Origin of the sequence: Burkholderia pseudomultivorans (genome assembly GCF_902499075.1) — a bacterium.
GTDB classification, from domain to species: Bacteria; Pseudomonadota; Gammaproteobacteria; order Burkholderiales; family Burkholderiaceae; genus Burkholderia; species Burkholderia pseudomultivorans.
Map to the genome: position 1 here is coordinate 459899 of NZ_CABVPP010000001.1, position 55913 is coordinate 515811.

Here is a 55913-nt window from a genome sequence, read left to right on the forward strand (position 1 = left end):
GTTTAATGCGACAGTATTGATCTCTCAGTCCGAACAGGATGAAAGACAAGACACGGCTTAACAAAATTTCAAGCGCATTGAACTATCTCTCACTCTTCAAGGAAAAGCGAAAAGGAGCTTAACCAGTAAACTCCTCGGCGCCACCTTTGTTCGGCCTATCTCAACCGGGGGTGTCCGCGTTGCTCAATATGAATCTCTTGTGCAAGAGCGTTCATGGCGTCCTCGCCGGTCTCCCATTCAATATTGCCTTCCCTCAGTCGATCAACGAGTCTCTTCAGCGACCGTGCCCTCTGGAGCAGATCACGCAACTCGTGGCCGGCCCTAATATGGCTCTGATGGTAAGAGTCGTATTGGATATTCACTTGTCTAATTCTCGTGTAGTGCTCGTCCCAAAGCTTTACCTCATCGCACTGCGGCTTAGCCGCCTCAAGGCACCGTAGCTTGAAGCTGGCCGCGCTCTCATCCGAATCCAAGGCTAGGTATGCTTGGAGTTCGTCCGGCTGCTCAAACGCAATGTATTTCAGGTAAGAGTCGTCAAAGTTGCCCACTCTTACGAACTGGCGATACAGCCTCCCTGCAAGCTCCACAAGGAAGTCTGCATACCCACCAACCACCACGTCCGCCTTGAACGATGCGAGGTCCTGCACTGCTTTTCCGTACACCAAACAGAGCATGGAATCGATGTAGATGTCGCAACTTTTCTTGATCGCAAGCACGTCATCAAGAAGTGAATTGCTATAGGCATTGAAGGCTCGATCAGCCTTCTTTAGGGCAATGTGAAGCTCGTTGATGAGTGCATTGGACTGCTTAATCAACTCCTCACTTTTAAGAAGCATCACCATTTCTTTGGTGTGGGTCTTCATATCCAACCAGTAGTTGTACATGGTGTTGTACTTGGTCAGAATTCCTTCATCATGCGCCTTCTTGTGAATCTCATACAAGGCATTGATGACAGGTGAGAAATCCACCAAGAAGTGCCTACCATCATCCCTAGAGCGCACTAGGTTGTAAAACTGAGGAATACCCAGCCCCTCAGAAACATACTTAATCTGTCCGTCAGTTCCTCTCACGAGGAGCGAAATCTCTGCGCTGTCCATTTTTGCCCCGTAGCTTACTTGAAGTACCCAATATTTCCATCCCAAGCCTGCCATTCCATAGGGTCAACTACCCTAGCTCCATCTTCATCCAGATAAATATCGGTATAGCCCTCAAATGAGCGTTTAGGGGTATAGATATGAATGTTGATCGTGCCTCCCGCCTTGAAATCGTCTCCTTTATTATTTTCCACCAACAAGAGAAGTAGGTGATCGGCATTCAGTTTGGCCAAAGCTTCCGAAACCCTATCCTCCTCCACCTGACTCACGATTTCACCAGTGCGAATGGCAAAGTAGCTCTGTCCGCGAACATCAAGACCTTTCACGATCTTGTCAAGAGTATCGTTCTCAAGTTTTATGATCAGGTCTTTCAACTTCTCGTTCAAAGGAAGGTCAGCGGTCAGCATATGGATTTCCAATGGTTCAGATAGATCGATTCTACCCCCTCACCATGGCACTGGCAATTGCCACTCCTGGCAAGGATAATTTCAAAGACCGAGATGAAAAGAAAAAAACATCTTAACCAAAAGTGTGAAAGTGCTACCATTTCCATGATGGAATTTTGGTCGATTGGCACCCCGACGCGTCGCCTTCTGCTCGTCATAAGCACGACCCTTGATTGCGGGCATGCGAAGAACCTAAAGGCGTTTTATTTAATCGCTTGAGATAGAGCTATAGCTCACAGTAATGTTTCTTTAAACTACAACCAAATGAAACCACATCGTCCCCACGGCCCTCTTCCAAGTGCGCTGGAAGCAAACGAACTGAAGCTAAGAGCATTTGAAATGATTCTTATCATCTTCTATATAGAAGATCTGCGACGCTTCATTATTGGAGCCATCCGTGGCACTGACGAGATTTTTCAGCAAGATGACAGATTGAAGCTGCAAGATGAGGACAACAAAGAGAAGGAGCCGAGCGAATCCAAGATTATGCGCATGGCAACCAAGGTGCTGGTCGACGAAGGCGTTATTTCCAAATCCGAAAAGAAGGAATTGATCACTCTAATCAACTACAGAAACGCCATCGGTCATGAGCCGCATCAATTGACCGTAGACGTTGGCTCCTATTCTGAGCTGGCTAAGACCGGGAAAAATTCAAGGCGATATGATCACACGATCCTTGAACGCGTGCAAAAAATAAGGGACAAGATTCACAAGGAGGTCGGCAAGAAATTCATAATGCCCATTGATTTTGATGGCCTTATGTTTGAGGCCGCAGAGAAAAGTTACCTACTTGAAATAAAGCGACTTAAGAAGAAGATTTCAAAACAGATCAAGCAGCATAAGGAGCGGGTTGACACAACCAATCAGATCATACAGTCCATTCCGAAGGATGTGTTCGACGCCGCGCAGCCATACCATCCCAGGCACTATAAGAGGAACGGGACTCTAACCGAGAGCGGCATTAGTTGCGTAAACCAACTCTTCGCAGCGGGGGCCACTCCCTTAGCTGTAGCTCATCTCATGAAGATTTCCCTGAAGTCTTCCACGAAATGGCACGTCAAGTTCCGGCTAGGTCAGCCTTACTAGATATCAGACTCACTAATGAGAGACGGCAAATATGAATCTGCTAGGTTTTCATAAAAAATTCAGCCTTCTTGCCCAAGAATCGCATCTCACCAAGAACACTATCCTATCTGGTTTCGATCTATTGCTCCAGGCAAACTTCTTCCAAGACAAGGATGGCTACTTCTACTCCGCGTTCTTCCATCTTTCCATCGGTTTGGAGAGAATTCTTAAGCTGGCGGTGGTCACGCATTACATGCTCACCAACGACTATAGGACGCCGACCATCAAGCAGTTGAAGTACCAGTTCGGACACGACATACGCACGCTGTACGGCGAGTGCCAGAAGCTAATGCCCGCGTACTTTTCGCCCTCGGCTCCGCTCCCTACCCTGACCTCTCACGATCAGGAACTCATCGGCTTTTTCACTGAGTATGGGTTGCAGTCTCGCTACTTCAATCTGAATGAGGTATGCGAAGCCAAAATGGAAAGGAGTCCTCTGTATAAGTGGTTGGATGTCGCGCGCTCGATCTACGAGCACTACACGCCGTGGCACCTCCGAGAACGTTCAGCGACGAATCTTCTGTACAAGATGGACCGCGCTGGATACCGCAATGGGTTCACCATGAACCTCACTGAAGACGGTCATCCTATGAGCCAGTTTGACTGCTTCCATAGGCAGCTTGTAATCGAGAAGGCTGCTCCGCTGGTGATCTGGCGTCTCGTAGAAGTCCTCCGACCGATCCACCTCCTACTGGAAGCAATGTCTGACAAGGCACGAGAGTATGAGATTGAGAAGAACATCTCTGGCATGGTGATTCCTCACTATGAGGATTTCTTCGTCTTCCTACTCGCAGATAAGGACTCGATCAAGAGAAGAAAGAAGTGGCTGTCTATTTTCAATTCTTAACCTTCGTCAGACTCGCCGTCCCTTCTTGCTCAATTGTCAGACCTATGATATTCATCTGGGTTCTGTAATTTGACAGCGAACTATTATGGGCGCAGTGGTGAGGAAGGTTCCATATTACACACTGGAACCCTCGTTTTTTCGTGGAACGGTTTGGAAGGAACGCCTTGGAGCCAGAGGTGCTGTTCCTATCAACACGCCTCAGCGAATCTCTTTCGCTAGACTCGCACCTGGCGAAACTCCCCCGCCTCCTCCACCGAAGCCCACTGCCGAACAGCTCAAGGCTCAACAAGCGGAAGCTGCGCGTCAGAAACTACTTGCCGAACAGGCTAAAAAGCAGCAGCCAAAAGAACCGCCAAAACCAGAGCCCAAGGTCGTCGAGGCCGAGGATCAGGACAAGATCCCCGAGTTCGATCTTCAGGATGTGCCTGGCGCAATGGACAAGATTGGTTGGCCTGTCGCCGCCAAGATCGCAAGGAAGTGGTTCGCCAGCCCGAAGCACATCTACAACGACGATCCCAATTCGGTGCAGCCCATCGATGACACCACCGTCACACTCAAGTGGGCATTGGGGTTCGGCAGTGTCCAAAAACGGTATGATGAGCTGATCAGCAAGAAGATCTACTCACCTGCTGCTGCAAAAGAGGCCAAGAAGAAGATCACCAGGCACCTCAAGTCGATCTTTATCGACCAAGGTTCTATAAACCTGTCCTTTGATACATCTGCATTCGTAGGCGATGAACGCCAGTTCCATATTGACTGGCAGTTCCAGTTTCAGGATATCCCAACGAGTGCGACTCTTGATGGCTTAGCGCTAACGGATCTGACAGCAGCGCTTGGAAACTTCAATTTGTATGCCGCCGTAGGACAGGTTGATGTCAGTGCTGAAAGATACTTCCAGTATGACAAGGAAAAGCAAACGAAAGCATATTGCATCGATCCCGTTGCAACCATCACACACATCTACGTTTACCTGAAAGACAACTATTCCTTCAATGATAAAGGTGATGGGAACAGCCAATATCTTGGACACTGGAACAAGAAAGACATGATTCTTTCTTACCGTGCCGCCGTCAGTGACTTGATCGACGGCAAGAAGGTTCATACTCAGATGGGTAGTTCCGAGATCACGGAAACCACTATTAATTGGCCTTATCTACCGGGCGACCCGATAGACAAGCCGGTTGATAAGAGGCCCGGATTTGGAAAGCTTTTAGAGAAGAATGTGTACTACCCCGTCTACAACAAGACCTACAATGAATGGCGTGAGAAGCACAACAGGGGCGGTGATTTCATGATCTACAGCAAGCCCCTGCTTCTCAAACTGAGAAATCCCATTTCGATTAAATTGGATACGATATGTCGAGCACCAGAACCAATGTGAAGAAGAAGCGCCGCATCGCAGCGGCTGCTATCGCTCTACTCGTGTTGGTAGCTGGTGCAGCCACGCTTACCTTTCGGGGCAATCACGATTACACAGATTGCCAACGCCATAACTACAATAGCAAGCTAAATGGTGGATTGAAGGAGTTTGATGGAAAAAAATACACCATCAACATTTGCGGAAGTGGAACAAACAACAGCCACTTCTTTGGTGATAGCTTCGATGCTGTTGTCTTGACGATCACTAACGAGCAAGGCGATGTCGTAGCGAAACGTCGATACAAAGTATTTTGGGACGGCGTACCCGGCCATGAACCTCTAGCCATTGGTAAAAATAGCATCACATACCAAGATGATGAGGAACAGGCGGATCACACCATCACCATGCCACCGGGATTTATCGACAGGATAAGAGCCCGACTGCCTTTTTTCAATTAGAAGACAGAAAAAGCACCTTTCGGGGTGCTTTTTTGGTCCGCTGTTAAGTGAATCAGAGATATTTAAATAGGCTTGTTCTTATCGACTTTGTGCCTATCACGCTCCACTATGTATTTGACGGTATCGCTAATCATTCGCTCAACGGTCAATTCTCTTTCCTCGTCATTGGGTAGGCTCGCCAAGTACTCGGCCTGCTCCTGCTTAATCCGTTCAGCAGCCTCCTTGAGCCAAGCTTCCGTTTCACCCAAGTTGTATCTCAACTCAGAGAGTAATAGCATTTGCGCTTGGTAGTAGGTCAAATCCTCTTCTTCTTCCTCCACCCCACGCAAAGCGAACATAGACTTCTTGACCTCGGAGACCGTTGGCACTGAGCTAACGAAGGATTCCTTCTCCACCTTGGCTTTCCTCTTATTTCCATACCCGGTAGTTTTTCCACTCGCATCAAACATGTCATCAATCTTTTTGCTGACATATGAACGCACGGCATATTGCCTTTCCTTGGCACTATCAAACTGAGACTTGTCTGCATAAACAGATCTACCCTCTTTAGCAGCCGCTACAATCCATTCCTTGGAATCCTTCCAGTTCCAGCCGAAGTTCATGACTAGGCGTTCCTGCATCTGTTCGTAGGTCGGAGGAACAAATGCATGCAAAGCCTTATGGACATCGGCAAATGCCTGCTTGATGGTTTCTTCAGTTACTACCTTTTTATTGGCTTTTGCAGAAGCTCCTTTACTTGCGTCCAAGCGAGCTTTCTTCTTCTCAAGTCTCTTCTGCAAATCAGCCGCACGATTAGGATTGGCTTGCTCTTCGCTCTGGATAATATTTCGAACATCCAACAAGCTGATTTTGTCTGAAGCTCTACAATAAGATTGCTTGACTGCTTGATATTCAGATTTGACAGCAAAGAAGGTGTAGTATTGGGTATTTCGTGTTGCTGCCACGTTGAACAACTGGGCATTGTTCAATGCTGATTCTTCACCGACATGGAAGGTTTGCGTCTTGGTCACACCTTGGGATTTATGAACCGTCATGGCATATCCAAGGTTGATCTTGGACTTGGTAGGGTTCACTGTTTTTCGCTGTCCGTTATCGAAAGCGATAACTAGAGAACCATCTTTATTCACTTCTTTGATCGTGCCGAAGTCTCCATTTTTGACCTCCTTGTTGTTCTTCTGGATAACGATTCGATCACTCACATAGAATTCTTCACCAGCAACCGTAACCTTCTCTCCAAGCTCACCCGATTTGGCACGTTGTGCCTGAATGTGGCCGTTTAGCGTGTCGACCGTCTTGTTGGTGGAGGCAAGCAAGATCTTCTGCTCGTAGGTTTCGGGAGCCTTGGAGAACCTGTCCATGACATCCGTGAGCATCTGCTTGGTGGTGTTGTACTGCTGAACTCGGCCAGTGGCTTCCAGCAGATCGAAAGCTTCCACGATATGCGTAGCTGCCTCTCTATCGGTTTGCCAAGCTTCCAATCGCTCCTGAGCGGTTCCACCACGTGCGGCCATGCTCTTCTGGCCCGAGACGGTCTTCGCCACTTCCAGCGCATCCTTGTTCTTCTGGCGGCTTATTTCGGAAAGGATCGTGGTGTATGGCTTTCCAGCGTGCTCCTTGATGAACTCGTTGAAGGTGTTCCCGGCAGATACGGGATCGAGCTGGTTGTTGTCTCCAATGAGCACGAGCTTGGCGCCGGCGGCCTCCACAGCCACCAACAGGCGATGGTAATTGCGCGTGCCGATCATGCCCGCCTCGTCCACAAAAATAATGTCGGTAGCATGAAGCTCAACCTTGCCCTGCTCCACGTCGATCAGAAACTTGTCGATGGTGGCCGCGTAGTCGGTTCCAGCCTCATGAGCGATGGCACTAGACACCTTGCCGGTAGGTGCCAAGCCGTAGGTCTTCCTGCCTTTGGTTCTGGCGATATCTACAGCATGGCGCATAGCAAACGACTTCCCAGTGCCTGGAAGGCCCACGACGATGCTCACTCCGAACGGCAAGAACACATTTTGTATGTACTCCTTCTGTTCGTCCTTGAACGTGAAACTACCCGCTATCTCGGCCTGCTCGATTAGCTTCTTGACCCAGCTCGTAGTCACACGGTTGTCGACCAATCCCCTCATGAGCTCCATGTTCTGGTACTCCAGCTCGGCCAACGAACGCAAGGTGAAGGTAGGCTGGTCATAGGGGCTGTTGCTGTTCGTGTTGGTCCGTGGCAGCGCAAAAACGTCTGGGTGATCGCGCAGCATGGCGTCAGCCACCCATGCGGCTTCTACGCCAAGGCCGCGGTATTTGGCGATGTCTCGTATCAGATCGTTGCGGGTGAACTTGGGACTGCGATTGGTGAGGTTTTCCAGGATCTGTTCATCCGACCAGGCACGGCGGATCTCCTTCACCTGGTCTGCCTTCTTCATCTTGATATCGATCTCCGCAACCTTCTGGACCAACTGCTCCTGCTTCTCATGTAGGGAGACGATCTCCTTCTTGTTCACGAGCTCGCGTTGAACCTGCTTGTTGTACTTTCGAGAGGAAAGAAATTCGTAGTCCTTCTGATATTTCTGGTTGGTTTTGGCAACCTGCTTGAGGTAGGCGTCCTGGTTCAACTGACCGCTGGTGTACTGAGCTTCCAACTCCCCCAACTCGTTCTGGCACTTCTGGTAGAGCTCACGCTTGTCCAGATCGATGCGGTCCTTGAGCTTCTTATCGTGGGTGTATTTGGCACGAATGGCACGTGTGGTTTCGTCGTCAAAGGCAACTCTGAAATCCTTGATCTCTGAGATGCCCCCACCTGCCTTGCCCTCCACTACCTGGAAATCTTTGTCGTAGGCTTCGATAGGGATTTCAGGCAAGCGCTCGGCCATCATCTGAAGCACGATGGACTTGAACTGGAAGTCCACCCTCTCGGCCGTCCCGTTCTTGAAGAGCTCTCGTGGCTCGATCACACGGTAGGTGCCGTCCTCGAAGCGAATAAGGTTGGAGACGTTGCTGTGAATATGAATGTGCGGATCTTGCTCTCGATTATCCAAGTGCATGAAATCGTAAAAGAGCATTTCCCCACGCTCGCCATGTAGATCAACAAGCATTGGGGAAATGATCTCTTCCATAGCCTTGTGCTTGGCCTCAAAGATGATCTCCTGCATCGCTTTCTTCTGCTCAAGGCTCAACTTATCTGAGAAGAACAGGTAAGAAAAGGACTTGTCCAGAGAGAAGATAAGCTCCAAGGAAGTGCGGCGATTCGTTACCACCTCCTCCTTGATCTGGTCCAAGGTGAAATCGACACGGATCGCATCTTTCTTGTCTTTACTGCCTTTCTTTTTTAAGACGGCAAAACCACGCTTGACGTCCTTCTTGGATACCTCTATACCGTTTGGATAGTCGGGTGTCGTCAATATGTGCTTTACCTTGGATTTGATATTTAGGGACTTCTTCACATCTGGGTGCTCACCAAGCTCTAGCTCTGAAATCACATTGAGTTTCTTGATGGTTGCCTCACCAAGCAAATCAAATCTCTCAGCCAATCCCCCTGAAATTCTAGTTAGGTTGTGAACAGTAAATTCCCCTGACTTTGCATAGTAAGCCATCTTGGGATCAGCCTGCATATCGTCCAAGTCATCCAGCACATCTTGCACTTGCCTCTGTAGGTATTTCTTGTAATCGAATCCATGGGCAACACTTCGCCATTCCACATTAATCATATCTTGCTTTTCTCATTATTATCGGCCTTCACGTCCAGATCAACCTGAAGGGTCTCCTTGAGTTTCATCCTTTCCAAATAAGCATTGAACTCCTCTTCAGTGAACCGCCCTCCACTCACCCAATATTCATGTGGCTTGCCATCAAGAAGTACAGCAGGACCATCCTCTCTGTGAAGGGCTCCATTGCGGTAATACTTCGTATAGATGGACGCGGTGTCGATTCCTGTCGCAATGTCAGTGCAGATGACTTTGAATTCAGCTACCCCTGAGAAATCATCTGGAAGTTGATTCGTCGCGCTCATTTCTTAGCCCCATCTTTTGTGGTGCCTGCCTTCTTCTTTTCATCATAGGACCAAGTACCTTTCTTCTCGTTAGCACGCATTAAGCGCTCTAGAAAGTCACGCTCTCGCTGTGAAAGTTGAAGCTCAATATCCAGCTTTTCTAGAAAGAAAGACAGAGTTTCGTTTAAACGATCAAGTTGAAGCCGCTCGACTTCAAGGAAGGTCACGACCTTGTTGTGGGACTCTAAAACTTGGTTGTACGTGCCTCTTTTGTGGGCCTCTTCGTACTCTTGAAGATAGAGCAGATATTGATTAACCGACTGAAAGCGTCTTTCTTTTGATTTTAAAATTAGAGCCTCATCGATTCTGACAGATTTAGTCGCCATTTTATTCACCCCTTTTTTATTTATCTTAACGTGAAAAAGGGAAAAGTAAAGAGATGACCAGGGTGTCCTAGACAGAAGCCTTGTAGTTAGAGGGTTAGGAGCGTGAGCACATATGGAAAAGTCGCAGACTATTCCGTGTGTGCTTATGTTTTTAGGGGTTAGGTACTTGATGATGAAAATGTCTACATTTCAGAGACTATCCAAATTATACAAATTTCCGCACATGACTCTCGAAATTTTTCGTTTTCTTGTGCATGAGAAAAATCACGGTGCAATACCATTTATTGATTTTGCATTTTGGTTCACCCATAGACTTGATATGGCATTCCCATCAAGTCTACAAATTGCTAACTTTGCGATTTATAAAAATTCGTTTCCATGTCTTCATGCACATGGAGCAATTTGAAATGATTGATTCACGCCGATCTTCACGACAATATAAAAAATAAAACACCATCACCGGCTTGCTTAGATGAATATTTTCCTCTTACATCGTTGACATTGATAAAGCGGTGGCTATATTGATGTTGATAAACACATAGGAATGAAACATGACAAGACCAACCAAATCAAAATTATTCAAACAAGGAAATGTTGCAGATGAAGTTCTTACCCGCGTTAGTGCGCGCATTGACGATGACTTGTATTTGTTCTTGAAACGCGCATACAAGATTCAAGGTGTAACAATGGAGGAGCGCATCAACACTCTATTGAAGAAAGAGGCGGAATACATTCTCAAACAGAAATGGTATATCGATTACCAAGCTAAGAAACCAAAAGGCATCTTCGATCAGATTGCCGAGATGAAATTACAGAACAGAAATGGAACCTTGCCCTCCATTCACTCTGACACGAGTTCAGATGTCGGGTTTGATCTTGGACCAGAAAACGATGAGGAGGCTCAGTAATCATGACCATGAAAGACGAACAACCATCAAAACCACCCTTGGATGAAAACGTTGCCATGGCTCGACGCATGGGAATGCGTCTTTTTGAAATGCACTACGAACAGGAAGGAACCAGAGAACTCTATACCGATGAGGAGGTTCTTCTCCAAGCTGCTACATGGTATGGCAACAAATCCACCATAGAGGAGTTGCTTCAGCCAGAAAACAAGCCCAAGGTCAATTTGAGCTTTCATGGTCCAGAAGCGCTTTCTCATGTGATTCAGAGGGCAGGAAATACCGAAGAAGGTGATAAGACTGCCGAGACCATTGAGTTGGTTCAGCTCCTAGTTTCTCATCGTGCCAAGATCACGAATGACCACCTCAAAGAAGCAATGAAGACGAAATGCTTGGGGCTCGTTCAGTACCTAGTCACTCAACTTGGGTTGGATGTAGGTGTTGTTATCAAGAGCAAGGTTCCAGGCACAGAGGAAATTCGTGGGTGGGCTAAGGAATGGAAGAAGGTCAAAAAACTCAAAACAAAGCTTTCCAGCTCCTTAAACAAGGAAAACCCTCCAACCCAAAAAAGGAACAAGGTATGAAATAGCCACCCCTTGACAGCAACATTTTTTCAGTTATAAGAAGAAATAATGTTGCCAAGGAGAATTAATGAGCGAAAAAGAAAGAGAGCTTGGAAATTTATCTGAATTTAAGAAAATAAAACCACTTGAACAAGAACAATCCACCATTGACAGGATACACGCAGCCATAAGCAAACTTAAAGAGCAAGGCACAAAAGTAACATCCAGCAGCATTGCGAAGGAGATTCGCGTTAGTAGGCAGAGAGTTCACGAAGCATTACAACGCGCCGATGAGTTGTACTTATTGCCCAACAAATCGAAAAAAATCAAAAACACATTGATCGCCAAAGCCTTGATGGAATTTGATACATCCCACCTATCGATCAACGACATCCACAAACTGCCAATAGATGGACTAGGTGACATCAGTTTCAGTGCTCTATCTTACCTACTCAAGGAGAACGGCATCCCTCACTCTTTCAGCCTAGCGCAAAAGCTATCCAAAATTGATACCACCAACTATACCGCAAAGGAACTTCATGAAATGGTGGGTGGCAGCTTCTCTGTCTTGCGTTCTTTCTTATATGAAAAACGAATTCCATTCAAGGGCAGCAGAAGGAAGAGAATGGATGTCGCAGCCATTCTCGGAAAGTTAAGATCAATCGATACAAGCCAATATAAAGCCCAAGAGCTTCATAAGCTTATCGATAAAGATGGAACACTGGCAGCCTTTTGCAATATCCTCTCATACCACAAAGTTCCGCACAAAAGCGCGACAAGAAACAGAATGAACAGAAGAAACAGAGAAGAAATAGCTACCCTCCTTGAAAAATTGAAAACAGTTGATACAAGGCAATACACATCCCAAGAGCTATATGAAATCTTTGGCGAAAGTGAAACCTTAAGAACTTTTCGACACCACCTTCGCATTCACAATATCCCATATAAGAAAATACGAGGAGAACTAGCCGTACGAATACATAAAAATAGAGATGGAGAAAAAAACACTCTATCGCGCCATCTTGCTACAAAAGCTAAGCACGATTGAAACTCAAAATTATTCCGCCAATCAATTGGCTCGAATGATTGGCACAACACATCGAACACTAGCCCCTCTTATCGCTGAGCACAACATTCCAACCTTTAAAGACCGCCGCCCAAAGGCAGAAATGGCTCCGATATGGGAAAAGCTTCATTCAATAGATACAGAGCAATACACGGCAGATGAATTGGTTAGCCTACTTGACAACAAGGTACGCAAGAATGTCATGCTCAAATACCTTGATAAAAACGGGATGAAATACAAGAAGAAACGAGGGGCAAGTAATTTCGACAAGCTGTTGAATATCGATATAAGTCAATATACAGCTCAAGAGCTTCATAGCATGATTGGCGGGGATATAAGGCAGTTGCGAAACTATCTAGCGAAGCACAAGCTTTCATACAAAAAGGCTAAATCAGGACCTAAGGCAAAAAACCAATATGAAGATGACCGATGAGGACAAAAAACGGTTCTTCAGGGAAGTAGTAAAGTCTCTGGCAGAACAAAAAAGTATCGAAGTGTCAGAAGATGCCGTTCGATTCTTCTTTGAAAATACCGCTCCTGAGACCAATGCTGGGTTCTACACCCTTCTCATGAGTTACCACGATGCTAGAGAGCATCCAAACTTCTCACAGATCGCACAAGCTCAGGAGGGACTGGTTCATCCATGTCTCAACGGATATAGAGGCAGCCCTTAAAAAGAAAGGTCAGGTATGGCTAAACCTTCCTAGTAAGTGGAACGAGATTCTTGGACGAGACGAGCGAAGTATCAAGGAAGTTATGAACTTCCTATATCAGCATTAGGTAGTAGACCAAGCCTTTCCTCCGCATATTCTCACCCAACATCACGGCGATACCTTCATACGCTCGGGGTATCAGAAATTCAACTGGGTGTCTGGACTCGCCTTGTACTATGTCCCAGAAATTCAAAAGGTCGATAGCACCCTAAAGTTGCAGCGAGAACTAGACGACGACAAAACAACTATAACAAGGAGAAAAATATGAATTTAGTGTTAACCACCCTTTTCAGCGCAGTCGTCTTCTTATGGATAAAGTTGTGGCAAGTGAACCACGAGCTATCCACATTGAGATCGATGGTATTCAAGGAATTGGGCAAGCGTGCCTACCCTCCCAAAGTAGAATACAAAGAGCGAGCATCACCCGAAGAATCCAACACGCTTCACTGTTCGTTCTGCGGCAAGACTCATCATGAAGTACAACAGTTGATAGCTGGACCGAACGTCTATGTCTGCGACGAATGTGTATCCCTCTGCAATGAAATCATTGCTAAGCAATCTGAGAAAGATTCAGCACTCGCAGCCAACAACTCTGATTCCCAATTCTCATCCACTCAAGCGCCGTGAGGCTTAGAAATTTGCAATGACAGGTTCAGATAAGCAAAGAGCACCCGTTGGGTGCTCTTTTAGTTTGCCTCCTCGCTCAATCGGCGCGGGCCTCGTCTTCGGGAAAAGCCTAGCGGCTTGCACTACGTGTTCCATTTAGAAAACCAGGCACAAAAAAAGCACCCGAAGGTGCTCTTTCAATGATGCCGCACTCCTTACTGCTTTCGCTTGGCGCGGATGCCAGCGCTTGCAATCAGGATATTGCAAAACTGGATTGCGTCGCTATGGCTTCTGATTGAATAGACTGCGCGCCCATATTCACTCGTGTTTTCTTCCCATTGATGAACCTGGATGTAATCCGAAGGCTGGGAAACGCGGAAAGCAACGCCATGATGCCGATTTATATAAAGATCAAACTTTGAGCTACTACCATTCACATCAGAAATCTTGAAGCCCTGCTCTTTTGCGACATACTTGATCATGTCCAAGAGATTCACCGGCTGCACTGCAACCCTTGCCATTGCTCACCCCGTAGTGGTTGTCGATAGTTGAGTCCAAGCACATCAGCCGACATCATACCCGGCAACCCCTGCTCATGCCATAGTGGGTACAAATCGAGAGACTCGATGAGTTGACTTTTCGCGATGCTTTGTTAGCTTGAAGCACAACGAGGAGATGATATGCGACAAACAACAAATACGAAAAAAGGCACACGCAACATGGGCGACGAAATATCCAAGGAGTTCGTTCTTGGTGCAATTGTCGCAGCCGCACTCGTTGGCCTATCCATCAAGATATGTGTGCTTCTTTTCGCATGATTCAAAGCAAGTATTTGACAGCCAAGTCGGCCAGCCATCCATAGATAGCGAAGACCAACCCGACTTTGCATTTTTGCGATGCGTCGACAAGCAACTTCGGCACCAACTCAATCGCCGCCTGCCCACCTCCCTTCAGTGTTTCTAGATCGTCTCTACCAAGAACCACGCCATCGGATATTTCAAACACCGAAATGACAGCAAAAACGAAAACTATGATTTCCAAGAAGAGCTTCTGATGCTCGTGATCCTGTGCTCTTAGCAACGTCCATGCAGCTATTCCTATACCGTATCCACATCCCGCAATTAAGACTCGCAGTAGAGAAACATGTTCCTTTGGAGGTGTCCACAGAATTATGTGCCCGACATAACTGACAAGATACTTCACCCGCTTCCCCACACCTACAGCAAAAGCTTTTAATTTCCCGTTCATTAAAATTCCATGTTTTCTCTATAGCAACATATCAGCTACGCCGCCCATGCTACTTTACGGCTCCAGATCTGACGACATTTGCTGCACATCCTTGCTCACCGCCCTCCGCTTTACCAGGTTTCTATTTTTGATCTCCTGTACTACTTCCCTCGCGCTCTTTCCGCTTCGGTAGAATTGCTTGCACAACGACTTTATCTCCTCGATGTCACCATCAGCGCACAACATGAGGACTTCCCTATAAAATTTACCGAATCTAAATTCCCATAGCAGCGCAGCAAGATCAAAGGCGGACGCACCAAGGACATATCTTTCTGCCAAGAACGTTGTCTCCTCGACATCCAACAGATCCTTCTCTGAAAGAGCCAACAAGCCATTCAGGTGCTCGATCTGCACCTCAAACTCTCTTGAGTTTTCCATGTAGAGCCACCTCATTATTTTCCAGAGAACCGTCCTCAACCATTCCATACCTTACTCCGTCTACAAAGAGTAAAGTATGAAATTCAGCCGATATGTCAATTTTTAATGAAATCAGATCAACTTCCTTTGTATATAGCTTTCTAGGTCGGCGTGGACAACAGGCATTTCGTAGGCGATAACGCCAAGGATCAGTCCTTGATTGAGGACTTTGGCTATGTGCGCGAGCCTGTTGTTGCTTGCGGCTTCCGCCAACGGAAGTAGTCCAAGTGCAGCAACGATGAATTCTGGCGAAAAACCCAGATCCACCGCTCCACTGCTGTGGCGCTCAAAGGCATAACTCACAAGGCGTGGGCCGAAGGCAGAGAACGTGCTGTCAAGGGTGTAGATCTTTCTCGCGTCGTCGCACGTGGCCAGCAGAGATGCCAGCCGGACCGCACCGCCGTCCATAGGTAGATTGATTGTCCCGCGATCTACAAGGTGCTGGATATCGGACCAAGGCAGTGCTTCTCCATCTCGTACAAGCCCTTCCTGGGTCATTTGCTCCACGAACGGAGCAAGTGGAAAGGCCAATATGGACAGAACGAGCCAGAACAGCTTCTGCCCCAAATCCCACCCCCTCGGAGCTTCAGCACCGTACTCAGCCTCCAAGGTGCTGTCCAGCATCGCTTCTGCGTCCTTGACGTTGCCAGCAAGGATGTTCCAGAGCTCCAATCCTTTGGGCCCCTTGTAGAAACTGATTGCTGTCCCCGGTAAGACATTCTCAACGGCATCGACGGACTTGTAGACAGGATTCTTCTTACCCACAAGATAGTCAGCCCAAGGCATGCCTCCAAGCTCGGACAGAGCTGTCTTCCCGAAACGGCATGCATCGATGAAATCCTTGTCTTTCTTCCCAACACCAAAGGTCTTGCCCGCTTCTTCCTTGACTGCCCTTCCCCAGTAGCGGGTTCGCATCGCTACAAGGTCTTTGTCCCAATCACCGTGGCTCACCCCAAAACTCCCATTTCCTGAGTGTCAAGCATTCTAGGAAATCCCCAGAATGCGCGCATTGTCTTCTTTATACACATTGAGCACAAAGATTAGGCGCAATGAGATAAGTCGATCAAAAAAATAAACTGCGTACATGCTTAACAACAAGGAGAAAAGCATGAACGAGAAAAACAAACAAACTGATTATCTCAACCAATGCCTCAACCAAGGTGTAATTAATCAAGACAGTCTTGTTGGCATGAGCAATCTTCCAACAGCATCTGTTGATCTGGTGCTTACAGATCCTCCCTACGGTATCGCCAGCAAGGGAAAACTCACCAAGTCGGGTGGGAAGATTGTATCCACTAGCCAAGCATGGGGCAACGACTTCCAGGATGCCTGGGAAGACATGAACTCCTACTGGGAATGGTTCAAGCCATACGTGGCTCAGTTTCAGCGTGTCATGAAGGATGGTGCGAGCTGCATCCTTTTTCTCGACCGAAAATACACCGGGTTAATCACTTATCTGATTGAGCAAGAGTTTGACCTTAATTTCAAGAACAAGCTCTACTTCAAGAAGGTCAACCCTGTCCCTGGCATTACAAAATTGAACTATCGCTCAAGCATCGAAGAGGCCATCTGGTTTACCAAGGGCAAAAGCTACACCTTTAACTTCGGCGTCCAGAAGGAAATGACTCAATGCTACGAGGGCTCCATTGGCAAGAAGACCACCAAGCATCCCACTGAGAAGTACTCATGGATGATTGACCCTCTTGTGAAGAACCACACGAACCCACAAGACCTCATTCTCGACGCCTTCTGTGGCAGTGGCTCCACGATTGTGAGTGCCTGGAAACAAGGACGTAAGGCTATCGGTTTTGAGAAGAACCTAGAGTTCTTCAAGATGGCTCAGGCACGTTGCGACCAGGTGCAAACGAAAATTGCAGAGGAATTCCAAGCCAAAGAGCTTCTTCGGCAAGCAGCTTAACGAGACAAATAACAACTACTACAAGGAGAAAACTATGAAAAATGGACACTACAACGAAGTCACTGAAATTGGCTTAAGCAAAAGCATCAGCGGACTCTACTTCAAGAGCATCAATCACCTTGAACACGAGTTCAAAAAAGGCAAAGAGCTTGGGGACCCACTAGCCATCATTATCAAAGGGGACAGCAAACTTGTAGCCCCTCTTGATTCTGCCAGCAAAGAGGACTATGTAACGGCTCTAAAGGTTGCCTGTCACTTTCTTGGAGCTGATGCCATCATGATGTTTTCGGAAGGCTCCAAATGGACAGGGACAGAGGAGGAACGTCAGTTCGTCATGGAGCAGATGGGGGAAATTCATGGACACGTGAAATCCGAAGACATTCTCATAATTATGATTGAAACGCAGGGAAAGCATATCTTGGGACATGCAGATGTTCGCAGCAGCAAGGTTGGGAAACGACGTGAGATTGGAAAGATTCAATGGTGCGTCATGGATGTGCCTAATGAAAGCTCCGTTCGCTTTTCAAATTTTCTACCCAACAAGGGCGGCCCCCAATAGCCGGCCAACAAGCACCAGAAGCACAACTACCACCCTGAAGGTGGTTTTTGTTTTACTAGCCACACACAAAATACTCCCCGTTCAAAGCCAATATTTTGAACATCTTCATATCTTGGCGCGCCTAGCCCCACTGCCCTTGTTTGCAACAGAGTAATTAAGGCTGATTGCTGCCCAGAGCTGCCGCTTATCCTCTGGCACCTGGTAGACGGCCTTGTGGGGCTTGTAGTGGCTTCGGAGATCCAAGCACTTCTCCTTGTCCAAGCTGCGTCCATCCAACTGCTTCGAAATGAATTGGATGAGGCTGTAGGTAATATGCTCCTCGGGCACGCGGTTGACGGCAAGGAGCTCAAACAGATAGACCAGCTTCTCAGCCTGGGCCTTCTGCTTCTTTTCCCCGGAAACGAGGCCAGCAACCTTGCTGCGCCATTCGCAGAAGCCCGCCCAACTCTCCGCGTCTCTGTCCTCGTCGTACTTACATTTGAACTCCTTGCACTTCTTGCGCGCCTCCTCGATCTGCCACCTCATGGCATTAGCAACCGCCCTCTTCGCCTGCTCAGCCTGCTCCTGATACTGTGGCAATTGCTTGTTAGGAATTTCAGTGATGAAATCCACCAGACATACCTTCTTTTCATTGTTTTTATCCATACACACTCCTCTGATTCATTTTGTAGTTAACAGCAATATTTCTCTAAACTACAAAATGAATCAGAAAAGTCAACCCCACCCATTGACTTCACCCCCATATTTAGTATATTAAAAGGCAAAAACAAGGATAAACAATGGGCGATAGAACGGTGAGTGAAATAGAAGAAGAAATGGACTACCACCAAGAGGAAGGCAACCTAGGTGCCGTCATGAACTTAGTGGATGAACTAGGGAACATGGGTGACAGGCTAACCGTTGCCATCGCCAACGGAGATTGGGATGGCGCTCTTTACTTTGAATCTTTAGGCTTCGATCTCAAAGAACCCTTCTATCTCAAGATCGCCACAAAACATAGTCAATGCGAAATCATCAAACATCTAGTCCAACGTGGCTCAGATGTTCATGTTAACGATGGGGAGACACTATGCTTTGCAGCGGAAGGTGGATATCTTGAAGCTGTTCAATGCTTGGTGGAACTAGGCGCAGACGTCCATGCTCAGGAAGAAAGAGCAGTCAAACTAGCGACACATGCAGATAGAATAAACGTTGTGCCGTACCTTGTGGAGGCTGGGGCAAGTATCGATGCAGTGCTTGAAATCACTGGGAACGGAAACTTCTACCCTGAGCTACACAAGTGGGCTCAAGCCTACAAGAGCAAACAAACATTGGAAGCGGAGCTAGCTCAGAAGGAAGAGCGCACGCCAAAAACCAAGATATAAAAAAAGCACCCATGCGGGTGCTTTCTCGTGAACATACTTTTGCTGGGCCGTTAGATCTGAAAGGCTTTGGTGATGATCCCGACCTTTATGAAATGAATCCTACCCGACCCGCCCGTCACCAACATTCCCGCTAGTGCATAGTGTTTCCCATGCTGGTTTTTGAAGCCAACAAATACCGGCGAACCACTAAAGCCATTCAAATCTTGATGCCAAGTAACGTTCTCTAGCCTGAGCCTATCCGGGGAGCTGCCATGGGTCAAATGCCCGGCAAACTTCGCAGCTTGCGTGACAATCTCTACAGGCTGTCCATCGGGATAGCTGATATCTGTTTCAGTTCCCTCGTAAGGATAGCCAATACCAGACAATACGATCCCCTGCCCGTCGTCCAGAGCTTCTTTTGCTATAGGATGATTGACAAAGTTATCCAACCACTCACCAAGCGGGGGAAGCTTTACTGAACGGTGAAGGAGCTGCTTTCTCTTCTTACCATCTTGAGGAATATTAACCTCAAGGACGACTAGATCGATGAGCTCACCTGGAATGTCTTCTGAATCATGCTTTAGCGAGATTGCACTAGAAAATTCCACGTAATCATCTTCTTTCCCGGTGCTCCCTTGCAAGGCAAACGGAATGTGCAGGCGTGCAGCAATCTTTGCGATGTCTTCTTTCTGGTCCTTGGTAAGGCAGTGTCGAGCAGTCAAGTAGTAGATTTTCTCTTCACGACGAGCGAAAAAGCCCGTCCCAAGGCGTCGAGGGTATTGCTCCCACCCGTCCTCGACAACGATGTTTGGCGATATGCAGTTCGCCGGAAACCCAGTGTGGATAAACGAAATTTTCGGCACCTCAGTCCCCGAGAAAGCACTACTTTTACTTCTTGATTTCCGCCACAAGAGCCTCAGCACCCTTGTTCATCAACGCCTCGTTCCCGTCCCTAAACCATTTAAAAAGGAAATCGAATACGGGCGGATTTCTCTTTCTATGGTCAAATATCTGATCCTGCAAGGTTCTGCATTTAGCCCTCAGGGTCGGCACGTCTTTCCCGGCAACGGCATCTGACCATACCTTCTCAGACAGATCCCTCAATTTATCCAGCCTGTCGGCTGCATCACTGTGCTCCGTCATTTGACGGTAGCCAAACACATACGTAGAGGCAAGAGGTGCCACGATATATGCCAAGAATTCAAACATATCCTTCTTTTCGTGGAGGCCATACGCTATCAATCCCAGTGCAATGGATACTAGGACTATTCTCACGAAGAGAGAATATTTCCTCCTCATCTTGCAATCCCACCATACATTAGATCTTTGACTGACGATTACACCAAAGATCTCGGGAACCTCACCTATCACGAGTGGATACCAGTTCTTTAGGCCAGCCCTTTTTTCATCACTTGTGCCGTACTTTTTTGCTTCCTCATGAATCAACTCGGGCTCGGGTTTCTTGCCAACAGAAATGTCATTCCAGTCTAGGCCCAAGACCTTGGTATCAAAAAGTTCTTGAACCCTAGCCGCACTATCCCTAAGCTTCTTAGCCCAAGGCGTGAAGACAAAGAGATCAAAAACCACAACCAAGATGCCCCAAAGCGCGACATAACCCTTCAAATCTGGCCGAAGAATGGTTGTAATCGCAGCACCGATGGCAACCGGCCCACTGAGCACCATTTGAATCCCAATGATGTTCTTGGCTCTTGAATAGAGGTTCCTTTGAGCCGCCAGAAGTTCAATGTTCTCGGGCAGCTCTTGCCTTTGAATGATGTTCATAGATAGTAGGTGGGAAATTTATCGTTATACAGTAGGCGCCACCAATCGAAAGCCTCGCTCACATTACCTGCTGCCCGAGCAGCTTCAGCTTTGTTTGCTCGCGTAGCTGCTGTATTTAGCCTTGATAGCGCATCAGCCTTCTGAACCTCACTTTTGCAAGGATAGATGTAGCCAGCAATCCCCATCGGGTCTTGCATAGCGAGCAAACCTTCATTATTGAGACGATCAAGAAAATACTTCACATCCAAGTGATGAATGATGGCTTGTTCGTCGCTTGCATACTTCGCCACTTTCATTTCCAAATAGAAGGACTTGATCGGGACGTTCTGATAGTATTTCCAAGCTTTTATAAACCGAATCAGCGGCTTGACTTTGCCACCATGTTTCCGGTCAACCTCCGCAACATAGTGGTTATGAGCATCGGGGCTCGCCTCCATCCAACCATCGCTACTATCCGCGATGTCATAGACCTTAAAGCCCTTTTCCTCCCTCAGATAGTCAGCCACAACAATTTCTGTGTCTTCTGATTTGTATGTCCCGAATGGGCAGACAACAGCGGGGGTGCTGACCTTCACACCGGTGTTAGGAAAGCGGATATCCAACGCATTTTTTACTTTCACAAGCGACGCCGTGGAGGTTCTTGTCAACACGGTTCTTGGAAGGCAAGCCAAGTAATCCACATCACTGTAACCGCTTACGTTGGTGCCGTTCCCAAACGAACCAATCCTAGTAAACCGGTTCAAGCCAAAGTTGTTTCTCAAGCAGGCTTCGATTGAGGCTCGATGAGATTTCGCTGCCGCGTTTTCCACGGCAGACGTTTTAATTTTGTTGTGGAAATCAATGAACCCTTGTTCAATTGTGCGTGGCATGCCCCTTCCCCCGTAGCGGTGTATGGTTCTTCGCGATGTGCGGCCATTTTCGCATTAGTCAAGGCACGCTGATTGGCTTTGTTTCGCGTCGCCTCGCCTAGGCGGCACCAACGAAAAAAGCTCCCGAAGGAGCTTTCTGAGGGTGTTTGGTGGGCCCCCCGGGGGTCGAACCCGGTACCGCTCGATTATGAGTCGAGAGCTCTAACCGCCATGAGCTAGAGGCCCAAAACCGTGAATTTTACCGCACGGAAGGTGCTGCCGTGTAGCCTAGAAGTAGCAAAATATTTTGCATGCCAAGGTTGTGGCGAACGATTTTCTTATAAAACAATAACTTACACGCATATCGAGCCTCAGCGCAGCAGCTTATGAGTCGACTGCTCTAACCGCTGAGCTACAGGCCCTGATGGGAAGTCATGCGCACGACACGTGCGGCGCCCGACAAAGACGCCGGGCCGGCATTGTAACAACAAAGGAGACAAACGCCACCGGTATCCTGCAAATACCGGTGGCGTTCGGGAGGGAAAGCCGGAAATCAGTTCCCTTCGAGGAACGACTTCAGCTTGTCGGAACGGCTCGGGTGACGCAGCTTGCGCAGCGCCTTGGCTTCGATCTGGCGGATCCGCTCACGCGTGACGTCGAACTGCTTGCCGACTTCCTCGAGCGTGTGATCGGTGCTCATCTCGATACCGAAACGCATCCGCAGCACCTTCGCCTCGCGCGGCGTCAGCGAATCGAGCACGTCCTTCACGACGTCGCGCATGCTGGCATGCAGCGCGGCATCCGCCGGCGCGACCGTGTTGTTGTCCTCGATGAAGTCGCCGAGATGGGAATCGTCGTCGTCGCCGATCGGCGTTTCCATCGAGATCGGCTCCTTCGCGATCTTCATGATCTTGCGGATCTTGTCTTCCGGCATCTCCATCTTCTCGGCCAGCGTCGCCGGATCCGGCTCGAGGCCGGTTTCCTGCAGGATCTGCCGCGAGATGCGGTTCATCTTGTTGATCGTTTCGATCATGTGAACCGGAATACGGATCGTGCGCGCCTGGTCCGCGATCGAGCGCGTGATGGCCTGGCGGATCCACCACGTCGCATACGTCGAGAACTTGTAGCCGCGACGGTATTCGAACTTGTCCACCGCCTTCATCAGGCCGATGTTGCCTTCCTGGATCAGGTCGAGGAACTGCAGGCCGCGGTTCGTGTACTTCTTCGCGATCGAGATCACGAGACGCAGGTTCGCCTCGGTCATCTCGCGCTTCGCCTGGCGCGCCTTCAGTTCGCCGGCCGCCATCTGGCGGTTGGTTTCCTTCAGGTCCTTCAGCGGCAGCACGACGCGCGCCTGCAGGTCGAGCAGGCGTTGCTGCTGTTCGCGGATCGCCGGGATGTTGCGCGACAGGACCGCGCTGTACGAATGGCCTTCGGCCGCGATCTTCTCCGCCCAGTCGAGATCGGTCTCGCTGCCCGGGAAGCGCGCGATGAATTCCGAACGCGGCATCCCGCACTTGTCGACGACGATGTGCAGGATCTGGCGCTCGACCTGACGCACTTCGTCCACCTGCGCACGCAGCGTGTCGCACAGACGCTCGACGGTACGCGCGGTGAAGCGGATCGTCATCAGTTCGGCCTGGATCGTTTCCTGCGCCTTCAGGTAGGACTTCGACTTGTAGCCTTCCTTCTCGAACGCGCGACGCATCTTGTCGAACCACTCGCTGATCTGCGCGAATTTCTCGAGCGATGCGCGCTTGAGGGCTTCGAGCTGGGCGGCGTTGGCGGTCGCCTGCGCAGCGCCGTCATCGTCCTCCTCTTCCTCTTCTTCCTCTTCCTCTTCGGCGTCCTCGTCCTCGTTCTCGATCTCTTCCGCTTCCTTCGCGGAGAAACCGTCCGTGTCGGTGTCCGAAGCGTTCGGATCGAGCAGGCCGTCGACGAGTTCGTCGACGCGGATCTCTTCGTTCGCGACGCGCTCGGCCATCGCGAGGATGTCGGCGATCGTCGTCGGGCACGCGGAAATCGCCATCACCATGTGGCGCAGGCCGTCCTCGATCCGCTTCGCGATCTCGATTTCGCCTTCGCGCGTAAGCAGCTCGACCGTGCCCATTTCGCGCATGTACATCCGGACCGGATCGGTCGTGCGGCCGAATTCGGAGTCGACGGTGGACAGCGCGACTTCCGCTTCCTCTTCGACTTCGTCGTCCGACGACGCGGCCGGCGCGTTGTCGTTCAGGAGCAGCGTTTCCGCGTCCGGCGCCTGCTCGTAAACCGCCACGCCCATATCGTTGAACGTGCCGATGATGCCTTCGAGGGCTTCGGTCTCGGTGAAGTTGTCCGGCAGGTGGTCGTTGATTTCGGCGTACGTCAGGAAGCCGCGCTCCTTGCCGAGCTTGATCAGCGCGCGCAGTTTCACGCGGCGCTCTTCGAGCTCCTCGGCCGTGCCGGGCGTGCTCGTCGCGAACGCTTCCTTCAGCAGCGCCTTTTCCTTGGCGCGGCGATCGCGCACCTTGGATTTGCCCGGGGCAGCCGCGGCTGCGGGCTGCGCGTCGCTCTGATTTGCGTCGTCATCGACGGATACTTCGTTCAGCTTTTTCGTCATGGAGTTCGCCGTACCGGCTATATCGACTCGCGGCTGCTGGACGACAGCCGGTTGAACCGTGGGTGCATGAGTAGTACGTACTGCCGTTTCGTCCGCCGCGGCAGTCGTGTCCCTTGCGCTTTTCGCACTTGCCCGCTTCGCCGCCGGCTTGGCCGGCCCGGAGTCGGGTCTGGCGGCAGCCCGTGTTCTGGCTGCCGGCGCCGGCGCAGCCTGAGCAGTGCCGGCCGCGGTTTTCTTTCTTGCAGTGGTTGATGTGGCTGAAGACGTTGTCCTGGAGGAAGAAGCAGACTTGGCCGCTGTGACCTTCTTGGTCGGCTCCGTCGAGCCCTTGCCCGTTGCTTTCTTTCCGCCTGTCGTCTTTGCCATCGCGAATCTCGCCTCTGCTTAGAAAACAAACCGCTGGAAACCTTATATTATAGCACGCTGGGGAGCCCTCTCCTGGCGCCCCGGCCGCCTACAGCCCGAGCCGACGTTTCATGTCGGTCCGCTGCTGGTTCAATTCCATCAATTCAGCCAATTCCTCGGGTGTGAAAGCGGACTGCCGCGCCAGCCGGTCGAGCCGGTCGCAGCACGCGTCGTAACGCATCTTGAGCACCGCTGCCTGCAGTTCCTCCCCCGCGATCCGTTCCTGTTCACGCTGCCGCTCGGACACCGTCTCGTCTTCCGGATTCTGTAACAGCAAATCGCGGACGTTTTCATCATAGTCCAGAATTTCGCGGAAGATTTCCTCGTAAGTCGCGCTGTTCGAGGAGGTCCGCAGGACGTCGGACAGCAGCCGGAACTCCGCGCCGTCGCCGAGCGCGCGCGCATGCTCGACGACTTCGGCGAACAGTTCGCCGATACGCGGCAGCGCGTGCAGGGTCGCAATCTGTTCGTCGTCGAGCTGCGACGCGATTCGCGGATGCATCACCAGCGTGCGCAGCGCGCGCTTCTCGCTGTCCGTCACGCGGCGCCGGTCGCTGCGCGCGGGCGCCTGGCGCGGGGCCGCTGCGATCCGCGCATCGACGTCGGACAGCCCCGCCACTTCTTCGAACGGGATATCGAGGCGATCGGCGAACATGTGCATGATCTGCGCGCGCAGCGCGTTCGCGGGCAGCGCCTGCAGCAGCGGCTTCGCGTCGAACAGCGCCTTCGCGCGGCCTTCCGGCTGATCGAGCGCCTTGCCGGCAATTGCTTCGTTCAACAGAAATTGCGACAGCGGCATCGCGCGCTCCACCTGCTCGGAGAACGCCTCCGCGCCGAACTCGCGGACGTAGCTGTCCGGATCGTGCTCGGGCGGCAAAAAAAGGAACCGGATCGTCCGGTTGTCCGCCGCATGCGGCAGGCACGCTTCGAGCGCGCGCCGCGCCGCGCGGCGGCCGGCCGAGTCGCCGTCGAAGCTGAAGATGACGGTGTCGGTCTGCCTCAGCAGCTTCTGCACATGGATCGGCGTACAGGCCGTGCCGAGCGTCGCAACCGCGTTCGGGAAGCCGAGCTGCGCGAGCGCGACGACGTCCATGTAGCCTTCGACCACCAGCGCATACTTGCGCTCGCGAATCGCGAGCCGCGCCTCGAACAGGCCGTACAGCTCGCTGCCCTTGTTGAACAGCGGCGTCTCGGGCGAATTCAGGTACTTCGGCTCGCCGGCGCCGAGCACGCGGCCGCCGAAGCCGATCACCTGTCCCTTCACGTTGCGGATCGGGAACATGATCCGCTCGCGGAACCGGTCGTAGCGCCGCGCGACGCCCTGCGCGTCGGTCTTCTCGCTGACGATCACCAGCCCCGCCTCGACGAGCGCGTCGTCCCGATAGTCGGGAAATGCCGTCTCGAGGTTCTGCCAGCCGTCCGGCGCGTAGCCGAGCCCGAAACGCGCGGCGATTTCGCCGGTCAGGCCCCGGTTTTTCAGATACTGGATCGCGGCCGTCGCGCCGCGCAACTGCTTGCGATAGTAGTCGCAGGCAGTCGACATCACGTCGGACAGCGCGGTCGCGACCGATTTCGAGACAGGCGCCGGATAATCGCCGCCCCCGCCGCCTCCGCCACCGCCGCCGCGCATCGACGGCTCGTGCGGTACGGTCAGGCCGACCGACTGCGCGAGCTCCTGCACGGCCTCGGGGAACGTCAGCCCCGCATGCTCCATCAGGAAGCCGATCGCCGTGCCGTGCGCGCCGCAGCCGAAGCAGTGATAGAACTGCTTGGTCGGGCTGACGGTAAACGACGGGCTCTTCTCGTTGTGAAACGGGCACAGCCCCATGAAATTGGCGCCGCCCTTCTTGAGCTGCACATACCGGCCCACCACGTCGACGATATCGACGCGGTTCAGCAAATCCTGCAGGAACGAATGCGGAATCACCGTGGGATCGAGCGAAAAGAGGTCATGCGACGCCCCGGCGCACGCACCGAAGGGTGCACCGGGGCAACGGGCTTACTCCGACAGCGCGGCCTTGACCAGCCCGGAAACGGCCGTCATGTCGGCACGGCCGGCGAGCTTGCCCTTCAGCACGCCCATCACCTTGCCCATGTCCTGCGGGCCGGCGGCGCCCGTCTGCGCGACCGCAGCCTGCACTTCGGCGGCGACTTCGGCGTCCGACAGCTGCTCGGGCATGTAGCCGGCCAGCACGGTTAGCTCGGCCTGTTCCTTCGCGACGAGATCGTCGCGGCCCGCGGCCTGGAACTGGCTGATCGAGTCCTTGCGCTGCTTGATCATCTTGTCGATCACGGCCGTGACGGCCGCGTCGTCGAGCGTGACCTGCTCGTCGACCTCGCGCTGCTTGATCGCGGCCATCAGCAGGCGAATCGTCGCGAGACGCTCGCTTTCCTTCGCGCGCATCGCGGCCTTCATGTCATCGCTGATCTGCTCTTTCAAACTCATCTTTCACCCGGGGTGGAAACGTGAACCCGACGCCCGCAAAGGGCGTCAACACAAAAACCCGCTTGGACAATGTCTCAAGCGGGTTGCTCGAATCCGGCATCGGCGGCTCCCTGCCCGATCGCGTGGAATTCGCCGGTGCGCCGCTCAGCGAACCGCGCGGCGCTCAATCGTTCAGTACAGCTTCTTCGGCAGCATCTGGCTGCGGATACGCTTGTAGTGACGCTTTACCGCCGCAGCCTTCTTGCGCTTGCGTTCGGCGGTCGGCTTCTCGTAAAACTCGCGCGCACGAAGCTCGGTCAGCAGACCGTTCTTCTCGATCGTGCGCTTGAAGCGACGCATGGCAACTTCGAACGGCTCGTTTTCTTTAACGCGAATGATCGTCATGATCCGACACGAATAAAGGTTTGCAGGGAAAGACTACCGAGTATAGCAGAGCCGTTGCACAAAGGCACTACCGCGTCAAGCGCCGCGCGCGAACTCCGCCGCGGCCTGCCCGGCGGCCGTGCCGGACGCCCATGCCCACTGAAAATTGTAGCCGCCGAGCCAGCCCGTCACGTCGACCGCCTCGCCGACGAAGAACAGCCCCGGCACGCGCGCGCTCATCATCGTCGCCGACGACAGCTCGCGCGTGTCGACCCCTCCCTTGGTCACCTCGGCCTTCTTGTAGCCTTCGGTGCCGTTCGGCGTCAGCGTCCAGCCGGTCAGCGCGTCGCCGATCTGGCGCAGCGTCTTGTCGGGCAAGTCCGCGAGCCGCGCGTCGGCCGCGACGCGGTGCGTGTCGAGCCACACGTGTGCGAGGCGCGACGGCACCCAGTCCGCGAGCAGCGAGCCGATCTGCCGCTTCGAGCTGCGCTTCGCGTCGAGCAGGTCGGCCATCGCGTCGCGCTGCGGCAGCAGGTCGATGCGGATCGGGTCGCCCGGCTGCCAGTAGCTCGAGATCTGCAGGATGCCGGGCCCCGACAGCCCGCGATGGGTCAGCAGCAGATCCTCGACGAATTCGCCGCCGCGCTTCCTGTCGCCGGTCGACACGCGCACTTCCAGCGACACGCCCGACAACGCCGCGAACGGCGCCCAGTCCTGCTGCGCGAACGTCAGCGGCACGAGCGCGGGCCGCGTATCGACGAGCTTGTGGCCGAACTGCTTAGCGAGCCGGTAGCCGAAATCGGTCGCGCCGATCTTCGGAATCGACAGGCCGCCGGTCGCGACGACCAGTGCGCGCGCCCGGATCGGCCCGGCCTGCTGCGTGTCGAGCGTGAAACCGTCCGCCGGCGCATGGCGCACCGCGTCGACGACGACCGGCCGGCGCCACGCGATGCCGCCCGCATCGCACTCGTGCTTCAGCACATCGATGACCGCATCGCTGCCGTGGTCGCAGAACAGCTGGCCCTTGTGCTTTTCGTGCCAGGTCACGCGATGCCGCTTGAGCAGCCCGAGGAAGTCGCGCGGCGTATAGCGCGCCAGCGCCGAGCGCGCGAAATGCGGATTGGCCGACAGATAGTTGTCGGGCCCCGCGTACAGGTTCGTGAAGTTGCAGCGGCCGCCGCCCGAGATGCGGATTTTCTCGGCGAGCCGCGGCGCGTGGTCGATCAGCACCACGCGGCGGCCGAGTTGCCCGGCGACCGCGGCGCTCATCATGCCGGCAGCGCCCGCGCCGATCACGGCGATGTCATAAGTTTCCATGGCGCGGATTGTACCTGCCCGGCACCGCACCCGGACCGCCGCCAGCGGCGGCCGGCCCTCGCCTGCTATACTTTCCGGTTACGTTGACATTCCGGCGGCGCGCTCGACGCAGCGCGCCCCGCCCGCACCCATGCTCGTTCTCGGCATCGAAAGCTCCTGCGACGAAACCGGCCTCGCGCTCTACGACACGCAGCGCGGCCTGCTCGCGCACGCGCTCCACTCGCAGATCGCGATGCACCGCGACTACGGCGGCGTCGTCCCCGAACTCGCGTCGCGCGACCACATCCGCCGCGCGCTGCCGCTGCTCGAGGAAGTCATGGAGAAAAGCGGCACGCGCCGCGACGACATCGACGCGATCGCGTTCACGCAAGGCCCCGGCCTCGCCGGTGCGCTGCTGGTCGGCGCGAGCATCGCGAACGCGCTCGCGCTCGCATGGAACAAGCCGACCGTCGGCATCCATCACCTCGAAGGCCACCTGCTGTCGCCGCTGCTAGTCGATCAACCGCCGCCGTTCCCGTTCGTCGCGCTGCTCGTGTCGGGCGGTCATACGCAGCTGATGCGCGTGACCGACGTCGGCGTATACGAAACCCTCGGCGAAACGCTCGACGACGCAGCCGGCGAAGCATTCGACAAGACCGCGAAGCTGATCGGCCTCGGCTATCCGGGCGGCCCCGAAGTATCGAAGCTCGCGGAAACGGGCACGCCGGGCGCCGTCGTGCTGCCGCGCCCGATGCTGCATTCGGGCGATCTCGACTTCAGCTTCAGCGGGCTGAAAACGGCCGTGCTCACGCAGATGAAGAAGTTCGAGGCGGCGAAGCTGACCGGCGAAGCGCTCGAACGCGCGAAAGCCGACCTCGCGCGCGGCTTCGTCGATGCGGCCGTCGACGTGCTCGTCGCGAAGTCGCTCGCCGCGCTGAAGCAGACGAAGCTCAAGCGTCTCGTGGTCGCGGGCGGCGTCGGCGCGAACCGCCAGCTGCGCGCAACGCTGTCGGCCACTGCGGCGAAGCGCGGCTTCGACGTGCACTACCCCGATCTCGCGCTGTGCACCGACAACGGCGCGATGATCGCGCTCGCGGGCGCACTGCGGCTCGCGCGCTGGCCCGAACAGGCGAACGCCGACTATGCGTTCACCGTGAAGCCGCGCTGGGATCTCGCGTCGCTCGCGCGCTGAACCTCACGCGCGGGCGCAGCGCACGAATGCAAAAAAGCCGCTCGTCCGAGCGGCTTTTTGTTTGGCGCGAGGCGCGCCACAGGCGAAGCGTACGTTACGCCGCCTGCCGCTTGTCGCGCTCGATCAGCGCATACGCGCTGTGGTTGTGGATCGATTCGAAGTTCTCGGCTTCGAGCACATACGCGACGATGCGCTCGTCCGCATCGAGACGCGTCGCGACGTCACGCACGAGATCCTCGACGAACTTCGGGTTCTCGTACGCGCGCTCGGTGACGAACTTCTCGTCCGGGCGCTTCAGCAAGCCCCACAGTTCGCACGACGCCTCCTCCTCCGCGATGCGGATCAGCGCCTCGACCGGCAGGTCGGCCGCGAGCTCGGCGTCGATCGTCACGTGCGAGCGTTGGTTATGCGCACCGTACTGCGAGATCTTCTTCGAACACGGGCACAGGCTCGTCACCGGCACGAGCACCTTCAGGAACAGGCGCGTCTCGCCGTTGCGGCGTTCGCCCGCGAGCGTCACTTCGTAGTCGAGCAGGCTCTGCACGCCCGACACGGGCGCGGTCTTGTTCACGAAGTACGGGAACGTGACCTCGATGCGGCCCGCATCGGCTTCGAGCTTCTCGAGCATCGACGCGAGCATCGCGCGGAAGCGCTCGACCGTCAGCGGCGCCGCACGATGCTCCTCGAGCAGCGCGACGAAGCGCGACATATGCGTGCCCTTCTGGTCGGCCGGCAAGCGAACGTCGAGATTCCAGAGGCCGACCGTCGGCTGCACGTCGCCGCTTTCGGTATGCACCGTCAACGGATGTCGGACCGCCTTCACGCCCACGCGCTGAATCGTGATCTGACGGGTATCCACCGTGCTCTGCACGTCGGGCATCACGAAGGCGGGATTCATCTGGTTCATCTGGTTCAATCCTTCTTTCTTATTAGCCGCGCGTTCGTCGACGCGCACGCAGCGTCATGCGGCAGCCGAAAAAGCAACATGGGCCCGCAGGCCCATGTTTTCCGCATCGATGTAGACCGGTTGCGCCAGTCGCACCGACGCCGCCCGCGGGCGGCGCCAGCTTACGCGACGCGCTTGGCCTGATCGGCAACGCCGGTTGCCGGATTCAGGAAGCGTTCGCGAATCGATTTCGCGATACCCGCGCCGTCGAGACCGCATTGCGACAGCAGCTTCGCGGGATCGCCATGATCGACGAACTGGTCAGGGAGGCCCAATTGTAGTACGGGTCGGATAACCCCACTCTCCATCAGGGCTTCCACGCATGCCGAACCCGCGCCGCCCATCACGCAGCCTTCTTCGGCGGTGACGAGATAGTCGTGCGTCTCGGCGAGCTCGCGCACGAGCGCCGCGTCGACCGGCTTCACGAAACGCATGTTCGCGACGGTCGCGTCGAGTTCCTCGGCCGCGGCCAGCGACGGCGCGACCATCGTGCCGAACGCGAGGATCGCGATGCGCTTGCCTTCCGGCTGCGACGTGCGGCGACGCACCTCGCCCTTGCCGATCGGCAGCTCGGTGAATTCCTTCACCGTCGCGACGCCGGTGCCCGCGCCGCGCGGATAGCGCACCGCGGTCGGGTTCGGCTGCTGCAGCGCGGTGTGCAGCATCTGGCGGCATTCGTTCTCGTCGGACGCGGCCATGATCGTCATGTTCGGGATGCAGCGCATGAACGCGAGATCGTATGCGCCCGCGTGCGTCGCACCGTCCGCGCCGACGAGGCCCGCGCGGTCGATCGCGAACACGACCGGCAGGTTCTGCAGTGCGACGTCGTGGATCAGCTGGTCGTACGCGCGCTGCAGGAACGTCGAGTAGATTGCGACGACCGGCTTCAGCCCTTCGGTCGCGAGGCCGCCCGCGAACGTCACCGCGTGCTGCTCGGCGATGCCGACGTCGTAGTAGCGATCCTTGAAGCGCTTCTCGAACTCGACCATGCCCGAGCCTTCGCGCATCGCGGGCGTGATGCCGACGACGCGCGTATCGCGCTCGGCTTCGTCGCACAGCCATTCGCCGAACACCTGCGTGTACGTCTTCTTCGCGGGCGTGGTCGACGGCTTGATGCCTTCGGCCGGATTGAACTTGCCGGGACCGTGATAGAGCACGGGATCGGCTTCGGCCAGCTTGTACCCCTGGCCTTTCTTCGTCACCACGTGCAGGAACTGCGGACCGCGCAGTTCGCGGATGTTCTGCAGCGTCGGGATCAGCGAATCGAGATCGTGACCGTCGATCGGGCCGATGTAGTTGAAGCCGAATTCCTCGAACAGCGTGGCCGGCACGACCATGCCCTTCGCATGCTCCTCGAGCTTGCGGGCGAGTTCGAGCACCGGCGGCGCGACGCTCAGCACGCGCTCGACGCCCGCACGCGCGGCCGCATAGAAGCGGCCCGACATCAGGCGCGCGAGATGGCGGTTCAGCGCGCCGACCGGCGGCGAGATCGACATATCGTTGTCGTTCAGGATCACGAGCAGCTTCGCGTCCTCGGACACGCCCGCATTGTTCATCGCCTCGAACGCCATGCCGGCCGTCATCGCGCCGTCGCCGATCACCGCGATCGAGAAGCGGTCGTCGCCGTTCAGCTGGCTGCCGATCGCCATGCCGAGCGCGGCCGAGATCGACGTGCTCGAGTGCGCGGTGCCGAACGTGTCGTACTCCGATTCGCTGCGGCGCGGGAACCCCGAGATGCCTTCGTACTGGCGCAGCGTGTGCATCTGGTCGCGGCGGCCGGTCAGGATCTTGTGCGGGTAGGTCTGGTGACCCACGTCCCAGACGATGCGATCGTTCGGCGTGTTGAACACGTAGTGCAGCGCGATCGTCAACTCGACCGTCCCGAGGTTGGACGACAAATGGCCGCCCGTCTTCGACACGCTGTCGAGCACGAACGCACGCAGTTCATCCGCGAGCGGTTGCAGTTGGCGACGATCGAGGCGGCGCAGATCCGCCGGATCGTCGATGGTTTTCAGCAAGTCGTACATCGTCGTTCCATTGTAGGAAATCAAACGCGCCCGCATTCTGTTGCACGCACCGTAGCGTGTGCGCGGCGGCGGGCTTTCGCGTCAGCTGACCCGGTTCACTACCAGGTCGGCAAGTTCGGCGAGACGCTGCGCGCGTGCGCCGAACGGTTTCAGCGCATCATGCGCTTCGGTGCGCAGTTGCGCAGCGAGCTCGCGCGACGCCTCGAGGCCGAGGATCGATACGTAGGTCGGCTTGTCGTTCGCCGCGTCCTTGCCGGCCGTCTTGCCGAGCGTCGCCGAGTCGGTCGTCACGTCGAGAATGTCGTCGACGACCTGGAAGGCCAGACCCACGGCCCCCGCGTAGACATCGAGTGCAGCCATCGCGTCGGCCGACGGCGTGTCGCCGGCCAGCGCGCCCATCCGCACGGCAGCGCGCAGCAACGCGCCGGTTTTCATCCGGTGCATCGTTTCGAGCTGCTCGCGCGTCAGCTTCAGGCCGACGCTCGCCAGGTCGATCGCCTGCCCGCCGGCCATGCCGATCGAGCCGCTCGCGAGCGCCAGCTCGCGCACGAGCGCCGCCTGCTGCACCGGCGACAGCGCGGCCGCGTCGGTCAGCGCGACGAACGCCTGCGACTGCAGCGCGTCGCCGACCAGCAGCGCGGTCGGCTCGTCGTACTGCACGTGCACGGTCGGCTTGCCGCGCCGCAGCGCGTCGTCGTCCATGCACGGCATGTCGTCGTGCACGAGCGAGTAGACGTGGATCATCTCCAGCGCCGCCGCCGCGGCGTTGCGCGCCGCTTCCGTCGCACCGGTCAGCTCGCCTGCTGCATGGCACAGCAGCGGGCGAACGCGCTTGCCGCCGCCGAGGACCGCATAACGCATCGCTTCGTGGAGTTGCGTGGGCACCACGTTTTCAGCCGGCAAATAGTGGCCGAGTGCGTCCTCGACGCGGTCCAGCACGGACCGCATCCATTGTTCGAATGTCATAGATCGTCGTCTTCGCCGTCCGTGGCGGCCGCGGGTTTCAGCGTCGCGCCGTCGAGCACGCGAACCTGCTGCTCCACCTTCTCGAGCTGCTGTTGGCAAAATGCAACAAGGGCCGCGCCGCGCCGATACGCTGCCAGCGAATCCTCGAGGCTCAGCGCGCCGCCTTCCATCCGGGCAACCAGCGTCTCGAGCTCCGCAAGCGCCGCTTCGTAATTGTCCGGCAACGGTTCGGCGTCAGTGCCGGGCGGGGTCGCGCCTGGGGATGCGGTTTTCGCCATGGACGAGGGTGTCAAATTTCAAAACAAGTCGGACATTCTACGGCAAAAGAGAATTTTCCGACCTGCCGACTTGGTCACCCGGGCGCGCACTCCGGCCCCATCTCCAGCGCACATTGTGCGCCTCCAGATCATCGCTCGACAAAAAATTGACACAAATCAGGCACTTAATCCTAGCCTTGCCGGGCGAACCGGGTATAATTCTCCGTTTCCCTAAATCGATTTTTCGATGGTTGGGTTGTTCACTGCTTTCACGCTATCACCGGGAGTGGGAATGTCCAATCTGAGCGATGCGCTTCAGTTGAAGTCGGCTCACAGCCAGCTTCCAGTCACTGCATATTTCGATGAGGCGCTGCTTGAGCGCGAGATCGAAACCCTCTTCAAGAAAGGACCTCGTTACGTCGGGCACGAGTTGATGGTGCCCGAGGCGGGGGATTATTTCGCGCTGCCGTCCGAACAGGAAGGCCGCGTGCTGGTCCGCAACCCGGCGAACCAGGTCGAACTGCTGTCGAACGTCTGCCGCCATCGGCAGGCGATCATGCTGAACGGGCGCGGCCATACGCAGAACATCGTGTGCCCGCTGCACCGCTGGACGTACGATCTGGAAGGCCAGCTGCTCGGGGCGCCGCACTTCCCCGACAAGCCCTGCCTGAACCTCGGCAAGAGCCCGCTGCAGAACTGGCAGGGACTGCTGTTCGAGGCCGAAGGCCGCAACGTCGCGCGCGACCTCGCGAACCTCGGCACGAAGCATCACTTCGACTTCTCGGAGTACCTGTTCGATCACGTCGAGGTGCACGAGTGCGATTACAACTGGAAGACGTTCATCGAGGTCTACCTCGAGGATTACCACGTCGTCCCGTTCCACCCGGGCCTCGGCAACTTCGTGTCGTGCGACGATCTCAAGTGGGAGTTCGGCGACTGGTACAGCGTGCAGACGGTGGGCGTGCACAACGCGCTCGCGAAGCCGGGCAGCACGACCTACCAGAAATGGCACGAGCAGGTGCTGAAGTTCCGCAACGGCGTGCCGCCGGAGTTCGGCGCGATCTGGATGGTCTACTATCCGGGCCTGATGATCGAGTGGTATCCGCATGTGCTCGTCGTGTCGTGGCTGATTCCGCGCGGCCCGCAGAAGACGACCAACATCGTCGAGTTCTATTACCCCGAGGAAATCGCGTTGTTCGAACGCGAGTTCGTCGAGGCCGAACGCGCCGCCTATATGGAAACGGCCGTCGAGGACGACGAGATCGCGATGCGGATGGACGCCGGCCGGCGCGCGCTGATGGCGCGCGGCGAATCGCAGGTCGGCCCGTACCAGAGCCCGATGGAAGACGGCATGCAGCACTTCCACGAGTTCCTGCGCCGCCACCTCGGCGATCTCTGACAGCCGCGCGGCACCGCCGGCGCCGCACGCATGCTGCACGACGAAAGACGGGCTTCGGCCCGTCTTTTTTTGTTTAGACTGGGAATATCGGGCCGTTCGCACTCCAGGGAGCTGTCATGCCACACACTCACTACACCACGCTTATCTCCGCGACCAATCTTGCCGAGCGGCTTGCCGCCGCGCCCGCCAGCGTCGCGCTGTTCGACTGCCGCTTCGATCTCGCCGATCCCGGCGCGGGCGAAGCCGCCTATGCCGCCGGCCATCTTCCGGGCGCGCAATACCTTCACCTCGACCGCGACCTGTCGGGCCGCAAGACGGGCACCAACGGCCGCCATCCGCTGCCGAGCCGCGACGCGCTCGCGCTGCTGCTTGCGAACCGCGGCCTGAAGCAGGGCCAGCAGGTCGTCGCGTACGACGCGCAAGGCGGCGCCTATGCGGCGCGGCTGTGGTGGCTGCTGCGCTGGCTCGGGCACGATTCGGTCGCGGTGCTCGACGGCGGCCTGCAGGCCTGGGAAGCGGCCGGCCAGCCGCTGACGACCGACGTGCCGCAGCCGGCTGCGGGCGACTTCCGCGCTGCGGCGCCGCTCGAATCGACGGTCGATGCGGCGACCGTGCTCGCGAACCTGAGCGCGCCGACCCGTATCGTGATCGACGCGCGCGCGCCGGACCGCTACCGCGGCGAAAACGAAACGATCGATCGTGTCGGCGGCCACATTCCCGGCGCGCGCAACCGGTTCTTCAAGGACAACCTGACGGCCGACGGCCGCTTCAAGACCGGCCACGAACTGCGCGAAACGTTCACCGCGCTGCTGGCCGGCACCGAGCCGAATCGCGTGATTCTGCAATGCGGCTCCGGCGTAACCGCGTGCCACAACGCGCTCGCGCTCGAGGTCGCGGGGCTGCACGGCGCATCGCTGTATCCGGGCTCGTGGAGCGAATGGAGCGCCGATCCGTCGCGGCCGATCGCGACCGGCCCGACGCCGTAACGCGCAGGCGCGGCGCCATGACGAAGCGGCGGCCCGGGCCGCCGCTGGTCGTTTACATCACGCCGTACTTGTGGAACCACGCGATCGCGCGCTTCCAGCCGTCCTCGGCATCGCCCTTCACATAGCTCGGCCGGTAGTCCGCGAAGAACGCGTGGCCGGCGTCGGGATAGACGACGATTTCCGATTCGCGCGCGCGTGCCGAGTCGCTCATCTGAATCGCCTTGCGCATGTCCGCGAGCGACGCCTGCGTGATGTTCGTGTCCTTCTCGCCATACAGGCCGAGCACCGGCACCTTCAGCGACGACGCGTGATCGACCGGGTTGAACGGCGTCATCTCGTCGGTCTTGCCTTCGACGAAGCCGTACCACGCGACGGCCGCGCGCACGTGCGGATTGTGCTCCGCATACAGCCACGCCTGACGGCCGCCCCAGCAGAACCCGGTCACGCCGAGCCGCGTCAGGTCGCCGCCGTTCTTGCCGGCCCACGCGACGGTCGCGTCGAGATCCTCGGTGACCTGCCGGTCCGGCACCTTGCTGATGATGTTCTCGTAGAGATCCTTGATCGTCGGATACTTCGCCGCATTGCCCTGCCGCGCGAACAGGTCGGGCGCGATCGCGAGATAGCCGAGCTTCGCGAGGCGGCGGCAGATGTCGGCAATGTGCGCGTGCACGCCGAAGATCTCGTGGATCACGATCACGACCGGCAGGTTCGTCTTGTCCTTCGGCTGCGCGCGATACGCGGGCACGCTCGCGTCGCCGGAGCGGATCTCGACGGTGTCGACGTCCAGCCCTTCGCTGTCGGTCGTGATCGTCTGCGCCGACACGGGCAGCACGGCCGCCGCGAAGGTGCCGCCCAGCGCGGCCTGCATGAACTTGCGACGCGAGAACGGAACGTGGGGAACCAGGCTGTCGACTTCGGGTTTCAACATGAATGCACTCCTCGATTGAGCGCCGTCGTCGCGGCCCGGGATTCGACGCGACGCGGCATCGCACCGGCGCGCGGTGCGGATGTTGCGGCGGTTGGCACCCCGCCGCAAACGGAAACCCGGACAAGATGCCCAATAATCCGTTGTTGCGTCAACTGTCAGATATGTAAGACTCGATTACGACGCGTCGAGCAGCCCGCACATACGGTCAGTGCAGCTTCACCCGCGGCAGCGTCGTGCGCCGCAGCCAGTGCGCAACCGTATCGAGCATCATCCGCGGATAACCGTGCAGCGCCGCGATATGCAGCCGGTACAGCGACATGTACATGAAGCGCGCGAACAGCCCCTCGATCAGCATGTTGCCGCCGATCAGCCCGCCCATCAGGTTGCCGACCGCGCTGAAATGGCCGAGCGACACCAGCGAGCCGAAATCGCGATAGGTGAACTCGGGCAGCGGACGCCCGTCGAGCCGGCATCCGATCGCCTTCAGCAGGAAGCTCGCCTGCTGGTGCGCGGCCTGCGCGCGCGGCGGCACGTTGCGCTCGTTGCCGGGCCATACGCATGCCGCGCAATCGCCGAGCGCGAATATGTTGTCGTCGGTGAAGGTCTGCAGCGTGCGGCGCACGTCGAGCTGGCCGAGCTTGTTGACCTGCAGGCCGTCGAGATGCGCGAGCACCGCCGGTGCCTTGATGCCGGCCGCCCAGACCGTCAGGTCCGCGCGCACCGCCTTGCCGCTCGCCGTATGCACGAACCCCGGCGCGACCTCGGTCACGCGCTCGCCGAGCATCAGCCGCACGCCGAGCTTTTCGAGCAGTTCGGCCGTCGCCGACGACACGCGCTCCTGCAGCGCCGGAAGAATGCGCGGCCCCGATTCGATCAGCACGATGCCGACGTCGTGCCGCGGGTCGAGCTTGTGCAGCCCGTACACGGACAGCACCTGCGCCGTATTGCGCAACTCCGCGGACAGCTCGACCCCCGTCGCACCGCCGCCGACGATCACGACCTGGATGCGCGGCTCGGCCGCCTCGCCCGGCGCAGCCGGCGGCGGGTTCTGGTGCTCGGCGCGCATGCACGCGGCGATCAGCCGCTTGCGGAAGCGCTCGGCCTCGCCGACCGTATCGAGCGCGATCGCGTTTTCCGACGCGCCCTGCACGCCGAAGAAGTGAGTGGTACTGCCGATCGCGATCACGAGCGTGTCGTATTCCAGCTCGCGCGCCGGCAGCAGTTCCGCGCCGTCGCTATCGTTGACGGGCGCCAGCGTGACACGCTTCGCCGCGCGGTCGAGCCCGGTGAGCTCGCCCTGCTGGAACTCGAAGCCGTGCCAGCGCGCCTGCGCCGCGTATTCGAGCTCCTGCGTGAACGGGTCCATGCTGCCTGCCGCCACCTCGTGCAGCAGCGGTTTCCAGATGTGCGTCGGATTGCGGTCGACGAGTGTGACAAGCGCACGCGCGGGACGCTTGCCGCGCGCGCCGTAACGGTCGCCGAGCCGCGTCGCCAGTTCCAGGCCGCCCGCGCCTCCGCCTACGATGATGATCCGATGCATCCCGATTCCCCCCTTTGCGATTCGAAACTGCTGCCGCCGGACGATGCGAACGCGATGCGTTCATGTCGCCGCATGGATTAACCGGTTCGGACATCATCGATGTGCAGTTCGAAACACCTCGATGGGTCCGCTCCCGGCACGCGGGGCGCGCGGCCCCGCGTCAATGGCATGACTGACATGCATTGTCCGGGAGCTTGCGCGTTGACCACAAGCAAACCAGCTCGATATTCGACATCCCTGCAACAATATGCCGCAGACAGCGTGAACCGTATACAGGGGGAACGATCAGTGCGCTTCCTCCCAGTTCGCACCGGCGCCGACCTCCGCGACCAGCGGCACCTTCAGCTTCGCGACGCCGCACATCATTTCGGGCAGCTTCTCGCGCACCAGCGACAGCTCGTCGTCGGGCACCTCGAGCACCAGTTCGTCGTGCACCTGCATGATCATCCGCGACGCGAGCTTGTCGCGCGCGAGCCAGCCGTCCACCGCGATCATCGACAGCTTGATCAGGTCGGCCGCGGTGCCCTGCATCGGCGCGTTGATCGCCGCACGCTCGGCCGCCTGGCGGCGCGGGCCGTTGCCGCCGTTGATCTCCGGCAGCCACAGGCGGCGGCCGAAAACGGTTTCGACGTAGCCCTTCTCCTTCGCAACCGTGCGCGTGTCTTCCATGTACTGCGCGACGCCCGGGTAGCGCGCAAAATACCGGTCGATATAGAGCTTCGCCGCATCCCGCGTGATGCCGAGATTCGATGCGAGCCCGAACGCGCTCATCCCGTAGATGAGCCCGAAGTTGATGACCTTCGCGATCCGGCGCTGGTCGGCATTGACCTCCAGCGGCGTCACGCCGAACACCTCGGCGGCGGTCGCACGGTGGATGTCCTCGCCCTGCGAGAACGCGCGCAGCAGCGACGCGTCGCCCGAGATGTGCGCCATGATTCGCAGTTCGATCTGCGAATAGTCGGCCGACACGATCCGGTGGCCCGGCGACGCGATGAACGCCTCGCGGATCCGCCGGCCTTCGGCCGTGCGCACCGGAATATTCTGAAGATTCGGATCGTTCGACGCGAGGCGGCCGGTGACCGCGACCGCCTGCGCGTAGTTCGTGTGCACGCGCCCCGTTGCCGGGTTCACCATGCGCGGCAGCTTGTCGGTATAGGTCGACTTCAGCTTCGACAAGCCGCGATGTTCGAGCAGCAGCTTCGGCAGCGGGTAATCCTCGGCCAGCTTCTGCAGCACTTCTTCGTCCGTCGACGGCGCGCCGCTCGGCGTCTTCTTCACGACCGGCAACTGCAGCTTCTCGAAGAAGATCTGCCCGATCTGCTTCGGCGAGCCGAGGTTGAATTCGCCGCCCGCGAGTTCGTACGCCTGCCCTTCGAGCTCGATCAGCCGCGTCGCGATCTCGGTGCTTTGCGCCTGCAGCCGCGCGTCGTCGATCAGCACGCCGGTACGCTCCATCTTGCGCAGCACCAGCGACACCGGCATCTCGATCTCGCGATAGACGCGCTCGAGCCCCGGTTCGCGCGCGACCTGCGGATACAGCGCGTGATGAAGCTGCAGCGTGATGTCGGCGTCTTCGGCCGCGTATTCCGCCGCCTGCGCGAGCGCCACTTCGTCGAAGCCGATCTGCTTCGCGCCCTTGCCCGCCACGTCTTCGTACTTGATCGTCTTGACGCCCAGATGACGAAGCGCAAGGCTGTCCATGTCGTGCGTGCGGTGCGACTCGAGCACGTACGATTCGAGCAGCGTATCGTGCTCGATGCCGTTCAGTTCGATCCCGTAGTTCGCGAGCACCTGCGCGTCGTACTTCAGGTGCTGGCCGACCTTCTTGCGCTCGGCCGATTCGAGCCACGGCTTCAGGCGCGCGAGCACGTCGTCGAGCGGCAGTTGCTCGGGCAGGTCGGGGCCGCGGTGCGCGACCGGCAGATACGCGGCCTTGCCCGGCTCGGTCGAGAACGACAGGCCGACGAGCCGCGCGACCATCGGGTCGAGCGACGTCGTCTCGGTGTCGAAGGCGGTCAGTTCCGCCGCGTCGATCTTCGCGAACCACGCGTCGAACTGCGCCCAGGTCTGGATCGTGTCGTATTCGCGTGCGACGTCCGCGCCGACCGTCACCGCCGGCTCGCCTTCCGGCGCATCGGCGCCGCCGCCTTCGGCGGGCGCGCTGTCGACTTCGCGCAGCCACGTCTTGAAGCCGTAGCGCGCGAAGATGTCGCGCAGCAGGTCGCGCGCTTCGCCGTCGGTTTTCAGCGACGCGTCGATCGATTCGAGATGCGGCGCGAGATCGCACGCCGTCTCGACGGTCACGAGCTTGCGGCCGAGCGGCAGGAAGTCGAGTGCGCGGCGCAGGTTGTCGCCGACCACGCCCTTGATCTCGCCCGCATGCTCGATCACGCCGTCGAGACTGTCGTACTGCGTCAGCCATTTCACGGCCGTCTTCGGCCCGCACTTCTCGACGCCCGGCACGTTGTCGACGGTATCGCCGATCAGTGCGAGGTAGTCGATGATCCGCTCGGGCGGCACGCCGAACTTCGCGATCACGCCGTCGCGATCGAGCGTTTCGTTGGTCATCGTGTTGACGAGCGTGACGCGATCGGTGACGAGTTGCGCGAGATCCTTGTCGCCGGTCGACACGATCACGTTCATCCCGCGCCGTTCGGCTTCGCGCGCGAGCGTGCCGATCACGTCGTCGGCCTCGACGCCCTCGACCATCAGCAGCGGCCAGCCGAGCGCGCGCACGGCGCCGTGAATCGGTTCGACCTGCAGCGCCAGATCGGGCGGCATCGACGGTCGGTTTGCCTTATAGTCGGCATAAAGGTCGTCGCGGAACGTCTTGCCCTTTGCATCGAACACGCAAGCGCTATACTCTGCACTGACTTCCTTGCGCATACGGCGCAGCATGTTGATGATTCCGTAGAGCGCTCCGGTCGGCTCCCCGCCAGGGCCACGCAAATCAGGCATCGCATGGTAAGCCCGATACAGATAGCTCGAACCGTCAACCAATAGCAGGGTCTTACCTTCCAGATTTCGTTCTTCAGGCATTATGAACAAGAGAAAAGTGATTCCGAGTCTGCGTTCGCTCGCAGATCAAGAACGCGCGACGGCCAAGAAGGCGCGCGCATCGTGGCAGATGTTCACGATTATGGCAGAGTTTATCGAGGCGACCGAGTACCTGTCGGAGATCCGCCCGGCCGTCAGCATCTACGGCTCTGCCCGTCTGAAACCCGACACGCCCCACTACAAGCTTGCCGTGCAGATCGCGCGCAAGCTGTCCGACGCCGGCTTCGCGGTGATCTCCGGCGGCGGCCCCGGCATCATGGAAGCGGCGAACAAGGGCGCGCACGCCGGCAAGGCGCCGTCGGTCGGCCTGAACATCGAGCTGCCGCACGAGCAGGCCGGCAACCACTACCAGGACATCTCGCTGCGCTTCCGCCACTTCTTCACGCGCAAGGTCACGTTCGTGAAGAACTCCGATGCGGTGATCGTGATGCCGGGCGGCTTCGGCACGCTCGACGAACTGTCGGAAGTGCTCACGCTGATCCAGACGAAGAAGTCGCGCCTCGTGCCGATCATTCTCGTCGGCAGCGACTTCTGGAAGGGGCTGCTGCAGTGGTTCCGCGATCAGCTGATTCCGATGGGCCTGATCAATCCGGAAGACATGGATCTGATGCAGGTGATCGACGATCCCGACCAGGTGCTCGACGCGGTGCTCGCGTTCTACGAGGACAGCGGCGAGGAAGAAGGCGAAGGCTCGGACGAGCAGCCGCCGCGCCCGGAAGAAGACCGGATGTTCTATCTGTAAATGCGCGCGGCAGCGGGAGCCGGCCGGATGGCCGGCGCACCGCTTTGCGCGTTGCTTTGTAACCTTTCGTTAATCGTACGTCGCGGTCGCGCGACGTCGAATGTCAAATCCGCGCGCCTCGCACTGCGCGACGCAGCGCGAACGGTCGGGCCCGTCGCCTGCCATTGTCAAATCGCGCCGCGCCGCATGCGCGATCCCGGCCCGCGCAACGCCCAATCCTCGGTAATAAACGCCCCTCGCCTTTTCCATCGCGTGCCCGCACACTGCATTCCGTCGGCGTCGGCGATCCCCCCTTGGAGCGATTCGCGATGCGTCATCGATTCCACTGCGCCACGCCGACCTTCTACAACGACATCACGGAAAAGAACATGCAACGCTCGCTGATCGCCCTCGCCTTCGCCGGCCTCGGCCTTTCGCTGTCCGGCCTCGCCCACGCCGTCAACGTCGACGTCAACATCGGCACGCCCGCGCCAGTCGTCGTCGCGCCGGCTCCCGTCGTCGTCGTCGGCTGGCACGGCGACCGCTACTGGGACGGCCATCGCTACTGGGAACGCCGCGAGTGGGAAGAGCATCAACGCCATCATGGCCCTGACGATCGCCGCGGTTATCACTGCCCGCCGGGACACGCGAAGAAGGGCGAGTGCTGAACGACACGGCACGACAACCTAGATAGGCAAGGCCGCCCGCGCGCTTCGGCGCCGGGCGGCCTTGTCGTTGATGGCGACGCGTTCGCCACACGATCGTGGCGCCCGCTGCGTCGAACGACGTGCGCGCTTGCCGACGGGTTCGCCGGCTTCGCGTCGACGCGCATGAGCGAGCCTGTCGCCCTCTCACCGATCGTCGAAACGCGAGTGGTAGTATCGGCCGCGCAAACGGCCACTCTCCCCTCATTCACTCATGAACAGGATTCTCGTCAGCGCCTGCCTTGCGGGCCTGCCCGTGCGTTACGACGGTTCGGCGAAGACGGTCGCGGATGCGCTGCTGCAAACGTGGCGCGACGAGGGCCGCCTCGTCGTCGTATGCCCCGAGGTCGCCGCCGGCTTCGGCACGCCGCGCCGGCCCGCCGAGATCCGGCTGCATCGCAATGGCGGCGACGTGCTGGCCGGCGCGGCGTCGATCTGCGACGACTCGGGCACGGACGTGACCGCGATGTTCATCGACGGCGCGCACCACGCGCTCCGGCAGGCAACCGCGCAGGGCTGCCGCTATGCGCTGCTCGCGGACGGCAGTCCGTCGTGCGGCAGCAGTTTCATCTACGACGGCACGTTCTCGGGAAACCGGCATGAAGGTGCCGGCGTTACTGCCGCGCTGCTCGAACAGCATGGCATTCGGGTGTTCGCGCCGTCGCGGCTGGCGGAACTGGCGGCGTTGATCGAGCGCGACGGGTAAGACCAGCACGCGCTTGCGGTCCGCATCGACGCGGTCAGCCTGCTTCTCCATATCCGACGAACATGAGGCTCTCTTCGACGTACGCGCGCGCACGTCGGCGGCGCCGGATCGTTCAGCACCAGCAGCAGGTCCTGCGGTACGCCCACCCAGTGCAGGCTCACGGACGCGCCGAGGCTTTCGAACAGCCCCCGAATCAGCAGCGCTTCGCCGCTGTCGCCGATCGCGGCCACGGAAACGTGCACGCGCGGAAAACGGAACTGCTCGTCGATCGTGCGCGCTGCGTGGCCGTCATCGCCGAGCCTCGGCGTCACTGAAACGCCACTTCCGCAAAACTCCGCAGCTTGCGACTATGCAGCTTGTCGAGCCCGTTCGTGCGCAGGATCTCCATCGCCTTCACGCCGATCTGCAGATGCTGATCGACTTGCGCGCGATAAAACTGGTCGGCCATGCCCGGCAGTTTCAGCTCGCCGTGCAACGGCTTGTCCGACACGCACAGCAGCGTGCCGTACGGCACGCGGAAACGGAAGCCGTTCGCGGCGATCGTCGCGCTTTCCATATCGAGCGCGATCGCGCGGCTCTGCGACAGCCGCTGCACCGGCTCGCGATGGTCGCGCAGCTCCCAGTTGCGGTTGTCGACGCTCGCGACCGTGCCCGTGCGCATCACGCGCTTCAGTTCGGCGCCTTCGAGCTGCGTGACGTCGGCGACCGCGCGTTCGAGCGCGAGCTGCACCTCGGCGAGCGCCGGGATCGGCACCCACAGCGGCAGGTCGGCGTCGAGCACGTGGTCCTCGCGCACATAGCCGTGCGCGAGCACGTAGTCGCCGAGACGCTGCGTGTTGCGCAGCCCCGCGCAGTGGCCGAGCATCACCCACGCGTGCGGACGCAGCACCGCGATGTGATCGGTGATCGTCTTCGCATTCGACGGACCGACGCCGATGTTGACCATCGTGATGCCGCTGCCGTCCGCGCGCTTCAGGTGATACGCGGGCATCTGCGGCAGGCGCGGCGGCGCGGCGCCCTCGGCCGCTTCGCTGCCGAGGTTCGCGTTGTACGTGACGACGTCGCCCGGCTCGACGAACGCGCTGTACTGGCTGCGATACGCGCGCACGTCGGGATCGTCGCTTTCCGTCATCATCGTGCGGCCGAGCTTCACGAACTCGTCGATGTAGAACTGGTAGTTCGTGTACAGCACGTAGTTCTGGAAATGCGTCGGCGACGTCGCGGTGTAGTGGCGCAGACGATGCAGCGAGAAGTCGACGCGCGCGGCCGTAAACAGCGCGAGCGGATGCGGCTCGCCCGGCGACGGCTCGAACGTGCCGTTGACGATGCGATCGTCGAGATACGACAGGTCGGGCGTGTCGAAGATGTCGCGCATCGCGAGCAGGCTGTCGCGATCGAGCTCGCCTTCGAGATGGATGCCTTCGGGAAATGCGAAGTGAACGGGGATCGGCTGCGACGACACGCCGATCTCGATCTTCACATGGTGGTTCTTCGCGAGCAGGCGCAGTTGCTCGCGGTAGTAGTTGGCGAACAGGTCGGGACGCGTGACCGTCGTCTCGAAGACGCCCGGGCCCGCGACGAAACCGTACGAACGGCGCGAGTCGACGTGCGTGTTGACGTCGGTGCGGATCCGCACGAACGGATAGCACGCGCGCACATGCTCGGTGATCGATTCGTGGCGACGATAGCGCGCGAACGCATCGCGCAGGAAACCGGTGTTCGTATCGTAGATCGCGGACAACCGCGCGACGGCGGCAATCGGGTCGTCGAAAGCTTCGACCGGCGGACTTTCGGGCGTCAGCATCCGGTGCCGGCGGCTCAAATCGTTCTTCATTTTCATCACCTCGTCTGATCCGACGACATTACCACGGAACCCGGTCACGCTCATGGCCGGCCGCCGGCACGCGAGGGCCGGATGGCGCGCAGTATTTGCTAAAATCGGTAGGTTCACTGGAGACTCATCATGAAGCCGCTCATTCTCGTCGTCGCTGCCGCCGCGTTTGCCGCCGCCAGCGTCGCTCACGCCGCCGGCGGCACGCCTGGCGCCGACGCGCAGGCGCAGGCCGAGGCCAACGAAGCCGCCGGCCTGCCCGATCTCCGCCAGATCAACCGGCCCGGCGCGGAAGTCACGTCGAAGGTCGATTTCAGCGACATCCGGCGCACCCCGAGCTTCCACGAAAAGAGCAAGAACGGCACCGAGGTCACCGAGTATCGCGACCGCGGCAAGCCGGTCGAAATCGACGTGAAGTCGAACTTCGGCACGCGCTACCAGATGAGCTCGACGCCCGATACCTCGCCGAAGCCGCACGACGCGGGCGTCCCGATCACGCGCCTGCCGTCGGTCAACCTCCGCTACTGACCGCCGCCGCGCCGCGTCGATAACACCGCGGCGCGCCGCTCGCCCCTTCACCTCCCTCGCGGCCCGCGTCGCGCGGGCCGACCATCTGACCAGACGCATCTCGCATGGCCGTTTTCACTGCTGTTTCCGACTCCGATCTCGCGCAATGGATGCGCCACTATGAACTGGGCGATGTCGTCGCGTTCCGCGGCATTCCGTCCGGCATCGAAAACAGCAATTTCTTCCTGACGACGACGCGCGGCGAATACGTCCTCACGATCTTCGAAAAGCTCACGGCCGGACAACTGCCGTTCTACCTCGACCTGATGCGCCACCTCGCCGGCCACGGCGTGCCGGTGCCGGATCCGGTCCCGCGCAACGACGGCGCGCTGTTCGGCGAGCTGCACGGCAAGCCGGCCGCGGTCGTCACGAAACTCGACGGCGCGGCCGAACTCGCGCCCGGGGTCGAACACTGCATCGAGGTCGGCCAGATGCTCGCGCGCCTGCATCTCGCGGGGCGCGACTATCCGCACCATCAGCCGAACCTGCGCAGCCTGCCGTGGTGGCAGGACAACGTGCCGGCGATCGTGCCGTTCATCACGGACGCGCAGCGCGCGCTGCTCGAGGGCGAACTCGCGCACCAGGCCGGCTTCTTCGCATCGGACGACTACGCGGCGCTGCCGGAAGGGCCGTGCCATTGCGACCTGTTCCGCGACAACGTGCTGTTCGCGCATGCCGCGCCCGGCACCGGCCATGCGGTGCGGCTCGGCGGCTTCTTCGACTTCTATTTCGCGGGCTGCGACAAGTGGCTGTTCGACGTCGCGGTGACCGTCAACGACTGGTGCGTCGACCTCGCGACCGGCGCGCTCGACATCGCGCGCGCGGACGCGCTGCTGCGCGCGTACCAGACCGTGCGGCCGTTCACGGCCGAGGAGCGCCGCCACTGGAGCGACATGCTGCGCGCCGGCGCGTACCGCTTCTGGGTGTCGCGCCTGTACGACTTCTACCTGCCGCGTGCGGCCGAGATGCTCAAACCGCACGACCCCGGCCATTTCGAACGCATCCTGCGCGAGCGTATTGCCCATACGCCCGTGCTTCCCGAGATCCAAACCGCATGCAACTGATCGAAGTGCCCGCCAAAACGGGCTATGTCTGGTTCCGTCAAGGCATCTGGCTGTTCCGCCGGAATCCGCTTGCGTTCATCACGCTGTTCTTCACGTACCTGCTGGCGATCACGCTGGTGTCGATGGTGCCGGTGGTCGGCGCGGCGCTGCCGCTGCTGTTCATTCCCGGCATCGCGGTCGGCTTCATGGCCGCGTGCCGCGACACGGTGGCCGGCAAGCCGGTGATGCCGACGATCCTGATCGACGGCTTCCGCTCGTACGGCACCGTCGCGACCCAGCGGCTGCTCGTGCTCGGCGCGATCTACGTCGCGTCGATGATCGTCGTGTTCGCCGCGTCGTCGGCGGTGGACGGCGGCATGCTGTTTCATCTGATGCTCGGCGCGACGGGCGACACGAACCCGACGCCGGAAGCGCTGGCCGCGCAGGGCACGCTCGGCGCGCTGATGTTCGCGACGCTGCTGTACGTGCCGGTCGCGATGCTGTTCTGGTTCGCGCCGGTGCTGATCGCGTGGCACGACATTCCGCCCGCGAAGGCGCTGTTCTTCAGCGTCGTCAGCTGCTGGCGCAACCGCGGCGCGTTCGTCGTGTATGGGCTGCTATGGTTCGCCGTCGCGCTCGGCACCTCGCTCGGCCTGTCGCTGCTGCTGCAGGCGCTGGGCGCGGGCGCCTATGCGCTAACGGTCATGATGCCGGTGACGATCATCATCGTCACGATGCTGTACTGCTCGTTCTACGCGACCTATCGCGGCTGCTTCGGCGTGCAGGAGCCCGGCGCAACGCCGACGACGTCGGGCCGCTGAGGGCCGCCGACGGACAGGCCGGCCTCCGCTGCCGGCCTGCGTCCTTGCGCCGCCGATGCGATCGGCGCGCATCGTGTTTTTCGTTGTGCGCCCCGCCCGCTTCCCCGCACGCACTGAGCCCGGATACCGGACGCCTCTATTCAATCCAGTCTTTTGCGCGCAAAATAATTTGCATGCAAATCGTTAGCGCATCCGCGCGCGCCCCGAATCATGGACCGCCTGCCCGACCTGCCCCAGACGCTCGATGAGCAATTGTGCTTCGCGCTCTACTCGACTTCGCACGCGATGACGAAGGCGTACAAGCCGCTGCTCGACAAGCTGTCGCTGACCTATCCCCAATATCTTGCGATGCTCGTGCTGTGGGAGCGCGACGACATCGCAGTCAAGGACATCGCCGCGCGGCTCGACCTCGATCCGGCCACCGTCACGCCGCTGCTCAAGCGCCTGGAAGCGCTCGGCTATGTCGAGCGCGTGCGCAGCGCGGCCGACGAGCGCGTCGTGAACGTCCATGTCACGCCCGCCGGACGCGCGCTGAGGGAACAGGCGCGCTCGGTGCCTGCCGAGCTGTTCTGCACGATGCAGCAAACGCCCGACTTCCTGCTCAGGCTGCGCGCCGACCTCCAGCAACTGCGCGATGCGCTGGCGGCCGCCAACGATCGCTGACGCATCCGTCGCCACCGCCCCGCCCGGCCTCGCCGGGTTTTTCTTCCAAAATTCATTTGTACACTAATCTTTTGTGTTCTATATTTTCCTCGTGGCCGGCGACCCATGCGTCCGACCGGACCGCTTCCCACTTACTTTTCGACAGGAGCTGCACGATGAACATTCTGTACAAGACGAGCGCCACGAGCACGGGCGGCCGCGACGGCCGTGCAGTATCGGCCGACAACAAGCTGGAAGTGAAACTGGCCGCGCCGCGCGAACTGGGCGGTACGGGCGCGGAAGGCACGAATCCGGAGCAGCTGTTCGCCGCAGGTTACTCGGCCTGCTTCCTGAGCGCGATGAAATTCGTTGCGGGCCAGAACAAGCAGACGCTGCCGGCCGACACGCAGGTCACCGCGGAAGTGGGCATCGGCCCGAACGACGCCGGCGGCTTCGGTCTCGACATCGAGCTGCGCGTCTCGCTGCCGGGCCTCGACAAGAACGACGCACAGACGCTCGTGGACAAGGCGCACCAGGTCTGCCCGTATTCGAACGCGACGCGCAACAACGTGCCGGTGCGGCTGACGGTCGTCTGATACGACGCGCGGCGCCGAATGCAAAAAGGGCGTGGGCGGCTCATTGCCGCACACGCCCTTTCGCGTAATGCGTTGAACGGCGAACCGGCCGGCCCGCCGTTCGTGGTCCGTTCGCTTAACGCGCGCCGAACGAGTACGGACGGTTCATCGCCGCTTCGCGGTCGATCTTGCGCATGCGGAATTCGAGATCGTAGATGTCGGTCGCTTCGGACAGGTACGCCTCGGCACGCTCTTTCGCGGCCTGTTCGGCGTTCTTGGTCAGCATCAGGAAGAGGTGGCTCAGCAGGTACATGATCGATCTCGCAATTCGTTGACTAGGGTTTTCCCGAATTATAGGGAAAACCCTAGTTCTTTGCCAGCGTCGATCAGACGGTGCGTCGTTCGGTCGCCACAGTGCGCCGGTGCTCGGCAAAAAAGGACCAGATCATTGCGCTCGCATCCGGGCCGACCGCCGCGTGGAACGGGACGGCTTCGTCGCCGCCCGCCCATGCGTGGTCGAGCCCCTTCACATGGCATAGCCGCACGACCGTCTCGCCGTCGCGGCATACGTCGACGATCTGCGTGCCCGCCTTGCGCGTTTCGACGCGCTCGCCGCCGCGCAGCGCGCCGCGGCTGTCGGCCAGCCCGTTCAGGCGCATGAACTGCACCGTGAGCTGGTCGGCGTTCTTCGGCGCGACGACATGGTCGCCGTCGCCCTGCACGATCAGCGCGGGCATGCCCGGATAGGCGGCCGAATCGACCAGCGCGTCCACGGTCGCGGCCGGGTTTTGGCGCAGTCCGCGCCGCATCACGTCCATCGCGGTGATCCCCGAATTCGCTTCGCCGATCGCCGGCCCCGAATGCAGCGCTACCGCCGCGAAACGGTCCGGGTGATGCAGCGCGAGCAGCGCCGCGAGGCCCGCGCCGGCCGACAGCCCGGCGACATAGACCCGCGACGCGTCGAAGCCGTGCTCATCGACCAGCGCGTCGACCAGCGACGCGACCGCGTCCGCCTCGCCGCGGCCCGCGCGGTCCGTATCCTCGTACCAGTGCCAGCAGCCGTGCGAGTGCGCGCGCCGCGACTGCTCGGGATACAGCACTGCAAAGCCGTGCTTGTCGGCCAGCAGGTTCATCCGGGTGCCCTGCACGAACTCGTCGACGCTCTGCTGGCAGCCGTGCAGCATCACGACCAGCGGCATCGCGCCGCGCCGGCGGCCGGTGGGCACGTAGAGGCCGTAGGCGAGCTGCTGGACCAGACGGCCGAGCGCGGGCGCCATCGGGTGTTCGCCGCGCGTCCAGTCGCCCGTCGCCCATGCGGCGGCACGCGGACGCACGCGCGATTCGCGCGGCGGGGACAGATCGGATGCAGCAGGCGTCGCGGCAGCTTCGAGCACGTCGCGCGTGATCCGCTGGGCATCGCGCGCCGCGCGCTTGCCGACCGGCGACAGCATGCGTTTCATGCCGCCCAGCCACATCTTCGTCAGACTTTTGGTCATCAATCGGGCTCGCAGTCAGGAAAAATTGGGGACGCCACATCGGGCGCATCGTTCGAATTTGTGCAATGCACCATACCATTGTTTATGGGATTTTTCCTGCGTGCGGATAGTTCCCGCCGCGCTAAAAAACGGGCCTCGTACGCATGCGGCGCTATACTGGGGTTTCGCCGCTTGTATCCGTTGTAGTCGTTCTTCCCGGCTCGCGCGTTGATTTAAGCATTCGTCCCGCCCCTGCACGCTCCCTTCCCGATGTTCGACCTGCCGCCTCACTTGTGGATCACGATCACCGCGTTCGGTGGCGCGGGCCTGACCTTGCCGCTCGCCATCACGATCGCGGTCTGGCTCGCGCTCGGTTACTCGTGGCAACGCGCGCTCGCGTGGCTGGGCGTGCTGGCGGCCGCGATCGGCGTGGTCGCGCTGACGAAGATCGCGTTCCTCGGCTGGGGGATCGGCGTGCGCGCGTGGGATTTCACCGGCTTCAGCGGCCACGCGATGCTGTCGACTTCGGTCTATCCGGTCGCGATCTTCCTCGCATTGATCCGCACGCGCACACCGGTGCGGCTCGCCGGCATCGCGCTCGGGCTCGCGGCAGGCGTCGCGGTCGGCGTGTCGCGCGTCGCGCTCGATGCGCATTCGCCGTCCGAATCGGTCACGGGCTGCATCGTCGGCGCGATCGCCGCGCTGGCCTTCATCGCCGGCTCGTGGCGCGCCGTGCCGCACCGCTGGTCGGTGCCGGCGGTCGTCGCGAGCCTCGCGCTCGTCACCGTCGCGCTGCACGGCATCACGGTGCCGTCGCACCGCTGGGTCACCAAGGTCGCGCTGCAGTTGTCGGGCCACGAACGCCCGTTCGTGCGTGCGCGCTGGAAAGCGAACCCCAATTACCGTCCCGCGTCGCAGCCGTCGTCGCTGCAGCGCACCGAATCGCACGCGCATACGCTGCACGCGTAACCGGCCGCGCCGCTTTCCCCGTTTGAATCGATTCATGCGCCCCTTCGCATGAACGGTATGTCGAGCGTTATAACCCGCCCTATATTACGATTACGGTTTTCACTCACTCGAACTCGTCCGCCATGCGCTCATCCGTCCGTCCGCTTCGCCGCACCCTGCTTCGACTGCTGCCGATCGCCACGCTCGCCGGAATCGCGTTCAGCGCCCCCGCATCCGCCGCCGACGAACTGGTCGTGTCGGCGGCCGCCAGCCTGACGAACGCGTTCAAGGCCGTCGGCGATGCGTACGAGAAGCAGCATCCGGGCACCAAGGTGCTGTTCAATTTCGGCGCGTCGGACGTGCTGATGCAGCAGATCGCGAAGGGCGCGCCGGCCGACGTGTTCGCCTCGGCCGACCAGAAGGCGATGGATCGCGCGGTCGACGAGAAGGTGATCGTGCCGGGCACGCGCCGCGATTTCGCCGCCAACTCGCTGGTGCTGATCGTGCCGGCGGACAGCCAGGCGGCCGCGCCGACGTCGCTGCGCGACCTGACCGCGCCGGGCGTGAAGCGCATCGCGTACGGCGACCCGGCGTCGGTGCCGGTCGGCCGCTACACCGAAGGCGCGCTGCGCGCGGCGGGCGTCTGGGACGCCGTCAGCGCGAAGGGCGTGCTGGCCGCGAACGTGCGCCAGAGCCTCGACTACGTCGCGCGCGGCGAGGTCGATGCGGGCTTCGTGTTCGGCACCGACGCCGCGATCATGCCCGGCCGCGTGAAGGTCGCGCTGACAGTGCCGACGCAGACGGCGATCACCTATCCGATCGCGGTGGTCAAGGACAGCCGTCATGCCGCGCAGGCGCAGGCGTTCATCGATTTCGTCGCGTCGCCGCAGGGCCAGGCGGTGCTGTCGACGTTCGGCTTCAAGCCGGCCGCGGGCAAGTGAGCGCAGCGCGATGCAAGACGCCTGGGTACCGCTGCTGCTGTCGCTGAAGGTCGCCGGCTGGGCGACCGCGCTCGACATCGTGCTCGGCGTCGCGGCCGCGTTCGCGCTCGCGCGCTGGCGCTCGCCGGCGCGCGACGTCGTCGATTCGCTGCTGACGCTGCCGCTGGTGCTGCCGCCGACGGTGCTCGGCTATTACCTGCTCGTGCTGCTCGGCCGGCGCGGCGTGTTCGGCGCGTGGCTCGACCGGCTCGGCATCGAGCTCGTCTTCACGTGGCAGGGCGCGGTGGTCGCGTCGATGATCGTCGCGTTTCCGCTGATCCTGAAGTCGGCCCGCGCGGCGTTCGAAGGCGTCGATCCGCATCTCGAACGTGCCGCGCGCACGCTCGGCCTCGGCGAAGCCGCGGTGTTCTTCCGCGTGACGCTGCCGCTCGCCGCGCGCGGCATCCTCGCGGGCGCGCTGCTCGCGTTCGCGCGCGCGCTCGGCGAATTCGGCGCGACGCTGATGATCGCCGGCAACCTGCCCGGCCGCACGCAGACGCTGTCGGTCGCGATCTACGCGGCCGTGCAGGCCGGCGACGACAGCACGGCCAATTTCCTCGTGCTGGTCACGTCGATCACCTGCGTGCTGGTGCTGCTCTCGGCCGGCTGGCTCGTGCCGGCGCGCGCGCGGCGGAGTCAACTGACATGACGCGCCCGCTGCTTCCGTATCGCGCCGCTACCCCGGTCGCGTCGCCCGGCGTGGCGGCGCCCGTTGCCGGCATGCGCGGATCGGCACCGAGGAGGCCCGCGTGAGCGTCGTCGTCGACATCCGCAAGACCTACGCGACCGCCGAGCGCCGCTTCACGCTCGACGTGTCGTTCACCGCGACGACGCAGCGCGTCGTGCTGTTCGGGCCGTCCGGCGCGGGCAAGAGCATGACGCTGCAGGCGATTGCGGGGCTGCTCGCGCCGGACGACGGTGCGATCACGCTGAACGGCGAACCGCTGTTCGATGCCGCGCGCGGCATCGACGTGCCGACCCGCGCGCGTCGCGTCGCGTATCTGTTCCAGGACTACGCGCTGTTCCCGCACCTGAACGTGCGCCAGAACATCGCGTTCGGGCTCACGTCGGGCCTGCGCAACCCGCGCGCGAAGACGCTGCCGCCCGAAGTCGCGTACTGGCTGCGGGCGTTCGAACTCGAAGCGCTCGCCGGACAGTATCCGTCGCAGTTGTCGGGCGGACAGAAGCAGCGCGTCGCGCTCGCGCGCGCGCTGGTCGCGCAGCCGCGCATCCTGCTGCTCGACGAACCGTTCGCGGCGCTCGACGGCGCGATGCGCCAGCGGATGCGCCGCGAACTCGCCGAACTGCAGGCGCGGCTCGACATTCCGATGGTGCTGATCTCGCACGATCCCGACGATGTCGCCGCGTTCGGCGATCAGGTCGTGCAACTGAACGACGGGCGCGTGCAGACTGCGACGCCGCACGCCGAGTGGCCGACGCGCGTCGCGTGATCGACCGGCAACACCGCGGTCGTTGCGCTGCGCGGCCGGGAACCTGAGAGACGCCGCCTCGAGCGGCACCGACTGAAAACGAAGCCGGAGCCGGGTTGACGCGGGTTTTGCCGCGTCGGCCCGCCATCCGGCCGTCGGCGGCACACCTGCCCACCGGCTCGCGAATGGGTCAACCGGTCACCGCGAGAATCACGCTCGACGCCTTGAACAAGGCGATCGCACGCTGCCCGGCGACGAGCGGCAACGTAGCGACGCTGTCGTTCGTGACGACCGCCGTCAGCGTCCCGCCGCCGTCGAGCGCGAGCGTCACCTCGCTGTTCACCGCCCCGGCCTCGACCGACTCGACCGCCCCGCGCAGCCGGTTGCGCGCGGACACCTTCAGCTCCGGCCCGCCGTCGTCGACCGCCAGCACGATCCACGACGCCTTGACGAGCGCACACGCGGGCGCGCCGACCTGCAGGCCGAGCCCGTCGGCGCTCTCGTGCGTCAGCACCGCGACGATCGCCTGCCCGCCGGGCAAGCTCAGCGTCACCTCGTCGTTGACCGTGCCGCGCACGATCGCGTCGACCTTGCCGAACAACTGGTTGCGCGCGCTGGTCTTCATGCCGATCCGGCCGATCAGCGCCCAGTCGACGTCGAACCCGGCCACCGCCGCGCTCGCGGCCGCGATGAAGCGGCGATGCTCGCGCTCGATCGTGCGAAACGCGGCGATCAGCGACGTCGCGCGCGGCGTCAGCGTCGTGCCGCCGCCGCCCTTGCCGCCGGTCGAACGCACCACGAGCGGCTCGCCGGCAAGATTGTTCATCGTGTCGATCGCATCCCACGCGGCCTTGTAGCTCAGGCCGACCGCCTTCGCCGCGCGCGTGATCGAACCGGTGTCGCCGATCGCCGCGAGCAGCGCGATGCGCGTCGCGCCGCCGAGCGTCTGCTCGCCGGCGCGCAGCCACAGCTCGCCGCCCAGTTCGAGCGGTTCGGCGGAAGAGGAGGAAGGTGGCGTATCGCTCATCGGGCGGCTGGAAAGGAACGGGCGGCCATTATAGGCAGGGCGCGTGCTGTTCAGCCCGCCTTGCCGTCGAGCTTCGGCGGCCGCAGGCTGGCGAGCAGCGCCTCGGCGTCGCGCGCGGCGCGCTGCTCGAGCGCCGCGCCATAGCCGCGCACGAAACCGATCTGGTACGCCGGCGCCGCGAGCTGCTCGAGATGATGCAGCGCGACGACCGTGTCGTTCGCCTCGCCGAGCACGCTCTGCACGCGCGCGAGCGTCTTGACCGTCTCGGTGCGCGTGCGGCGCGACGCCAGCGACGCGAAGAATTCGAGCGCGTAGCGCAGCCGCTTCGCATCGATCC

58 protein-coding genes, 1 tRNA gene and 1 pseudogene (2 of these 60 running past the window's edge) are annotated in these 55913 nt (G+C 59.2%); 29 read left to right on the forward strand and 31 right to left on the reverse strand.

All coding sequences use genetic code 11. The features are described 5' to 3' along the window. Window positions 1-61: the end of a replication/maintenance protein RepL gene (locus BST28156_RS02005; RefSeq protein WP_174901323.1), read on the forward strand. The gene continues 377 nt to the left of window position 1, outside the view; the window shows 61 of its 438 coding nt (coding positions 378-438); its start codon lies beyond the left edge, outside the window; it ends in the stop codon at window positions 59-61. A 94-nt stretch (window positions 62-155) separates the two neighbouring features. Here the strand turns inward: BST28156_RS02005 and BST28156_RS02010 are convergent, their stop codons facing one another. Both BST28156_RS02010 and BST28156_RS02015 read right to left on the reverse strand, forming a co-directional pair. Next, window positions 156-1151: a hypothetical protein gene (locus BST28156_RS02010; protein WP_174901324.1), complete on the reverse strand. Its 996-nt coding sequence runs from the start codon at window positions 1149-1151 to the stop codon at window positions 156-158. Beyond that, window positions 1112-1501 (reverse strand): hypothetical protein, encoded by a 390-nt coding sequence (locus tag BST28156_RS02015; protein WP_059825503.1) that lies wholly within the window; start codon window positions 1499-1501, stop codon window positions 1112-1114. Before BST28156_RS02015 ends, BST28156_RS02010 begins: the two co-directional genes overlap by 40 nt. Before the next feature lie 303 nt (window positions 1502-1804). Here BST28156_RS02015 and BST28156_RS02020 point away from each other — a divergent pair, with 303 nt between their 5' ends. From BST28156_RS02020 to BST28156_RS02035, 4 genes are all read left to right on the forward strand, one after another. After that, window positions 1805-2626 carry a hypothetical protein gene (locus BST28156_RS02020; RefSeq protein ID WP_174901325.1) on the forward strand — a complete coding sequence of 274 codons (822 nt, stop codon included), beginning with the start codon at window positions 1805-1807 and terminating at the stop codon, window positions 2624-2626. Between the two features lie 31 nt (window positions 2627-2657). Next, window positions 2658-3512, forward strand: coding sequence for a hypothetical protein (locus BST28156_RS02025; RefSeq protein WP_174901326.1), 855 nt, complete (start codon window positions 2658-2660; stop codon window positions 3510-3512). 85 nt (window positions 3513-3597) lie between these two features. After that, window positions 3598-4893, forward strand: coding sequence for a DUF6402 family protein (locus BST28156_RS02030; protein WP_174901327.1), 1296 nt, complete (start codon window positions 3598-3600; stop codon window positions 4891-4893). Beyond that, window positions 4869-5330, forward strand: coding sequence for a hypothetical protein (locus tag BST28156_RS02035; protein ID WP_174901328.1), 462 nt, complete (start codon window positions 4869-4871; stop codon window positions 5328-5330). The genes BST28156_RS02030 and BST28156_RS02035 overlap by 25 nt, the downstream gene beginning before the upstream one ends. A gap of 62 nt (window positions 5331-5392) precedes the next feature. Here the strand turns inward: BST28156_RS02035 and BST28156_RS02040 are convergent, their stop codons facing one another. The 3 genes from BST28156_RS02040 to BST28156_RS02050 are packed head-to-tail and all read right to left on the reverse strand — an operon-like array spanning window position 5393 to window position 9692. Then, entirely contained in the window at window positions 5393-9025 is a 3633-nt protein-coding gene (locus BST28156_RS02040; RefSeq protein ID WP_174901329.1) for an AAA family ATPase, read from the reverse strand. Continuing rightward, window positions 9022-9327 carry a hypothetical protein gene (locus BST28156_RS02045; RefSeq protein ID WP_174901330.1) on the reverse strand — a complete coding sequence of 102 codons (306 nt, stop codon included), beginning with the start codon at window positions 9325-9327 and terminating at the stop codon, window positions 9022-9024. The genes BST28156_RS02040 and BST28156_RS02045 overlap by 4 nt, the downstream gene beginning before the upstream one ends. Next, window positions 9324-9692, reverse strand: a complete 369-nt coding sequence (locus BST28156_RS02050; RefSeq protein WP_174901331.1) for a hypothetical protein — start codon at window positions 9690-9692, stop codon at window positions 9324-9326. The genes BST28156_RS02045 and BST28156_RS02050 overlap by 4 nt, the downstream gene beginning before the upstream one ends. 551 nt (window positions 9693-10243) lie before the next feature. Here BST28156_RS02050 and BST28156_RS02055 point away from each other — a divergent pair. The 6 genes and pseudogenes from BST28156_RS02055 to BST28156_RS35160 form a co-directional block, all read left to right on the forward strand. After that, window positions 10244-10600, forward strand: a complete 357-nt coding sequence (locus BST28156_RS02055) for a hypothetical protein (protein ID WP_174901332.1) — start codon at window positions 10244-10246, stop codon at window positions 10598-10600. A 2-nt stretch (window positions 10601-10602) separates the two neighbouring features. Beyond that, a complete protein-coding gene (locus tag BST28156_RS02060; RefSeq protein WP_174901333.1) occupies window positions 10603-11178 on the forward strand; it encodes a hypothetical protein in 576 nt (191 codons plus the stop codon). A gap of 67 nt (window positions 11179-11245) precedes the next feature. After that, window positions 11246-12205: a hypothetical protein gene (locus BST28156_RS02065; RefSeq protein WP_174901334.1), complete on the forward strand. Its 960-nt coding sequence runs from the start codon at window positions 11246-11248 to the stop codon at window positions 12203-12205. After that, window positions 12150-12656: a hypothetical protein gene (locus BST28156_RS02070; RefSeq protein WP_174901335.1), complete on the forward strand. Its 507-nt coding sequence runs from the start codon at window positions 12150-12152 to the stop codon at window positions 12654-12656. The genes BST28156_RS02065 and BST28156_RS02070 overlap by 56 nt, the downstream gene beginning before the upstream one ends. Continuing rightward, window positions 12640-12897 (forward strand): hypothetical protein, encoded by a 258-nt coding sequence (locus BST28156_RS02075; RefSeq protein WP_174901336.1) that lies wholly within the window; start codon window positions 12640-12642, stop codon window positions 12895-12897. Before BST28156_RS02070 ends, BST28156_RS02075 begins: the two co-directional genes overlap by 17 nt. Before the next feature lie 480 nt (window positions 12898-13377). Beyond that, a pseudogene (locus BST28156_RS35160) lies at window positions 13378-13527 on the forward strand (ClpX C4-type zinc finger protein); the annotation flags it as partial. 230 nt (window positions 13528-13757) lie between these two features. Here the strand turns inward: BST28156_RS35160 and BST28156_RS02085 are convergent. From BST28156_RS02085 to BST28156_RS02100, 4 genes are all read right to left on the reverse strand, one after another. Further along, window positions 13758-14030 (reverse strand): hypothetical protein, encoded by a 273-nt coding sequence (locus BST28156_RS02085; RefSeq protein WP_174901337.1) that lies wholly within the window; start codon window positions 14028-14030, stop codon window positions 13758-13760. Between the two features lie 331 nt (window positions 14031-14361). Continuing rightward, on the reverse strand, window positions 14362-14790 hold the full coding sequence (locus BST28156_RS02090) for a hypothetical protein (protein WP_174901338.1): 429 nt from the start codon (window positions 14788-14790) through the stop codon (window positions 14362-14364). Window positions 14791-14844: 54 nt separating this feature from the next. Then, entirely contained in the window at window positions 14845-15255 is a 411-nt protein-coding gene (locus BST28156_RS02095) for a hypothetical protein (RefSeq protein WP_174901339.1), read from the reverse strand. Window positions 15256-15318: 63 nt separating this feature from the next. After that, entirely contained in the window at window positions 15319-16197 is an 879-nt protein-coding gene (locus BST28156_RS02100; protein WP_174901340.1) for a hypothetical protein, read from the reverse strand. Between the two features lie 157 nt (window positions 16198-16354). Between BST28156_RS02100 and BST28156_RS02105 the strand changes: the two genes are divergently transcribed. Further along, window positions 16355-17164 carry a DNA-methyltransferase gene (locus tag BST28156_RS02105; RefSeq protein WP_174901341.1) on the forward strand — a complete coding sequence of 270 codons (810 nt, stop codon included), beginning with the start codon at window positions 16355-16357 and terminating at the stop codon, window positions 17162-17164. Between the two features lie 34 nt (window positions 17165-17198). Continuing rightward, window positions 17199-17723 carry a hypothetical protein gene (locus BST28156_RS02110; protein WP_174901342.1) on the forward strand — a complete coding sequence of 175 codons (525 nt, stop codon included), beginning with the start codon at window positions 17199-17201 and terminating at the stop codon, window positions 17721-17723. Between the two features lie 105 nt (window positions 17724-17828). Here the strand turns inward: BST28156_RS02110 and BST28156_RS02115 are convergent, their stop codons facing one another. Continuing rightward, window positions 17829-18368: a hypothetical protein gene (locus BST28156_RS02115; protein WP_174901343.1), complete on the reverse strand. Its 540-nt coding sequence runs from the start codon at window positions 18366-18368 to the stop codon at window positions 17829-17831. Window positions 18369-18502: 134 nt separating this feature from the next. Here BST28156_RS02115 and BST28156_RS02120 point away from each other — a divergent pair, with 134 nt between their 5' ends. Continuing rightward, window positions 18503-19087 carry an ankyrin repeat domain-containing protein gene (locus tag BST28156_RS02120; protein ID WP_165981707.1) on the forward strand — a complete coding sequence of 195 codons (585 nt, stop codon included), beginning with the start codon at window positions 18503-18505 and terminating at the stop codon, window positions 19085-19087. 50 nt (window positions 19088-19137) lie between these two features. Here BST28156_RS02120 and BST28156_RS02125 read toward each other — a convergent pair whose 3' ends face one another. The 9 genes from BST28156_RS02125 to BST28156_RS02165 form a co-directional block, all read right to left on the reverse strand. Next, window positions 19138-19788, reverse strand: coding sequence for a hypothetical protein (locus BST28156_RS02125; RefSeq protein ID WP_174901344.1), 651 nt, complete (start codon window positions 19786-19788; stop codon window positions 19138-19140). Between the two features lie 166 nt (window positions 19789-19954). Next, window positions 19955-20848: an S-4TM family putative pore-forming effector gene (locus tag BST28156_RS02130; protein WP_165981709.1), complete on the reverse strand. Its 894-nt coding sequence runs from the start codon at window positions 20846-20848 to the stop codon at window positions 19955-19957. Next, a complete protein-coding gene (locus BST28156_RS02135) occupies window positions 20845-21717 on the reverse strand; it encodes an SMODS domain-containing nucleotidyltransferase (protein ID WP_174901345.1) in 873 nt (290 codons plus the stop codon). Before BST28156_RS02135 ends, BST28156_RS02130 begins: the two co-directional genes overlap by 4 nt. Window positions 21718-21864: 147 nt before the next feature. Continuing rightward, window positions 21865-21942 (reverse strand) — tRNA-Ile (locus tag BST28156_RS02140). A gap of 307 nt (window positions 21943-22249) precedes the next feature. Next, window positions 22250-24664, reverse strand: a complete 2415-nt coding sequence (rpoD, locus tag BST28156_RS02145) for an RNA polymerase sigma factor RpoD (protein WP_174901346.1) — start codon at window positions 24662-24664, stop codon at window positions 22250-22252. Between the two features lie 88 nt (window positions 24665-24752). Then, entirely contained in the window at window positions 24753-26630 is a 1878-nt protein-coding gene (gene dnaG, locus BST28156_RS02150; RefSeq protein WP_174901347.1) for a DNA primase, read from the reverse strand. Between the two features lie 72 nt (window positions 26631-26702). Beyond that, complete coding sequence (locus BST28156_RS02155; RefSeq protein WP_174901348.1) at window positions 26703-27149, reverse strand: GatB/YqeY domain-containing protein; 447 nt, start codon at window positions 27147-27149, stop codon at window positions 26703-26705. A 171-nt stretch (window positions 27150-27320) separates the two neighbouring features. Then, window positions 27321-27533 (reverse strand): 30S ribosomal protein S21, encoded by a 213-nt coding sequence (rpsU, locus tag BST28156_RS02160; protein ID WP_004190342.1) that lies wholly within the window; start codon window positions 27531-27533, stop codon window positions 27321-27323. 75 nt (window positions 27534-27608) lie between these two features. Further along, on the reverse strand, window positions 27609-28838 hold the full coding sequence (locus BST28156_RS02165) for a BaiN/RdsA family NAD(P)/FAD-dependent oxidoreductase (protein ID WP_302477991.1): 1230 nt from the start codon (window positions 28836-28838) through the stop codon (window positions 27609-27611). Between the two features lie 121 nt (window positions 28839-28959). Between BST28156_RS02165 and tsaD the strand changes: the two genes are divergently transcribed. Further along, a complete protein-coding gene (gene tsaD / locus BST28156_RS02170; protein WP_060245846.1) occupies window positions 28960-30000 on the forward strand; it encodes a tRNA (adenosine(37)-N6)-threonylcarbamoyltransferase complex transferase subunit TsaD in 1041 nt (346 codons plus the stop codon). Window positions 30001-30094: 94 nt separating this feature from the next. Here the strand turns inward: tsaD and folE2 are convergent, their stop codons facing one another. The 4 genes from folE2 to BST28156_RS02190 all read right to left on the reverse strand — a co-directional run bounded on the left by folE2 (window position 30095) and on the right by BST28156_RS02190 (window position 34217). Then, window positions 30095-30907, reverse strand: coding sequence for a GTP cyclohydrolase FolE2 (folE2, locus tag BST28156_RS02175; protein WP_174901350.1), 813 nt, complete (start codon window positions 30905-30907; stop codon window positions 30095-30097). A gap of 161 nt (window positions 30908-31068) precedes the next feature. Next, entirely contained in the window at window positions 31069-32973 is a 1905-nt protein-coding gene (dxs, locus tag BST28156_RS02180; protein ID WP_060245844.1) for a 1-deoxy-D-xylulose-5-phosphate synthase, read from the reverse strand. An 81-nt stretch (window positions 32974-33054) separates the two neighbouring features. Continuing rightward, window positions 33055-33939 (reverse strand): polyprenyl synthetase family protein, encoded by an 885-nt coding sequence (locus tag BST28156_RS02185; protein ID WP_060245843.1) that lies wholly within the window; start codon window positions 33937-33939, stop codon window positions 33055-33057. Next, window positions 33936-34217, reverse strand: a complete 282-nt coding sequence (locus tag BST28156_RS02190) for an exodeoxyribonuclease VII small subunit (protein ID WP_060245842.1) — start codon at window positions 34215-34217, stop codon at window positions 33936-33938. The genes BST28156_RS02185 and BST28156_RS02190 overlap by 4 nt, the downstream gene beginning before the upstream one ends. Before the next feature lie 271 nt (window positions 34218-34488). Here BST28156_RS02190 and BST28156_RS02195 point away from each other — a divergent pair, with 271 nt between their 5' ends. After that, complete coding sequence (locus BST28156_RS02195) at window positions 34489-35595, forward strand: aromatic ring-hydroxylating oxygenase subunit alpha (protein ID WP_060245841.1); 1107 nt, start codon at window positions 34489-34491, stop codon at window positions 35593-35595. Window positions 35596-35711: 116 nt separating this feature from the next. Further along, on the forward strand, window positions 35712-36581 hold the full coding sequence (locus BST28156_RS02200; RefSeq protein ID WP_060245840.1) for a sulfurtransferase: 870 nt from the start codon (window positions 35712-35714) through the stop codon (window positions 36579-36581). 52 nt (window positions 36582-36633) lie between these two features. Here the strand turns inward: BST28156_RS02200 and BST28156_RS02205 are convergent, their stop codons facing one another. The 3 genes from BST28156_RS02205 to polA all read right to left on the reverse strand — a co-directional run bounded on the left by BST28156_RS02205 (window position 36634) and on the right by polA (window position 42088). Next, on the reverse strand, window positions 36634-37509 hold the full coding sequence (locus BST28156_RS02205) for a dienelactone hydrolase family protein (protein WP_174901351.1): 876 nt from the start codon (window positions 37507-37509) through the stop codon (window positions 36634-36636). Between the two features lie 205 nt (window positions 37510-37714). Next, the gene (locus BST28156_RS02210) at window positions 37715-39049 is read right to left on the reverse strand and encodes an NAD(P)/FAD-dependent oxidoreductase (protein WP_174901352.1); all 1335 of its coding nucleotides are present in this window, start codon (window positions 39047-39049) and stop codon (window positions 37715-37717) included. Window positions 39050-39334: 285 nt separating this feature from the next. Beyond that, a complete protein-coding gene (gene polA / locus BST28156_RS02215) occupies window positions 39335-42088 on the reverse strand; it encodes a DNA polymerase I (RefSeq protein WP_060245837.1) in 2754 nt (917 codons plus the stop codon). A gap of 1 nt (window position 42089) precedes the next feature. On the opposite strand from polA, the gene BST28156_RS02220 reads away from it, so the two are divergent. The 3 genes from BST28156_RS02220 to BST28156_RS02230 all read left to right on the forward strand — a co-directional run bounded on the left by BST28156_RS02220 (window position 42090) and on the right by BST28156_RS02230 (window position 44237). Further along, a complete protein-coding gene (locus BST28156_RS02220; RefSeq protein WP_009693209.1) occupies window positions 42090-42848 on the forward strand; it encodes an LOG family protein in 759 nt (252 codons plus the stop codon). A gap of 368 nt (window positions 42849-43216) precedes the next feature. Next, entirely contained in the window at window positions 43217-43495 is a 279-nt protein-coding gene (locus BST28156_RS02225; protein ID WP_060245916.1) for a hypothetical protein, read from the forward strand. A gap of 250 nt (window positions 43496-43745) precedes the next feature. After that, window positions 43746-44237, forward strand: a complete 492-nt coding sequence (locus tag BST28156_RS02230) for a 2-thiouracil desulfurase family protein (protein ID WP_060245836.1) — start codon at window positions 43746-43748, stop codon at window positions 44235-44237. Window positions 44238-44544: 307 nt separating this feature from the next. Here BST28156_RS02230 and BST28156_RS02235 read toward each other — a convergent pair whose 3' ends face one another. Further along, a complete protein-coding gene (locus tag BST28156_RS02235) occupies window positions 44545-46071 on the reverse strand; it encodes an AMP nucleosidase (protein ID WP_174901353.1) in 1527 nt (508 codons plus the stop codon). Window positions 46072-46200: 129 nt separating this feature from the next. Between BST28156_RS02235 and BST28156_RS02240 the strand changes: the two genes are divergently transcribed. The 5 genes from BST28156_RS02240 (at window position 46201) to BST28156_RS02260 (ending at window position 49737) form a co-directional block, all read left to right on the forward strand. After that, entirely contained in the window at window positions 46201-46596 is a 396-nt protein-coding gene (locus BST28156_RS02240) for a hypothetical protein (protein WP_060245834.1), read from the forward strand. A gap of 104 nt (window positions 46597-46700) precedes the next feature. Beyond that, window positions 46701-47699 (forward strand): homoserine kinase, encoded by a 999-nt coding sequence (locus tag BST28156_RS02245; protein ID WP_174901354.1) that lies wholly within the window; start codon window positions 46701-46703, stop codon window positions 47697-47699. Beyond that, window positions 47690-48499 (forward strand): BPSS1780 family membrane protein, encoded by an 810-nt coding sequence (locus tag BST28156_RS02250; RefSeq protein ID WP_060245832.1) that lies wholly within the window; start codon window positions 47690-47692, stop codon window positions 48497-48499. Before BST28156_RS02245 ends, BST28156_RS02250 begins: the two co-directional genes overlap by 10 nt. 210 nt (window positions 48500-48709) lie before the next feature. Then, the gene (locus tag BST28156_RS02255; protein ID WP_174901355.1) at window positions 48710-49162 is read left to right on the forward strand and encodes a MarR family winged helix-turn-helix transcriptional regulator; all 453 of its coding nucleotides are present in this window, start codon (window positions 48710-48712) and stop codon (window positions 49160-49162) included. A 155-nt stretch (window positions 49163-49317) separates the two neighbouring features. Next, entirely contained in the window at window positions 49318-49737 is a 420-nt protein-coding gene (locus tag BST28156_RS02260) for an organic hydroperoxide resistance protein (RefSeq protein ID WP_060245830.1), read from the forward strand. Between the two features lie 115 nt (window positions 49738-49852). Here BST28156_RS02260 and BST28156_RS02265 read toward each other — a convergent pair whose 3' ends face one another. Then, complete coding sequence (locus tag BST28156_RS02265; RefSeq protein ID WP_006399432.1) at window positions 49853-50029, reverse strand: DUF3563 family protein; 177 nt, start codon at window positions 50027-50029, stop codon at window positions 49853-49855. 73 nt (window positions 50030-50102) lie between these two features. Then, a complete protein-coding gene (locus BST28156_RS02270) occupies window positions 50103-51212 on the reverse strand; it encodes an extracellular catalytic domain type 1 short-chain-length polyhydroxyalkanoate depolymerase (RefSeq protein WP_174901356.1) in 1110 nt (369 codons plus the stop codon). Window positions 51213-51461: 249 nt separating this feature from the next. On the opposite strand from BST28156_RS02270, the gene BST28156_RS02275 reads away from it, so the two are divergent. The 4 genes from BST28156_RS02275 (at window position 51462) to BST28156_RS02290 (ending at window position 54570) form a co-directional block, all read left to right on the forward strand. Further along, complete coding sequence (locus BST28156_RS02275; RefSeq protein ID WP_060245828.1) at window positions 51462-52160, forward strand: phosphatase PAP2 family protein; 699 nt, start codon at window positions 51462-51464, stop codon at window positions 52158-52160. A 122-nt stretch (window positions 52161-52282) separates the two neighbouring features. Then, the gene (gene modA / locus BST28156_RS02280; RefSeq protein ID WP_174901357.1) at window positions 52283-53080 is read left to right on the forward strand and encodes a molybdate ABC transporter substrate-binding protein; all 798 of its coding nucleotides are present in this window, start codon (window positions 52283-52285) and stop codon (window positions 53078-53080) included. A 10-nt stretch (window positions 53081-53090) separates the two neighbouring features. Continuing rightward, complete coding sequence (modB, locus tag BST28156_RS02285; protein ID WP_040130224.1) at window positions 53091-53768, forward strand: molybdate ABC transporter permease subunit; 678 nt, start codon at window positions 53091-53093, stop codon at window positions 53766-53768. Window positions 53769-53868: 100 nt separating this feature from the next. Then, window positions 53869-54570 (forward strand): sulfate/molybdate ABC transporter ATP-binding protein, encoded by a 702-nt coding sequence (locus tag BST28156_RS02290; RefSeq protein WP_060245825.1) that lies wholly within the window; start codon window positions 53869-53871, stop codon window positions 54568-54570. A gap of 169 nt (window positions 54571-54739) precedes the next feature. Here the strand turns inward: BST28156_RS02290 and BST28156_RS02295 are convergent, their stop codons facing one another. After that, window positions 54740-55576, reverse strand: a complete 837-nt coding sequence (locus tag BST28156_RS02295) for a TOBE domain-containing protein (RefSeq protein WP_174901358.1) — start codon at window positions 55574-55576, stop codon at window positions 54740-54742. Window positions 55577-55626: 50 nt separating this feature from the next. Further along, window positions 55627-55913 carry the 3' portion of a CHAD domain-containing protein gene (locus BST28156_RS02300; RefSeq protein ID WP_174901359.1) on the reverse strand. The gene runs 1489 nt beyond the window's last position, so only the last 287 of its 1776 coding nucleotides appear in the window; its start codon lies beyond the right edge, outside the window; it ends in the stop codon at window positions 55627-55629.

Bases quoted from the DNA above. Each gene is read 5' to 3' on its own strand.
- BST28156_RS02205 (WP_174901351.1), bottom strand. From the start codon at position 37,509: ATGTTGAAACCCGAAGTCGACAGCCTGGTTCCCCACGTTCCGTTCTCG.
- BST28156_RS02035 (WP_174901328.1), top strand. From the start codon at position 4,869: ATGTCGAGCACCAGAACCAATGTGAAGAAGAAGCGCCGCATCGCAGCG.
- BST28156_RS02075 (WP_174901336.1), top strand. From the start codon at position 12,640: ATGAAGATGACCGATGAGGACAAAAAACGGTTCTTCAGGGAAGTAGTA.
- BST28156_RS02265 (WP_006399432.1), bottom strand. From the start codon at position 50,029: ATGTACCTGCTGAGCCACCTCTTCCTGATGCTGACCAAGAACGCCGAA.
- BST28156_RS02275 (WP_060245828.1), top strand. From the start codon at position 51,462: ATGTTCGACCTGCCGCCTCACTTGTGGATCACGATCACCGCGTTCGGT.
- BST28156_RS02255 (WP_174901355.1), top strand. From the start codon at position 48,710: ATGGACCGCCTGCCCGACCTGCCCCAGACGCTCGATGAGCAATTGTGC.
- BST28156_RS02135 (WP_174901345.1), bottom strand. From the start codon at position 21,717: ATGCCACGCACAATTGAACAAGGGTTCATTGATTTCCACAACAAAATT.
- BST28156_RS02020 (WP_174901325.1), top strand. From the start codon at position 1,805: ATGAAACCACATCGTCCCCACGGCCCTCTTCCAAGTGCGCTGGAAGCA.
- BST28156_RS02240 (WP_060245834.1), top strand. From the start codon at position 46,201: ATGAAGCCGCTCATTCTCGTCGTCGCTGCCGCCGCGTTTGCCGCCGCC.
- BST28156_RS02230 (WP_060245836.1), top strand. From the start codon at position 43,746: ATGAACAGGATTCTCGTCAGCGCCTGCCTTGCGGGCCTGCCCGTGCGT.
- dxs (WP_060245844.1), bottom strand. From the start codon at position 32,973: ATGTACGACTTGCTGAAAACCATCGACGATCCGGCGGATCTGCGCCGC.
- BST28156_RS02195 (WP_060245841.1), top strand. From the start codon at position 34,489: ATGTCCAATCTGAGCGATGCGCTTCAGTTGAAGTCGGCTCACAGCCAG.
- BST28156_RS02225 (WP_060245916.1), top strand. From the start codon at position 43,217: ATGCAACGCTCGCTGATCGCCCTCGCCTTCGCCGGCCTCGGCCTTTCG.
- BST28156_RS02110 (WP_174901342.1), top strand. From the start codon at position 17,199: ATGAAAAATGGACACTACAACGAAGTCACTGAAATTGGCTTAAGCAAA.
- BST28156_RS02010 (WP_174901324.1), bottom strand. From the start codon at position 1,151: ATGGCAGGCTTGGGATGGAAATATTGGGTACTTCAAGTAAGCTACGGG.
- BST28156_RS02250 (WP_060245832.1), top strand. From the start codon at position 47,690: ATGCAACTGATCGAAGTGCCCGCCAAAACGGGCTATGTCTGGTTCCGT.
- BST28156_RS02120 (WP_165981707.1), top strand. From the start codon at position 18,503: ATGGGCGATAGAACGGTGAGTGAAATAGAAGAAGAAATGGACTACCAC.
- BST28156_RS02260 (WP_060245830.1), top strand. From the start codon at position 49,318: ATGAACATTCTGTACAAGACGAGCGCCACGAGCACGGGCGGCCGCGAC.
- BST28156_RS02045 (WP_174901330.1), bottom strand. From the start codon at position 9,327: ATGAGCGCGACGAATCAACTTCCAGATGATTTCTCAGGGGTAGCTGAA.
- BST28156_RS02030 (WP_174901327.1), top strand. From the start codon at position 3,598: ATGGGCGCAGTGGTGAGGAAGGTTCCATATTACACACTGGAACCCTCG.
- BST28156_RS02115 (WP_174901343.1), bottom strand. From the start codon at position 18,368: ATGGATAAAAACAATGAAAAGAAGGTATGTCTGGTGGATTTCATCACT.
- BST28156_RS02210 (WP_174901352.1), bottom strand. From the start codon at position 39,049: ATGCATCGGATCATCATCGTAGGCGGAGGCGCGGGCGGCCTGGAACTG.
- BST28156_RS02155 (WP_174901348.1), bottom strand. From the start codon at position 27,149: ATGAGTTTGAAAGAGCAGATCAGCGATGACATGAAGGCCGCGATGCGC.
- tsaD (WP_060245846.1), top strand. From the start codon at position 28,960: ATGCTCGTTCTCGGCATCGAAAGCTCCTGCGACGAAACCGGCCTCGCG.
- rpoD (WP_174901346.1), bottom strand. From the start codon at position 24,664: ATGGCAAAGACGACAGGCGGAAAGAAAGCAACGGGCAAGGGCTCGACG.
- BST28156_RS02095 (WP_174901339.1), bottom strand. From the start codon at position 15,255: ATGGAATGGTTGAGGACGGTTCTCTGGAAAATAATGAGGTGGCTCTAC.
- BST28156_RS02105 (WP_174901341.1), top strand. From the start codon at position 16,355: ATGAACGAGAAAAACAAACAAACTGATTATCTCAACCAATGCCTCAAC.
- BST28156_RS02220 (WP_009693209.1), top strand. From the start codon at position 42,090: ATGAACAAGAGAAAAGTGATTCCGAGTCTGCGTTCGCTCGCAGATCAA.
- BST28156_RS02295 (WP_174901358.1), bottom strand. From the start codon at position 55,576: ATGAGCGATACGCCACCTTCCTCCTCTTCCGCCGAACCGCTCGAACTG.
- BST28156_RS02090 (WP_174901338.1), bottom strand. From the start codon at position 14,790: ATGAACGGGAAATTAAAAGCTTTTGCTGTAGGTGTGGGGAAGCGGGTG.
- BST28156_RS02130 (WP_165981709.1), bottom strand. From the start codon at position 20,848: ATGAACATCATTCAAAGGCAAGAGCTGCCCGAGAACATTGAACTTCTG.
- BST28156_RS02025 (WP_174901326.1), top strand. From the start codon at position 2,658: ATGAATCTGCTAGGTTTTCATAAAAAATTCAGCCTTCTTGCCCAAGAA.
- BST28156_RS02050 (WP_174901331.1), bottom strand. From the start codon at position 9,692: ATGGCGACTAAATCTGTCAGAATCGATGAGGCTCTAATTTTAAAATCA.
- BST28156_RS02055 (WP_174901332.1), top strand. From the start codon at position 10,244: ATGACAAGACCAACCAAATCAAAATTATTCAAACAAGGAAATGTTGCA.
- BST28156_RS02015 (WP_059825503.1), bottom strand. From the start codon at position 1,501: ATGCTGACCGCTGACCTTCCTTTGAACGAGAAGTTGAAAGACCTGATC.
- BST28156_RS02185 (WP_060245843.1), bottom strand. From the start codon at position 33,939: ATGACATTCGAACAATGGATGCGGTCCGTGCTGGACCGCGTCGAGGAC.
- BST28156_RS02245 (WP_174901354.1), top strand. From the start codon at position 46,701: ATGGCCGTTTTCACTGCTGTTTCCGACTCCGATCTCGCGCAATGGATG.
- polA (WP_060245837.1), bottom strand. From the start codon at position 42,088: ATGCCTGAAGAACGAAATCTGGAAGGTAAGACCCTGCTATTGGTTGAC.
- BST28156_RS02200 (WP_060245840.1), top strand. From the start codon at position 35,712: ATGCCACACACTCACTACACCACGCTTATCTCCGCGACCAATCTTGCC.
- BST28156_RS02065 (WP_174901334.1), top strand. From the start codon at position 11,246: ATGAGCGAAAAAGAAAGAGAGCTTGGAAATTTATCTGAATTTAAGAAA.
- BST28156_RS02040 (WP_174901329.1), bottom strand. From the start codon at position 9,025: ATGATTAATGTGGAATGGCGAAGTGTTGCCCATGGATTCGATTACAAG.
- BST28156_RS02070 (WP_174901335.1), top strand. From the start codon at position 12,150: ATGGAGAAAAAAACACTCTATCGCGCCATCTTGCTACAAAAGCTAAGC.
- folE2 (WP_174901350.1), bottom strand. From the start codon at position 30,907: ATGAACCAGATGAATCCCGCCTTCGTGATGCCCGACGTGCAGAGCACG.
- BST28156_RS02270 (WP_174901356.1), bottom strand. From the start codon at position 51,212: ATGACCAAAAGTCTGACGAAGATGTGGCTGGGCGGCATGAAACGCATG.
- modB (WP_040130224.1), top strand. From the start codon at position 53,091: ATGCAAGACGCCTGGGTACCGCTGCTGCTGTCGCTGAAGGTCGCCGGC.
- BST28156_RS02060 (WP_174901333.1), top strand. From the start codon at position 10,603: ATGACCATGAAAGACGAACAACCATCAAAACCACCCTTGGATGAAAAC.
- rpsU (WP_004190342.1), bottom strand. From the start codon at position 27,533: ATGACGATCATTCGCGTTAAAGAAAACGAGCCGTTCGAAGTTGCCATG.
- modA (WP_174901357.1), top strand. From the start codon at position 52,283: ATGCGCTCATCCGTCCGTCCGCTTCGCCGCACCCTGCTTCGACTGCTG.
- BST28156_RS02190 (WP_060245842.1), bottom strand. From the start codon at position 34,217: ATGGCGAAAACCGCATCCCCAGGCGCGACCCCGCCCGGCACTGACGCC.
- BST28156_RS02235 (WP_174901353.1), bottom strand. From the start codon at position 46,071: ATGAAGAACGATTTGAGCCGCCGGCACCGGATGCTGACGCCCGAAAGT.